Here is a 57,671-nt window from a genome sequence, read left to right as displayed (position 1 = left end):
GAATGCCTTCTATTTCACCCAATTCAATGCGGAAACCACGAATTTTTACTTGATTGTCAATCCGTCCCAGGTATTCGATATTACCATCTGGCAAGTAGCGGGCTAAGTCTCCAGTTTTATAGAGGCGAGAATTTGGTTCATTGTCGAAGGGATTGGCGATGAACTTTTCATTAGTTAATTCTGGGCGGTTCAGGTAGCCTCGTGCTAAGGAAACACCGCCAATGTGCAATTCTCCTGGGACTCCGATTGGTACTGGCTGGAGTTGTGGATCGAGGATGTATATTTGGCTGTTGGCAATTGGACGACCGATGGGCGGTAGTAGCGACCAACTCTCCTGGGAATTACTCAAGGTAAAACTGGTAACTGCATGACTCTCCGATGGCCCATAATGATTGTGCAAAGTGCAGTTACTTAGCCGACTCAACCACTGGGTAATTGCTGGTGTCATCTGTAACTGTTCCCCGGCTGTAATGATTTCCCGCAACTGCATCGTTGATGTCCGATCGATCGCTACTTCTGCTAGCTGTTGTAAGCCGACAAAAGGTAGAAACAGTCTCTCTACTGCCAGTTCTTCGAGTAAACCTAATAAAGCTAAAGGTTCCCGGCGTATTTGTTCACTAATCAACAGCAATGTCCCGCCATCACTCCAAGTTGAGAACATTTCTTGGCAGGAAACATCAAAGCTAATCGGCGCAAATTGTAGGGTTTTGCTTCCTGGAGAAATGGTGCTATTTTCTACTTGCCAATGGATCAGATTCACCAAGGGTCGGTGATTCATGGCGATGCCTTTGGGTTGTCCTGTGGAACCAGAGGTATAAATTAGATATGCGATGTTCTCCGGTTGGACTTCACTGGTGGGATTTACCGGACTGTGCTGCGAAATCACTGCCCAGTTAGTATCTAAGCAAACTAAGTGTGCTAGATGTGTAGGTAGAGACGTTGTATACAACGTCTCTACGAATTGTTGTTGAGTCAACAGCACTGAAACTTGGGAGTCTTGGAGCATGAAGTGTAATCGCTCACTCGGATACCCCGGGTCTAGAGGGAGGTATGCTCCTCCTGCTTTGAGAATACCCAACACTCCCACTACCATTTCCAGGGAACGTTCTAGACAAATCCCTACAGTTACATCTGCGCCTACACCTAATGAGCGCAAGTAATTTGCTAACTGATTGGCGCGATCGTTCAATTCCCGATAAGTTAGTTGTTGTGCTTCAAACACTACGGCTATGGCTAGTGGTGTTTTCTCCACCTGTTGTTCAAATAACTGATGCAGACATTGCTCAACTGGATAATTCGTTTGAGTATCGTTCCACTCGACTAACAGTTGATGTTGTTCCGATGAAGTTAACATCGGTAATTGAGAAATCTGCGTTTGAGGATTGGCGACAATGCCTTCTAGTAGTGTGACAAAATGACCTGTCATCCGAAGAATCGTACTGCCATCAAACAAGTCTGTGTTGTACTCCCACATCCCCACCAGTCCAGTAGGAGTACTCTGCATTGATAAATTTAAATCAAATTTGGCGATCGCATTTTCGATCTCTACTGGTGTTAGAGTTAACCCACCCAGTTCTAACTCCGGTAGAGGTGCATTTTGGAGGATAAACATCACCTGAAATAGAGGGGTATGGCCGAGATCCCGTTCTGGTTGCAAAGCCTCCACCAACATCTCAAACGGCAAATCCTGATGGGTGTATGCCGCTAACGACACCTCCCGCACTCGATCGAGTAAAGTCGCGAAACTCGGATTATTGGATAGATCTGTCCTGAGTACTAAAGTATTGACAAAAAAGCCAATTAACCCTTCGATTTCACTCTTGTTCCGGTTGGCAATGGGTGAACCGACGACAATATCTGTTTGTCCGCTGTAGCGGTAAAGTAAAGTATCAAATGCTGCCAACAGAGTCATAAACAAAGTGGTTCCTTGTTCTTGACTCAGGATTGTCAATTTCTGGGTTAATTCCGCAGACAGGGCAAATTCTTGATGAGCACCTTGATAAGTTTGCACTGCTGGTCTGGGTCGATCGGTCGGGAGTGCTAATAGAGGTGGCACATCTGCGAGTTGATCTTGCCAGTAACTTAATTGGGTTTGCAGCACTTCACCTTGCAGCCAATTTCTTTGCCAGATGGCAAAGTCGGTGTATTGAATTGGCAGCGGACTTAATGGTGATGGTTGACCTTGAGCATAAGCATCGTACAGTGCTACCAGTTCAGCCACAAACACACCGATCGACCAACCATCACTGACTATGTGGTGCATACACAAGCTCAAAATGTGTTCGGTGTCAGACAATGCGATTAATGTGGCTCTGAGTAAGCAATCATTTGCCAGGTCAAATGGTGCATTGGCTTGTTGTTGCAGTAATTCTGCTAACGCACTTTCTGATTCCTGGTTTGATAAATCTCTCCCATCTATTATTGATAATTTCCAGTTGGCTTCTTCATGAATGATTTGTGTGGGTTGCCCATCAACGGCAATAAAATTGGTTCGTAATGCCTCATGACGCTGGACAATTTCTCGGAAGCTTTGTTCTAAGGCGGTGACACAGAGGGTTCCTTCCAAACGTAGTGCGGCTGGGATGTTGTATAGGGCACTATTTGGTTCCAACTGGTCAATAAACCACAACCGGGTTTCGGCAAACGAGAGCGGTAGGTCGCTATTGTTGTCTCGCTTGACAATTGGTGGCGAACTGAGTTGTAAATTCTGCTGCTGTAATTGCTGAATTATTGGTGCTAACTCTGCAACTGTAGGTGCTGCAAACAGACTCCGCAAAGGCAGTTCCACTTGGAAGTGACTGCGAATCCGGGACATTAGTTGAGTTGCGAGTAGGGAATGTCCCCCTAATTCAAAGAAGTTGTCGTGAATCCCGACTTGATTTAGTTTGAGGATTTGTCCCCACTCTTGGGTGAGGATTTCTTCTATCGGCGTGCGGGGTGCTTGATATTTGTCTTGTTGAGTCTGAAAATCGGGTGCTCTTAGGGCGCGACGATCGACTTTGCCACTGGGAGTCAGGGGGAGGGTTTCGAGAATTACAAAAGCACTTGGCACCATGTACTCTGGCAACTTCGCTTTCATGTATTGCCGCAGTTCGCTGCTTGTCGGTGTCGCTGACGGTTGCGGTGTGATGTATGCGACTAGGCGTTTATCTCCGGGTGTGTCTTCCCGGACGATCGCCACCGCTGTTTTGACTTGGGGATGTTGGCTTAATACTGCTTCAATTTCGCCTAATTCAATGCGGAAACCCCGAATTTTTACTTGATTGTCAATCCGTCCCAGGTATTCGATATTACCATCAGGTAAATAACGGGCTAAGTCTCCCGTTTTATAGAGGCGGGAATTCGGTTCATTGTCGAAGGGATTGGCGATGAATTTTTCACTGGTTAATTCGGGTCGGTTCAGGTAGCCTCTAGCTAAGGAAACACCGCCAATGTGCAATTCTCCTGGGACTCCGATTGGTGTTGGCTGGAGTTGTGGATCGAGGATATAGATTTGGCTGTTGGCTATGGGGCGACCGATCGGTGGTAGTAACGGCCAACTTTCTCCTGTCTGATTTAGGGTATAACTAGTTACTACATGACTTTCCGAAGGCCCATAATGATTGTGCAAAGTGCAGTTACTTAGCTGATTCAACCACTGAGTAATTGCTGGTGTCATCTGTAGCTGTTCCCCTGCGGTAATGATTTCTCGCAACTGCACCGCTGATGTCCGATCGATCGCTACCTCAGCTAGCTGTTGTAAGCCAACAAACGGGAGAAATACTCGCTCGATCGCTTGTTCTTGCAGTAAATTTAATAAAGCTACAGGTTCGCGGCGTATTTGCTCAGTAATCAACAGCAATGTGCCACCATTACACCAAGTTGAGAACATTTCTTGGCAGGAAACATCAAAGCTAATTGGGGCAAATTGTAGGGTTTTCGCTCCTGGAGAAATCGTGGTTTGTTGTTGTTGCCAAAGGATCAGATTCACCAAGGGTAGATGATTCATGGCTACGCCTTTGGGTTGACCTGTGGAACCAGAGGTATAAATTATGTATGCTAAGTTTTCTGGTTGGACATTACAAATCAGATTCGCCGGACTGTGCTGCGAAATAACTTGCCAGTCCCTATCTAAGCAAACTAAGTGTGCTGGATGTTGAGGTAGAGACGTTGTATACAACGTCTCTACGAATTTCTGTTGCGTCAACAACACTCTAACTTTTGAGTCTTCGAGCATAAAACGCAAACGCTCAACTGGATATTCTGGATCTAGGGGAACATAAGCGCCGCCTGCTTTGAGAATTCCTAAAACTCCCACTACCAGTTCCAGGGAACGTTCCACACAAATCCCTACTGGCACATCTGCACCCACACCTTCATAGCGCAAATAATGTGCTAACTGATTTGCTCTATTGTTCAATTCTCGGTAAGTCAGTTGTTGATTCTCAAATACTACTGCTACTGCATCGGGTGTTTTTTCTACTTGTTCTTCAAACAATTGGTGGAGACATTTATCGATCGCCTCATTTGTTTGAGTATTGTTCCATTCAATTAATTGCTGTTGTTCAGTTGCAGTTAAGATTGGTAATCGGGAAATTGGTGTTTGAGGATTAGCGACAATTGCTTCTAGCAGTGTGACAAAATGACCTGTCATTCGCTCAATGGTGTTGCCATTAAATAAGTCGGTGTTGTATTCCCACCACCCCACTAATCCATTTGGGGTACTTTCCATTCCCAAACCTAAATCAAATTTGGCGATCGGATTTTCTACCTCTACAGTCGTCAGCTTTAATCCATCTAAATCTACTAAAGATACAGGTGCATTTTGAAGCGCAAACATCACCTGAAACAAAGGTGAATAGCTGAGGTTGCGTTCTGGCTGCAATGCTTCTACCAGCATTTCAAATGGCAAATCCTGATGGGTGTATGCTCCTAAAGATACCTCTCGCACTTGATTGAGTAATTTGGTGAAACTCTGATTATTGGATAGGTCAGTTCTGATTACTAAAGTATTAATAAAAAAGCCAATTAACCCTTCAATTTCTTGGTGATTGCGGTTGGCAATGGGTGTGCCCACCACAATATCTGTTTGTCCGCTGTAGCGGTAGAGTAAAGTATTAAATGCTGCGAACAAAGTCATAAACAAAGTTACCCCTTGTTCTTGACTTAGTTGGTTCAATTTTTGGGTTAGTTCAGCAGACAGGGCAAACTGTTGATGTCCACCAACGAAGGTTTGCACTGCTGGTCTGGGTCGGTCTGTGGGAAGTGATAATAAAGCTGGTGCATCTGCAAGTTGATTTTGCCAGTAACTTAATTGAGTTTGCAATACTTCACCTTGTAGCCATTGTCGCTGCCAGATAGCAAAGTCTGCGTACTGAATGGGCAGTGGGTCTAATGGTGAGGGTAAATCTTGAGTATAAGCATTGTATAGTGCTGCCAATTCTGCAAGTAATACACCGATCGACCAACCATCAGAAACTATGTGGTGCATACATATCAACAAGATATGTTCGGTTTCTGAGAGTGCGACTAATGTGGCTTGAAGCAAGCAATCATTTGCTAAATCAAACGGTTCAATTGCTTTTTGTTGCAGTAATTCTAATGCGGCAGTTTCTTGTTGATTTGTGGATAAATCTTTGAAGTTAACAACCGATAATTTCCAGTTAATTTGACTCTGAATAATTTGATTTGGTTGCCCATCAAGAGTAATAAAATTAGTGCGTAATGCTTCGTGGCGCACCACAATTTCTTGAAAACTTTGTTCTAAAGTAGCAACACAAAGAGTTCCTTCTAAACGTATTGCAAAAGGTATGTTGTATAAACCACTATTGCTTTCAAATTGGTCGATAAACCACAACCTTGTTTGAGCAAATGACAGTGGTAAATCGTTATTGTTATCTCGTTTAACAATTGGTGGCGCACTCAGTTGTAAATTTTGTTGCTGTAATTGTTGAATTGCTGGGGCTAATTCAGCTATAGTGGGTGCGCCAAATAGACTCCGCAAAGGCAATTCTACTTGTAAATGGTTGCGGATGCGGGAAATTAGTTGGGTGGCAAGGAGTGAATGTCCTCCTAGTTCAAAGAAGTTGTCGTGAATCCCAACTTGATTTAGTTTGAGGATTTGTTTCCAAGCTGTGATGAGGATTTCTTCTACTGGGGTGCGGGGGGCTTGATATTTGTCTTGTTGTTGGGTGTGGAAATCTGGTGCGGGTAGGGCGCGACGATCGATTTTGCCGTTTGGTGTCAGGGGGAAGGCTTCCAGAATTACGAAAGTGAACGGCACCATGTACTCTGGAAGCTTGGATTTCAGGTATTCTCGTAGTTCGTTGTTTGTGGGTGTTGCTTCTATTTCAGTTGTGATGTAAGCGACTAGGCGTTTATCTCCTGGTATATCCTCTCGCGCTATCACGACAGCGGTTTGGACTTGAGGATATTGACTTAAAATTGCTTCGATTTCGCCTAATTCAATACGGAAGCCACGTATTTTTACTTGATTGTCAATCCGTCCCAAGTATTCGATATTTCCATTCGGTAAATACCGTGCTAAATCTCCGGTTTTATATAATAATTTTGAATTTTCAAAAGGATTGGCGATGAATTTTTCATTAGTTAATTCTGGTCTGTTAAGGTAGCCTTTGGCTAATCCAGCACCACCTATATGTAATTCTCCTGGTACTCCAATGGGTACTGGCTGGAGATATCGATCGAGAATGTATATTTGAGTATTAGCGATCGGACGACCAATAGATTCTAAACTATCTTGAACACCAGCAATGCTAGCGTCAGCTTCTACTCTGGAAATCGTTGACCAAATAGTAGTTTCCGTTGGCCCATACACATTCCACAAACACTGGCTTCTCTCCAAAAGTGCCACAGCTAAATCATGAGTTAACGCTTCACCACCACAAAGAATTTTTAACTGTTGATTGCCTTGCCATCCACTTCCTAAAAGTAACCGCCAAGTCGCCGGAGTTGCTTGCATAATTGTGACACCAGATTGCAGCAACTTCTCGGATAATTTTGTCCCATCAGCACTTTGTTCGCGAGGAAGTAAGACAACTTGAGCACCGACAATTAATGGCAAGTAAAATTCTAATCCGGCAATGTCAAAACAGATGGTGGTAACTGCCAAAAGAATGTCTTTGGCATTGATGCCTACCTCCTGTTTCATTGAGTAGAGAAAGTTGGTGAGACTAAAATGTGAAATTTGAACGCCTTTGGGCTGTCCTGTCGAGCCAGATGTATAGATTATATAAGCTAAGTTTTGTGTCGAAACTTGATTAACAATATTATTTTGATTTTGCTGGGCGATGATTTCCCAATCTGCATCTAAGCTGATGAGATGAAGGTCAATTTTAGGTAGTTGAGTTATCAATTTTTCCTGTGTCAAAAGTACTGACACTTGGGAATTAGACAACATAAAAGCTATACGTTCTGTGGGATATTCTGGGTCAAGGGGAACGTAAGCTCCACCTGCTTTAAGAATTCCCAAAAGTCCGACTAACATTTCTAGAGAACGTTCTACACAAATCCCGACTAGCACATCTGCACCTACACCCAAAGAGCGCAAATGATGTGCTAACTGATTCGATCGATCGTTCAATTCCCGATAAGTCAATTGTTGATTTTCAAACACCACCGCTATTGCATCTGGTGTTTTTTCTACTTGTTCTTCAAACAATTGATGGATGCAATTATTTGTCGGATAATTAGTTTTTGTATTATTCCATTCTATTAAAATTTGATTTTGTTCAACTGCGGTTAATATTGGTAGTTGAGAAATTGGCATTTGAGGATTAGCGACAATAGCCTCAAACAGAGTCACAAAATGACCCAACATCCGGCTGATTGCCCTATCATCAAAACGATTCCCATCGTAACTCAACCTGACTAACAATTGTTCCCCAGGTTCAACAAAAAGTGTTAGCGGATAATTAGTTTTTTCAATAACCTGAACATTTGAAAGCGAAAAATCACCTTTGTCTTCGAGTACAGAACTATCTACTAAATAGTTCTCGAAGATTACAATGCTGTCGAACAAAGAAGTACCTCTAGGTACATCACTAAATCCCTGAATTTCCACTAAGGAACTATAGGAAAATTGTTCTGAGTCTACAAGTTGTACCTGTACATCTTTCAACAAACTTAAAAGTTCGGTTTGTTCTGAGAATTTGACGCGCAAAGGTAAGGTATTAATAAATAACCCTACCATTGACTCGACTCCTGCGATCGCAGGCGGACGACCTGAAACAGTCGCACCAAATACCACATCATTTTCTTGAGAATAGCGAGACAGCAACAAAGCCCAAGTTGCCTGCGCCAAATTAGCAAGTGTTAATTGATGTTCTCGGACAAAAGTATTAGCATAAGATGTTGATTCACGACTTAACTCAATTTCTTGTTCTTTATAATTAGGTGAGTTATTTTCCCGTTTGGATAAAGGTTTATCCACCATCAAAGGAGTCGAAGCACTAAAACCTTGGAGTTTTTCTTTCCAATAATCTTCAGCTAATTTTCGATCTTGTTTCTGTAGCCAAGCAATATAATTTCGGTAATTGAGTGCGGGTTGATAAGTTAAAGTTTTTCCTTGGGAGATTGCTTGGTAAAAGTTCAATAAGTCTTTAAACACCAAAGATAAAGACCAACCATCAAGCAATAAATGATGATGACTCCAAACAAATTGGTAAGTATTTTCCTTACATTGAATTAGATGTAAACGCATTAATGGCGCTTCGGAAAAGGAGAAACCTTGCTGTTGTTGAGCATCAAGAAATACTTGTAATTGTTGTTGCTGTTCTTGTGCAGATAATCCTCGCCAATCGAATGTTTCGATCGCCACATCCACTTGTCGATATACTATTTGTGTCGGCTGGCTGACACGCTCCCATAAGAATGCTGTACGGAAAACTGAATGTCTCGCTACTACTTGTTGCCAAGCTTGCTTAAACGCTGACAGATCTAGATTTCCCTCAAAAGTGCAAACTACCTGCTGAAAATATACTCCTGAGTCGGGAGCATACAAACTTTCAAACAGCATCCCTTGTTGCATTGGCGATAAGGGATAAATATCCTCAATATTTTGCTTGTTAGTTTTGTTAGCTTCAGGTTTCATAGATTTTCTAAAATTTGATCTAGTTCTAGTTGGCTAATTTGTGCTAAGGGGAAATCACTAGGAGTAAAACCAGCGTTTTCCGGTGATAAACAATGGGCGATTAACTGTTGTAAAGTGGAGACAAATTCTTGGGCAATTTTTTCGATCGTGCTGTGTTCATGCAGGTTGCTACTGTATATCCAATCAATTTGCAGCTTGTCGTTGGTAATAATAGCATTGATTTCGAGTAAATTAGAACGTTTGCCTTGTAAATTTTGGCTGTTTCCACTCGATTCCTTTGCCAATTGTAGCAGAGAAGATTGATTAAACAACTGACTAAATTGACCCAAATAATTGAAGCAAATTTCGGCTTCTTTTTGGTTCTTTATTTGGCTTTGGATGTCTTGAGCGTCAGTTAAATAACGCAATATTCCATAGCCAATTCCTTTGTTGGGGATCGATCGTAATTGTTCTTTGACTGATTTTAAAACCTCTCCTAAATTCTGTTTATTGGTGTTTTCCAGTTGCATTACTACTGGGAAAATAGTGGTAAACCAACCCACAGTTCGGGATAAATCTACACCTTCAATAATATCTTCCCGTCCATGACCTTCTAAGTTGAATAACACAGAGTTGGAGTTAGTCCATTTACTCAAAACCAAGACTAAAGCTGTCAATAAAACATCATTAATCTGGGTAGAGTAAGCTTTCGGAACATCTTGTAAGAGCGATCGAGTTTCGGCTTCATTTAACGACACAGATATATTCTGAGCCGAAGCAACTGTGTTTTCTCCTTGGGGATAGTCTACAGGAATGCGCGAAACAGAGGTGTAAGATTCCCTTAACCAATAAGCTTTTTCGGATTTTAAAACATCTGATTTAGCATAATTGGTTAACTGTTGCGCCCAATTTTGGAAGGAGGTTGTTTTCGATGGTAATCCAATTGCTTCACCTTGACTTAGTTGTTGGTAAGCTGTCTGCAAATCTTCTAATAAAATCCGCCAAGACACACCATCGACTACTAAATGGTGAATTACTATTAGTAATCTTCCTGGTTGCTTTTCTCCTAATTTAAAATAGGCGACTTTAACAAGATTTTCTGCCAGATTTAAACTCGCGTGTAAGGAGTTGGCAGTGCTTTCAATGGTAGCTGTAATCTCGCTTTCTGGAAGATTGGATAAGTCAAAATAGGAGATGGCAATTTTATCAGATGGAGTAGCATGAATCTGTTCCCAACCTGATTCTGACTCGATAAAACGCAAGCGCAAAGCATCGTGATGTATCAGTAGTTGTTGCCAGATTGGTTCTAAAAGTTCGGGTTGGAAGTTAGATGGTGTTGTGAGCAAAAATGCTTGATTAAAGTGGTGTGATTCAACCAAGTTTTGCTCAAAAAACCATTGTTGAATCGGGGTTAATTCTACTTTTCCGGTGACTAATCCTTGTTCGATTTGAGTTACTTTACTAACACCTGCAACTGCGGCTAATTCAGCAATTGTCTGATTGGTAAATAGTTGTTTGACACTCAGTTCTATTCCTGCTTGTCTTGCTTTGCTAATGATTGAAATGCTGAGGATGGAATCGCCACCGAGTTCAAAGAAGTTATCGTGAATGCCGATTTCTTCTACTCCCAAAACTTGTTGCCAAATAGTTGCTAGAGTTTCTTCGGTTGCGGTGCGAGGATGCACTACAATGTTTTCCATTCCCGATCGCATTTCTGGCATGGGTAGGGATTTGCGATCGATCTTCCCATTTGGTGTTAATGGCAGCGCTTCTAGGAACACAAAGGCACTCGGCACCATATAATCTGGTAACTTGGCTTTGGTGTGCGATCGTAATTCGTTGATTGTAAGTTTCCCCTCTGTTTCGGCTACGATGTAAGCCACGATCCGTTTATTCCCTGGAATATCCTCCCGAACGATTACCGCAGCGGCTTGCACTTGGGGATGCTGGCTCAAAATCGCTTCGATTTCGCCTAACTCAATGCGGAAGCCACGAACTTTTACTTGATTGTCAATCCGTCCCAAGTATTCAATGTTGCCATCGGGTAAGTAACGAGCTAAGTCTCCAGTTTTGTAAAGTCTTGGGGGTAGAGACGTTGTATACAACGTCTCTACAGCTTCGTTTTTTGAGTTGTTAAAGGGATTGGTGATGAATTTTTCATTAGTTAATTCTGGTCGATTCAGGTAGCCTCTGCCTAATCCCGCACCACCTAGATGTAATTCTCCTGGGACTCCAATTGGTACTGGTTGACAATATTCGTCGAGTATGTATACCTGGGTGTTAGAAATTGGGCGACCGATAACACATTGTTTGTAAATTTGCGGTTGGCAATTCCAGAAAGTTGAATCGATACAAGCTTCTGTAGGGCCATAGAGATTGTACAAATTCACATCTAGCTTACTCAACAAACTTTCTTGCAGAGCCACTGGCAAGACTTCACCGCCACAGAAGATGTCTTTGAGGGATTGACAAGTTTCGATTCCTCCCTGCTCTAAAAGCATAAGCAGCAAAGATGGCACAAATTGAACCCTATTTACCTGCTCTTGGGCAATTAATTTTAACAGGTAAGCCGGGTCAGCATGACCTCCAGGTTGAGCCACGATCAACTGTCCGCCTACTATTAATGGAGCATAGAATTCCCATACCGAAGCATCAAAGCCAAAGGGCGTTTTTTGCAACACTTTGTCTTTTTCTGTCAAGGGGAATGTGGCTTGCATCCACATTGTATGGTTGCAAATATTACTGTGACAAAGCATTACCCCCTTTGGTTGACCAGTGGAACCCGATGTATAAATTACATAAGCTAGGTTTTCTGGTGCAACGTTCAGAATAGGATTATCTCGATCGCACTGACTAATAACTTGCCAGTCACTATCCAAACAGACAAGGCGTGTTTGATGTTGAGGTAGTGTTTGATGTTGAGGTAGAGACGTTGTATACAATGTTTCTACAAATTTGTGTAGAGTTACTAACACCGCAACTTGAGAGTCTGACAACATAAAGCGCGATCGCTCAATGGGATAATCTGGGTCTATTGGGACATAAGCTCCACCTGCTTTGAGAATACCCAAAAGTCCTACTACCATTTCGATCGATCGTTCCACACAAATACCCACCAGCACATCTGCACCCACACCTAATGAGCGTAAATAATGTGCTAACTGATTCGATCGCTCATTCAATTCTCGGTAAGTCAATTGTTGATTTTCAAACTTTACCGCAACTGCATTTGGGGTTTTTTCTACTTGCTCCTCAAACAACTGATGCAGACATTTATCAGTGGGAAAGTCAGTTTGAGTATCATTCCACTGGACTAATAACTGATGTCTTTGGACACTATTAAGTAGAGGTAATTCCCGTAAATATTGTTTTGGATCGCTGACAACTGCTTGGAGCAAAGTTTGGAAATGACTTAGCCAACGTTCAATGGTGTCTGCATTAAATAAGTCGGTATTGTAATCGCATTCAATCAATAGCTCACCCGCCATCTCTGTCACATTTAAATGCAGATCCCGGTCTTTAAAGTTAATGGCTTGAGGATATAAACTAACCTCTAGACCAAAAACCTCTGGTGGAGTAGTATGTGGCTCTAAATTAAAGCTGACACTAACTAAGGGAAGGCGACTGTTGTCTCTTGGTAGATTGAGTCGATCGATCAATTGAGCAAAGGGGTAATCTTGGTGTTCGTAAGCCTGCAATAAAGTACCCCGCATTTGTTTGATATATTCTGCAAATGTAGGATTACCCGACAACTGACTACGAATTGGTAAGATATGGGTGCAGTAGCCAACTATCCCGTCACTGCCATTCATCGATCGACCAGAAGTAGGAACCCCTATGATGATGTCGTCTTGTCCTGTTAGTCGATGAAATAACGTTGCATACACTGATAGCAGAGTCATTAACAGAGTGCAACCCTGTTTGCGACCGAACAGTTTGAGGCTGTTAGTTGCTTCAGTATCAAACTTAATGGTTTCTCGATCGCCATTGTAGGTTTTAATCGGTGGACGAATGCGATCGGTGGGTAATTCTAATACAGGAGGTGAGCTTAGTTTATCCAACCAGTATGATTCATGAGCTTTCATCTCCTGCGACTGGATCTGCTCATTTTGCCAGTTGATAAATTCTCGAAATTGTGTTGGGCGATCGTAATCGCAAACTACCCCTTGACACTCATCTGAATACAGCTGCATTAACTCTCGGAAAATAACTCCTAATGACCAGCCATCAACTACGATGTGATGGGCGCTCAAAACTAATATATGGAGTTCTGGTTCTAACTTCAGGATATACAGACGTACTAGCGGACCCTTTTCGAGGTCGAAGAGTTTTTGGCTTTCCTCGCGAAAGAATGCAGCTACTTGCTCATCGCGTACACAATCTCCACCACTAAAGTCTAATACAGGATAATCGATTTCGACCGAAGGTAGAATTGCTTGCACATCCCCTTCTGGACTGATTTTTGTCCGTAGAGACTCGTGACGATCGACTACTTTCTGTATTGCTTTGCTCATTGCCTTTAGGTTCAAAGTACCTCGCAATAGCACCGTTGAATGTTCATTATAGGCAACTGAGCTATCTTCACCCATCTGGGCTAATGTCCAGAGTTGCTTTTGGGCTTCAGTTAGGGGAATTAACAGGGGGTTGGGGGTTGGGGGTTGGGGAAATTTTCTTCTTCTTCCCTAACCCCTAACACCTGACCCCTAACACCTTCTTCTTCCCTATTCCCTAATTCTTGACATATCTCTTTGAGAGTATTGAGGTGGGGTAAGTTTTCTAGTACTAACTTCTCATCTACACCAAAGTCGATAAAACAGGCGATTTCGTCAACGCCGATCGATCGCAAATCCTCAATTACTTGGCGACAAGAATCAGGAGTACCAATCAACGTACCTGTCTGTACATAACGTTTATAAGTCGTGGATAAAAGAAAGTCCCTATCTTCCTCCGTGAGTCGATCGAAATCAGCTGGCATACCTTGGCTTTGAAACATATTCTGCAAAAGCCCCATAGAGGTTTTCAGATAATTTAAGAAGGGTTCTTTTGCTTGCGATCGAACTTGCTCTAAGTCAGCACCAACGAAGGTATGCAGTAATACAGTCACCTTTCCCGCTTCTGCTTTGTAACCATGCTTAGTCAAAGATTCCCGGTAAAGAGCTATATTGTGGGCTAAATCTTCAATAGATTGCCCCAAAAAATTAGTTAAAATGCCTGCACCAATTTCTCCTGCCTTGATGTAGTTATTTGGATTTTTGACAATGGTAATCCAAATCGGTAACTTAGGCTGCATCGGCTGTGGGTAAGTCTTGACCCTAATCTGTTTTCCAGTCCCATCAAGCACCTCAACAGATTCGCCTTGCCAAAGTTTCTGGACAGTGGCAATTTCTTGGTACATTAGTTCCCGATGTTTGCCAAAAGATTGGGGAGCAAAGACAAAATCATTGGGATGCCAACCGGAGGCAAAAGCAATACCAACTCTGCCTTGAGAAAGATTATCAACCACTGCCCATTCTTCGGCTACTCGAATTGGGTGATGCAGGGGTAAAACGACACTACCAGAACGTATTTGAATGGTTTGAGTTTCCCTAGCTAGTGCAGCCGCAATTACGGAAGGATTTGGCGAAAATCCGCCAAATTCATGAAAGTGACGTTCAGGAATCCAAATTGCTGTAAATCCGTGACGATCGCCAAACTTAGCCCCTTCAAACAACAGATTATACTTATTTTTCCTAAATTCTGCTTCGTAACTACCGAAATAGTACAAGCTAAATTCGATAGATTTTTGTTTGTTGGAACTAGTTTTTAACTCCAAATTAGATGGTGTATCTGGATGCTTTTCGCCTTCATGTAGAGACGTTGCATGTAGAGACGTTGCATGCAACGTCTCTACAGTTGTCTGGCTAACGGTTGCCCTGTTGTGTCCTCTGTCTGACGTAGGTTCAGAGGACACTGGCTGCTTTTTTGCGGGTATAAAACCTCCTTGACGCAGTTGGGCAACGCTATCCTTGATTACTTCAACAAATCGAGAAAGATCCTCATCGGTATGCGCCGTTGACAGAAAATGTTTGCGCCATTCCCAAACATAAATCCCTTTTTCTACCATGTGATAGAAAAGCAGATCTAAATTTCCAGTTAAGGCAAAGCGGAAGAAAGAGCTAAAATGCTCAATTTTGATCGGAACTTCATTTTCTTGAAAATAGGTATTCAGGGTAGTGACTAATTTGGTGGTGCGATCGTTTAATTGTTGTTGAAGACTTGGGCCTTGTTCTTTGAAATGTTGGAGTACAGCCTTTGCTGCTACCATTGCCAGGGGATGCTGACAAAAAGTGCCACCGAAGAAAGTTCTTTCTGTTTGCGGATAGGAATTATCTCCATAGTTCCACATTCCTCCGTCAATACAATCTAGATACTTGGCTTTACCTGCAACCACACCTATGGGTAGACCTCCTGCAACTACTTTGCCATAAGTAGCAATGTCAGCTTGAACGCCAAATAAAGCTTGTGCTCCTCCAGGGTGCGATCGAAACCCTGTAATCATTTCATCAAATATTAATGCCGTTCCTGTTCGATCGGTAATTTGCCGTAAGGAGCGCAAAAACTCCTTGGGTTGCACCATTGGTACGCTGCTTTGCACAGGTTCCACAAGTACCGCCGCCAGTTGATGAGCGTGGCTTTGCAGATATTCTAAAGCTTGCTCACTGCCATATTCAAGTACAACGACATCTCCCGCCACACCCTCTGGTACGCCAGAAGCTAGAGGGAAAAACTCCCATTGGTTATCAATAAGTTGCCGTCTGACTAAAGTTCCATCACTATGTCCATGATAAGAACCTTCAAACAAAGCAATCTTACTGCGACCAGTAGCAGCCCGGGCGATTCTGATTGCAGCCATTACTGCTTCTGTCCCGGAGTTACAGAAACAAGCGCGTTCGGTGCCCGTAAGTTCGGTAAACAGTTGAGCCACTTCGCCAACTAGTTCGTAGCGAGGATTGAGATGAATGCCTTTTTTCAGCTGTGCTTCTAGGGCTTCCATAATGAATGGGGGTTTATGTCCGAACAGAGTTACCCCTTGCCCCATAGTCATGTCAATGTATTCGTTGCCATCAACATCCCAAATTCTAGAACCTTGAGAGCGATCGGCAACGATCGGATAAAGCATTTCCTTAATCGACAAGCGAAATCCCACAGAAGCCCTACTATCAGCCAACACCGGACGAGCACCTTCCACCAGTTTTTTTGAAGTTTTAGTGCGCTGGGTAAAACGTGCTATTAAAGCGTCTAAGTGTTGCTGCTGCTGTGGAGTCAGACCACTAGTGGGAGGTTTTTTCGGCCCCCAAGGTGTAGAAACTGGTGCTGGTGGTATTTGCTTTGTCGGGGAAGCTGTCTGACACATTGGTTGTTGAGGAGCAGGCACAGGCTGTGGAGGGGTATACTCAGATCTTCCACTCCTAGAAGTAGAACCTCCAGCGTCCTCGTTCCCAGGTTCAACCTGGGAACGAAGAATAGAGGCTCTGCCTCCTGATGCAAGATCTGAGGTATATGGGTTAGGCATCCCAGACATTCCATTCCCTACCACAACTTCTGGCGACTGTAAAGACGTTGCAGGCAACATCTCTACATTGTTTTGCAATACCTCCAACTGTCTAGACATTAATTGGTATTGATACTGGAGTTGCTGCGCCATGATACTTTGCAACGCCGTTGCTTCTACTGGCTGTGGCTGTTGTGGAAAACTTTGGCGTTGAAGTACGGGCGATTCATGAATCGCCCCTACGACTGGGGATGACAGGCAGGATGCCTGTCCTACGGGACTGGGGACTGGGGGAGGTGGAACCAGTTTTTGGGCGGAAATTTCTGTTTGTACCCTAGTTACCTTTTCTTCTTGTGCCGCAGGTAATGTTTCAGGAGATATAGCGGGGAGACGTTCGTCTAAATAAATTGCTAAAGCTTCTAGAGTGGCTAATTCTTCAAATAACTGACGAAGGGCAATTTTTAGCCCATAAGTTCTTTCAATCTTTTGTACAGCCTCAACCATGATGATGGAATCAGCACCCATTTCTAGAAAAGGAGCATGAATGTTGACATCTGTTGGGGAGACTTGCAATAAACTAGCAACTAAAGTTTGCAAAGTTCCGATAATTTCTTCCCTACGGGTAGGACAGGCATCTTGCCTGTCATCCCCAGTCACAACATCGGTTTGTGTCTTTGCAACATTACCATTTACAACCATATCTTTTCCATTTGTAGTAGTAGACTGTACGAGTTCAATCCAATAGCTTTGGCGTTGGAAGGGGTATGTAGGCAGGGACAATAAACTGCGCGAGTAGTCTTGGTCAAATCCGCGCCAGTTAATCTCAACTCCCTGCAAATATAAGGTAGATAGAACATTGAGCAATGATGACCAATCTTCTTGTTGCCCTGTCAGGGAAGAGAGCCAAATAGCATCCTTTTCTTGCTGGCATTGCCGCCCCAATCGGGATAAAGTTGGTTTGGCACCCATTTCCAAAAAGATATTTAAGCCTTCATCTAAAAGTGTGTTGACTCCCGCCATAAACAACACGGCTTCTCGAGCATGATTTCGCCAGTAGCGGGCATTGAGCATTTCTCCTGGTTGTAACATCTGCCCTGTGAGGTTGGAAATCAAACCAATTTTCAGAGGTTGGTAGGAAATTTGACTGGCTGCTTGCTCTAAAGAGTCTAGGATTGGCTCTATGAGGGGAGAATGAAAGGCATGGGAGACTTTGAGGTTACGGACTTCTATGAGTTGTGCTTGCAGGTGGGCTGTAACTTTCTGGATTATTTCCTGTTTCCCAGAAATTACGGTATTGTTGGGACTGTTAATGCCTGCGATCGCAATCTCTCCAGCATCAAAACCTTGAATTACTTCTCTGACCTGACTTTCCGGCGCAAAAACAGCTGCCATTGCGCCATTTTCAGGTAGAGACTGCATGAGTTGTCCTCTCTGGACAATCAATTTTAGTCCATCTTCCAGGCTCAAGGCTCCCGCAACCGTAGCAGCAACATATTCTCCTACACTATGACCAATTACTGCTGTGGGTTCGATTCCCCAGGAACGCCACAATTCATATAGGGCATACTCTATGGCAAATAAAGCGGGTTGGGTATATGCAGTTTCATCTAAGGTTAGAGCAGCTTCGGTTTCTTCTGTTGAAGTGGGATAAAGTATTTCAATGAGAGATTTTTTTAAATAAGGTTGCAGGATTTCGTCACAGCGATCGAATACTTTACGGAAAGTAGGCTGAGTTTGATAAAGTTGGCGACCCATACCTACATATTGTGAACCTTGACCTGCAAATAAAAAGGCGATGTTGGTTGGCTTTTGTTGGGTAGGAAGTTGTCTGGATGTCAGTCCAGATGTTTCTTTGCCACCCGCAAAATTAATGAGTTGCTCTCTTAAGTGGTTAGATGATGGAGTTACTACAGCGAGACGATGGGAAAAGTGCGATCGTCCACAGTTCGCCGTGTAGCTAATGTCTGCAATACTAACTTCAGGATGCGATCGCAGATAGCTGGCATACTTCTCGGCTAACTCTCGCAAAGCCCGATCGGTTTTTGCTGATAGAGTAAGCAGATGTGTGGAACGTTCAACTGATGAAGTGACAGACTCAAGTTTTGGGGCCTCCTCCAACACCACATAAGCATTAGTACCGCTAACGCCGAAAGAACTAACACCTGCCAAGCGAGAACCTTCTACTTTTTGCCATTCGGTTTTAGACCTTGGCACCATAATCGGCAAATTTTCCCAGTCAATATGGGGACTGGGTTGTTTATAGTGCAAATGTGGCACAATTTCTTGGTGCTGCATTTGCAACACTACCTTCATCAACCCAGCCATTCCCGCAGCTGCTTCTAAATGTCCGATGTTGGTCTTCACCGAAGCAATAGTTAGGGGTTGGTCTTTTGAGCGATGATGACCAAATACTGCGGCTAAAGCTCCCACTTCTATAGGATCGCCCAAAGCCGTACCCGTACCATGAACCTCAATATAGCTGATTTGATTCGGTTGTACGCCGCTATTTTCCAGACCCAGGCGAATCACTGTTTGTTGTGCTAGGCCATTAGGAGCAGTTAGACCACTACTGCGACCATCTTGGTTAACCGCACTACCTCGAATGGTAGCCAAAATCCGGTCTTTGTCCTTAATCGCATCTGATAGCCGCTTGAGGACAATCACCCCGCACCCCTCAGAACGTACATAGCCATCGGCGGAAGCATCAAAGGTTTTGCAACGACCATCAGGTGCAAGCATTCGGGCTTTCGATAAAATAACATTAACCTCTGGCAAAGCCTGCAAATTAACACCGCCAACCAGAGCTAAATTACACTCATGGTTGCGGAGACTAGCGATCGCTAAATGAATTGCAACCAACGAGGAAGAACAAGCCGTATCTACTGCCAAGCTAGGCCCCGTTAAACCAAGAAAATAAGACAACCTTCCAGCAGCCGCATTACTTGTATTACCCGTACCTTGGTAAGCATCTATCTCAGTTGTTTCTCGCTTCAACAACCGATGTAAATAATCATTAACAGTGATCCCAACGAACACACCCGTTTTACTACCAACCAGGGTATCGGGTTTAATCGCCGCATTTTCCAGTGCTTCCCAACTTACCTCCAATAGTAAGCGTTGTTGCGGATCGAGGGTCAGAGCTTCTCTGGGTGAAATGCCAAAAAACTGAGCATCAAACTCCTCTAATCGATCGATAAACCCGCCATAGCGAGAATACATTTTTCCCGGAGCATTGGGATCTGAATCGTAGAAAGCATCAATATCCCAGCGATTTGGAGGAACTTCGGAAATCGCATCTACGCCATTACTTAAGAGTTCCCAGAAAGCTTCTGGAGAGTTAGCACCTCCCGGAAATCTGCAACCCATACCAACGATCGCCAGCGGTTCTTTTTTGGTCTTTTCTATCGCCTCAAGCTGAGATTTCATCTCCTTGAGTTCTAGGAGTGCCTTCTTCATTAAAGTTTGACGGTCTGTGTTGGTATTCATTACTTCTTACCTTCATCAATAAGGGCTAATTCTTCTGCAAGCAGCTGTTCGATTTCACTTTCTGATAGTTCATCAAGATCGGTTAATAAATCAGAACTTGGTTGGCTAATATCTTGGTGAGCCGCTACCCTTGCTAGTTCAATAGAAAGGATGTCTTTAGCTAAATAATCAGCCAACACCTTGACATTGGGATAATCAAAACTCAAGGTAGCGGGTAAAGAACAAGCCATTGACTTTTGCAAACGGTTGCGTAATTCTACAGCCATCAACGAATCCATCCCTAACTCGAAAAACCCTTGTTCGAGTTCTGCTGATGATAGTTTCCGACCCAACACTTGACCTACTTGCTCGGTTATGTGATCGATTACTAATTGGTAACGTCGATCGATTTTAGTTGCTTCTAATTGAGCAAGAAACTCGGATTTTTGAATCGGTTTCGCTAAGTTGAAATTAGCAAAGAATGGCGATAAGTTAGTTGACTGCTTAATAAATTCTGACCAATTTATCGGTAAGACTGTCACTTGTCTAGAAGTTTGAGTCAATAATTGCTTCAGGACAGCTATTCCTTGTTGGGGATCAATCAAACTAATACCCATTGTTTGCAATCGCTCTACCTCCCGACGATCGACTTTTTCTATCATTCCTACCTCTGACCAAGCTCCCCAGTTAATACTTAACCCTGGTAAATTTAATGAGGAGCGATAATGAGCCATTGCATCCAGAAAAGCATTAGCCGCTGCATAATTTGCCGTCCCCGCAGAACCCAAGATACATGATATTGAAGAGAACAACACGAAGAAATCCAAAGCTAAGTCTTGGGTAAGGCGATGCAAATTCCAAGTTCCGCTGACCTTGGGTGCAAACACTTTAGTAAATAATTCCCATTGATGCTCTAATATCCGTCGGTTATCTATCACACCAGCCGCATGAATAATACCCTTTAGCGGTGGCATGGTGCTGTTAATTTGATTCAGTAAGGAGGCGACTTCCGCTTCTATTGATATATCTGCTTGGATCGCCATCACCTGTACTCCCAAAGCTTCGAGTTGGTTGAGGGTGGCTTTTGCTGTTTCCTTGGGTAAGCTACGTCCTACTAATACCAAGTGTTTTGCTCCCTGCTCTACTAGCCATTGTGCAACTAATAAACCAATTCCTCCCATTCCGCCTGTGATTAAGTAGGTAGCATCGGCTTTGATATTTAGAGATTGTTTGACAATTTTTTGCTGTTTTATGATTCGATTCACATACCGTTTGCCATTGCGAAAAGCTATCTCATTTTCACTATTCTTTGCTCGATCTGAACTAATTTCTGCCCCTAGACTTTGTGTGTTATCGCGATCGTATAAAGGGTCTAAATCTACTAGTCTACAGTTAAGTTCTGGATGCTCATTGTTAATTACTCTTCCTAATCCCCACAGGGTTGATTGGGCTACTCCAGTTATCTTAGATGTTTCACCTACTGGTTGCGCTCCTTTGGTTACTAGCCATAAAGAAGGCGACTGCGAATATCCTTGTTTAGCTATTGATTGAATCAGGAACAAGACTCCACCACATCCAGTTTGTGAGGCTATTTCTAATTCTTCTCCAGTTAGATCTTTGGCTTCTACTGCATTTAAACTCCATAGATAAACTATTCCTTTGATGGGGATTTGGTTTTCCTGTAGTAGGCGCTCAAAATCTTGGTAATTACCTGGGTTAATAATGAATTCTTGTGCTGATATCTGTTGATATTCTTTCCCTGGTAAAACTAGGATGCAAGTTTTGAAAACTGAACTCCATAACTTACTTAATTCCTGACCAATGCCTTGATTATCTGCAAATATTAGCCAATTCTCCGGTGAAGTTTGGCTTTCTTTCGGCGCGATTTCTTCGATTCTTTCTTGCTGTTGCCATACTAATTCGAGCATCCATTCTAGATTTTCTTTTGCTCCTAGATGTTGCTGGTGCTCCTTGACTAAAGCCGCCAATATTTCCGGTAATAATTTCTTTTGTTCCTCTGAGAAGTTCCCGGCTTTTTGCAATAGCTCCATTAATTCTTCTGTATTTCCTCGATCTAAAAAGTTGGTAATTGGAGTTTGGCTATTTTCTGGTGAGCCAAATTCTGCTGGTTGCTCGAGTTCCGTACTTTCAACCCAATAACGTTCTCTTTGAAAGGGATAGTTAGGTAAGATAACTTTGTTTCCGGGGTAGTCTCGGTGAAATCCTGACCAATCTATTGTGATTCCTGCTTCATATAATGAGGCTAAACTTGTTAGTAGCTGTTGCCATTCGGGAGTGGAAGATCGCACTGAAGCCAACCACAAGCCCGTATTTTCTGGCAAACATTCCCGCCCCATTCCTAATAATATTGGTTTCGGCCCGATTTCGACAAATATTTCATATTCCAACTCATCCAATGTTTCCATACTCTTGGCAAACTGCACTGGTTGAATAATATGATTTACCCAATATTGTGCTGTGGCGATGTTTTCATCAGCTAGTTTTCCTGTGACGTTGGAAATTATCGGAATCAGGGGTTGATTGTAGGTGATGCTGTTAGCTATTTGCTCAAATTCTTTGAGCATTGGTGTCATTAATGGGGAATGGAAGGCGTGAGAAACTTGTAGTTGTTTGGTTTTGATTCCTGATGATGAAAGTTGCTCAACTATGGCTTCGATCTCTTTGCTGGCTCCTGATATGACTGTGCTTTGCGGGCTGTTGATAGCAGCGATCGCTACTTTATCACCATAATCTGCAATTATTGATTTGACTTTTTCAACTGATGCCATCACTGAAACCATTTCGCCACCTGATGGCAATTGTTGCATTAATTTTCCGCGATGGGCAATCAGTTTTAGTGCTTCTTCTAAGCTAAATACTCCGGCTACACAAGCTGCTACATATTCACCAACGCTATGTCCCATGACTATATTTGGTGTGATACCCCAAGATTTCCAGAGTTGATACAGGGCATATTCGATCGCAAATAAAGCAGGTTGAGTATAGCAGGTTTGATTTAACCTTTCCGCTTCAGTTTCCGGGGCATAAATTATGTCTAATAATGACCTTTCCAGATAGGTCAGCAGAATTTCATTGCATTGTTCTAAGGTTTGGCGAAATAGTGGTTGGGTGTCGTAGAGTTGACGACCCATATTGATGTATTGCGAACCTTGTCCGGTAAATAAAAAGGCTATTTTCGATGGTTTTTTCGGCAGTTTATCTCCAGGTTTTAAATCTCTTAATTGCTCGATTAATTGTTCTTTGGATTGAAGCACTAAAGCTAGACGATATGGAAAATGTTCCCTACCTGTGTTGACTGTGTAGCATATATCTGCTAACAGCAAATCTGAGTTAGTTTGAATGTAATTTTGATAGCGAGAAACTAACTCCTCTAAAGCTGATGCTGTCTTTGCCGATAGGGTAAAAAGATGTAAGGAACGTTCAACTGATGGGGTGACAGGTTCAAGTTTTGGGGCTGACTCCAACACCACATGAGCATTAGTACCGCTAATACCAAAAGAACTAACTCCTGCTAATCGGGAATTTTCTGTAGTAGCCCAAGACATTTTATTTTGAGGCACCATCAAGGGCAAATTTTCCCAATCAATATGCGGACTGGGTTTTTGAAGGTGCAAATGTGGCGCGATTTCTTGGTGCTGCAATTGCAGGACTACCTTCATCAACCCAGCTATTCCCGCAGCCGCTTCTAAGTGTCCAATGTTGGTCTTCACCGAAGCAATAGTCAAGGGTTGATCCTGAGAGCGATAATTACCAAATACCTGAGCCAGTGCTCCTACTTCTATTGGATCTCCCAAAGAAGTACCTGTACCATGAGCCTCAATATAGCTGATTTGATTTGGTTGTACGCCTCCATTGGACAAGGCTTGGCGAATCACGGTTTGTTGTGATGGCCCATTAGGAGCAGTCAGACCACTACTGCGACCATCTTGGTTAACCGCACTGCCTCGAATCAAACCTAAAATCTGGTCTTTGTCTTGAATCGCATCTGATAGCCGCTTTAGGACAATCACCCCGCACCCCTCAGCACGTACATAGCCATCGGCGGAAGCATCAAAGGTTTTGCAATGACCGTCAGGTGCAAGCATTCGGGCTTTTGATAAATTAATCGTAACTTCTGGTGCAACTAGGAGATTAACACCACCAACCAGAGCTAAATTACATTCATGGTTGCGTAAACTGGCTAGAGCTAAATGAACTGCAACCAACGAAGAAGAACAAGCTGTATCCACTGCCAAGCTAGGCCCCGTTAAACCGAGAATATAAGACAACCGTCCGGCGGCGACACTATGATTATTACCTGTACCTTGATAAGCATCTATTTCTGTTGTTCTTCTGGTAGACAACCGTTGCAAATATTCATTACTAGAAATGCCGATGAACACACCTGTTTGACTACCAACTAGGGTATTGGGTTCGATCGCAGCATTTTCCAGAGCCTCCCAACTTACTTCCAATAGTAAACGTTGTTGCGGATCGAGCGAGAGAGCTTCTCTGGGCGAAATGCCAAAAAACTGTGCATCAAATTCCTCTAATTGATTGACAAACCCGCCATAGCGAGCATACATTTTTCCCGGAGCATCTGGATCTGGGTCATAGTAAGCGTTGATATCCCAGCGATTTGGAGGAACTTCGGAAATCGCATCTACGCCATTGCATAATAGTTCCCAGAAAGCTTCTGGAGAGTTAGCACCTCCCGGAAATCGGCAAGCCATACCGACAATAGCCAGCGGTTCTTTTTGGCTCTTTTCTATCGCATTAAACCCTGTTTTTATCCCGTTGAGTTCCCTGTTTTCATCAAGGGCGGTTTCAATGGAAAGGACATCTTTGGCGATATAATCAGCTAACAGTTTGACGCATGGATAATCAAAACTCAAAGTAGCGGGTAAAGAACAAGCAAAAGACTTTTGCAAACGGTTGCGTAATTCTACAGCCGTCAATGAATCCATCCCTAAGTCAAAAAATCCTTGTTCGAGTTCTGGTGTTGATAGTTTTCGACCCAATACTTGACTTACTTGCTCGGTTACGCGATCGATTACTAATTGGTAGCGATCGCCAATTTTAGTTGCTTCTAATTGGGCGCTAAACTCAGATTGTGGCACATTTTTCGCATAATTATCTATAAAATTAGCGAAAAATGGCGATACATTAGTTGAGCGGCTAATATATTTTGACCAATCCATAGCTAAGACTGTCACTTGAGCAGAAGATTGGTTTAATAATTGTTGGAGTACTGCCAATGCTTGTTTGGGAGCTATTGGATTAATACCCATTGTTTGCATTCGCTCTACTTCTCGACTATTCAATTGTGCTACCATCCCTACTTGTGACCAAGGGCCCCAGTTAATACTCAACCCTGGTAAATTTAATGACCTGCGATAATGAGCCAGAGTATCGAGAAAAGCATTAGCCGCTGCATAATTTGCTGTACCCGCATAACCAAGTATGGATGCAACCGAAGAAAACAACACAAAGAAGTCCAAAGCTAAGTCTTGGGTAAGGCGATGCAAATTCCAAGCGCCGCTGACCTTGGGTGCAAATACTTTAGCAAATAGTTGCCATTGGTGTTCTAATAGCAGTCGATCGTCAATTAAACCAGCCGCATGAATAATACCTTTGAGCGGTGGCATGGTGGTGTTAATTTGATTGAGTAAAGAGGCAACATCCGCTTCTACTGATATATCAGCTGCGATCGTTACCACCTGTGCTCCCATCTCTTCGAGTCGGTTGATGGTGGCTTTTGCTGTTTCCTTGGGACGGCTACGCCCTACTAATACTAGGTTTTTTGCTCCCTGCTCTACCAGCCATTGCGCTACGAATAATCCTACTCCTCCCAATCCGCCTGTAATCAGGTACGTGCGATCGGCTTTTACAGGTAGCGATCGTTTGACAATTTTCTGCTGTTGTGCTATTCGGTTTACATACCGTTTTCCACTGCGAAAAGCGATCTGATTTTCACTACTGGTTGACTGCTGGGAATAAATTTCTCCAAAGAGGTTCTGTACATTGCGATCGTCTTCTGGGTCTAAATCTATCAATTTACAGTTCAGTTCTGGATGCTCGTTGCTAATGACTCTTCCTAATCCCCATAAGGTTGATTGAGCTACTCCAGCTAGTTGAGTTCCTACATTTACTGGTTGCGCTCCTTTGGTTACTAGCCATAAAGAAGGCGGTTGCGAATAACCTTGTTTAGCTATTGATTGAATCAGGGATAAGACTCCACCGCATCCAATTTGTGAGGCTATTTCTAATTCTGCTCCGGTTAGGTCTTTGGCTTCAACTGCATTTAAACTCCAGAGATAAACTATTCCTTTAATGGGAATTTGGTTTTCCTGTAGTAGCCGTTTATAGTCTTGGGAATTACTTGGATTGATGGTGAATTCTTGTTTTGATATTTGTTTATATTCTGTTCCTGGGAAAACTAGAATACAGGTTTTGGCTGCCGAATGAGATAATTTACTTAATTCTTGACTAATTCCTTGATTATCAGCAAAAATTAGCCAGTTTTCTGGTTCGGTTTTGGTTTGTTTGCGCGAGTTTTGTTCTGTTCTTTCTTGCTCTTGCCATACTAATTCGTAGCACCATTTTTGATTTTCTAGTAAACCAAATTCATCTAGTTGATAGGGAGTTGCTGTACTTTCAATCCAATAACGTTCTCTTTGAAAGGGATAGTTGGGTAAAGTAACTTTCTTTCCGGGGTTGTCTCGGTGAAATCCTGCCCAATCTATTGTGGCTCCTGCTTCATATAATGAGGCTAAACTTGTTAGTAGCTGTTGCCATTCTGGAGTAGAAGATCGTACTGAAGCCAACCATAGTCCTGTGTTTTCTGGCAAACACTCTCGCCCCATTCCTAATAATATTGGTTTGGGTCCAATTTCGACAAATATTTCATATTCCAATTCCTGTAATGTGGCGATACTCTTGGCAAACTGCACTGGTTGAATAATATGATTTACCCAATATTGTGCTGTGGCGATGTTTTCTTCTGCTAGATTTCCGGTGACATTGGAAATTATCGGAATCTGGGGTTGATTGTAGGTGATGCTGTTGGCAAGAAGCTCAAATTCTGCCAACATTGGTTTCATTAATGGGGAATGGAAGGCGTGAGAAACTTGTAGTTGTTTGGTTTTGATTCCTTCTTTTGTCAGTTTCTCAACAATAGCTTTGATGTCTTTGCTGTTTCCTGAAATGACGATGCTGTGTGGGCTGTTGATGGCAGCAATGGCTACTGTATTACTATAATCAGCGATGATTGATTTAACTTTTTCGATCGTTGCCATCACGGAAACCATTTCGCCCCCAGAGGGCAATTGTTGCATTAATTTTCCGCGATGGGCAATCAGTTTTAGTGCTTCTTCTAAGCTAAATACTCCGGCGACACAAGCTGCTACATATTCACCAACGCTATGTCCCATGACTATATTTGGTGTGATTCCCCAAGATTTCCACAGTTGATATAGGGCGTATTCGATCGCAAATAATGCAGGTTGAGTATAGCAGGTTTGATTTAATATTTCTGCTTCAGTTTCCGGGGCATAAATTATGTCTAATAATGACTTTTCTAGATCGGTAAGCAGAATTTCATTGCACTGTTCTAAGGTTTGACGGAATAGTGGTTGGGTGTCGTAAAGTTGACGACCCATGTTGATGTATTGCGAACCTTGTCCGGTGAATAAAAAGGCTATTTTCGATGGTTTTTTATTGGGTTGATTTCGAGTTGTTAAATTAGTTAGTTGCTCGATTAATTGTTCTTTAGTTTCAGCTACCAACGCTAGACGATGATGAAAATGTTCCCTGCCTGTATTTGCTGTGTAGCAAATATCTGCTAAAGAAACTTCAGGATTTGATGTTAAATATTCTCGATAACGTTGTTGTAATTCTGTTAATGCTTGGTCATTCTTTGCTGAGAGGGTGAGTAAGTGATAAGGACGCTCCTCTGCTCCTCTGCTCCCCTGCTCCTCTACTGGTGCTTCTTCTAAAATTACGTGAGCATTTGTGCCACCAATTCCTAAAGAGTTTACCCCTGCACGACGAGGATAACCGGAAGTTTGCCAATCCTGCAATTTAGTGTTGACGTAAAAGGGAGTATTGGGTAAATCTAGTTGCGGATTTGGTTGTTCAAAATGTAGGCTGGGGGGAATTTGTTTGTGGTAGAGTGAGAGAACTGTTTTGATAAATCCTGCGATTCCAGAGGCGATTTGCAAATGACCGATGTTGGTTTTTACTGAACCAATACCACAGAAGTTTTTTGCTTGGGTGCTGGCGCGAAATGCTTGAGTTAATCCTGTAATTTCAATGGGATCTCCCAGTGGGGTTCCGGTTCCGTGTGCTTCGACGTATCCGATGGTTTCGGGGTCAATTTGGGCCATTGAAATTGCTTGTGCCACCACAGATGTTTGCCCATCGCCATTGGGAGCCATGTAACCAACTTTTGATGCCCCATCGTTATTAATAGCTGAGCCTTTGATAACTGCATAGATGTGATCTCCATCTGCTAGTGCATCTTCTAATCGTTTCAATAGCACCATTCCGGCACCACTACCAAAGATAGTTCCCTGAGCACGGGCATCGAACGCCCGACAATGCCCGTCTGGAGTAACTATCATCCCCTCTTGATACAAATGTCCAACTTTTTGGGGTACATGAATTGAAACTCCACCTGCTAAAGCCATGTCACTTTCGCCACTCAGTAAGCTGGCACAAGCGATATGTACTGTTACTAAAGATGTTGAGCAAGCGGTTTGCACATTGACGCTAGGGCCTGTCAGGTTGAGTTTGTAAGAAATTCTGGTGGTGAGATAATCTTTATCATTGGCTACCATCATTTGCAATCCGCCCATTGAGTCCACTGTAGCGACTTGCAAGTTATCATTGATATCTAGCTGATGGCGGTTGGGATAAATATTATTTAATAAGTAGGTGTTCATGACGGCACCTGCATAAATGCCGATCGCACCATCATAATTAAAAGGATTATACCCAGCATCTTCTAAACTTTCCCAGGCACATTCGAGCAAAAGCCGTTGTTGCGGGTCAATTAATTCGGCTTCTCTGCTACTATACCCAAAAAAGTCTGCATCAAAGGTTTCTATGTCTGATAATATTGGTTTGGCTTTGACGTAGTTAGGATTTTTCACTAGTTTTGGATCTATCCCAGCGGCAATCACTTCTTCATCGCTGAAAAAGGAAATCGATTCTACGCTATTTGATAAGTTTTGCCAAAATTCATTAATGTTGTTAGCACCGGGAAAACGACAGGACATTCCAATTACGGCAATATCTGATTTACCTGCACTGTGTCGAGAACTGCGAACTTGAGCTCGTTTTTGACCTTGTTTTACTGAAGGTGATTCGGTTTGTCCTTGATTTAAGTATTTGGCTAAACTACTAATACTGGGATATTTAAACATATCCACAATTGATACTGGAATCTGAAAATTTTCCTGTAATTTACTTTGAACTTGTACCAAAAGTAAGGAATGTCCGCCTAGTTCAAAGAAGTTGTCATGAATACTGATTTCTGGTAAGTTTAAAATTTTTTGCCAAATTTTTGCTATTTGACTTTCAATTTCGTTTAGCGGTTGTCCTGGCTGGGTTTTTGCTTGGCTTAATTCGCCTTTTATCAGTTTTTCTCGGTCAATTATGCCGTTTTTAGTTAAGGGCATTTCTGGTAATTGTACCAGGTTGCAAGTTGTGGTTGTACCAAAGCGGTCTTTTATTACCCAATTAGATGTAATCTCTAGGGAAATGTTGTTTTTAGCAGTAAAATAACCTGTTATTTTCTCTAATGGGTAAGTGGATTCTACGTATTTACGAATATGTCGGTTGTTCGCGTCTAATCCTACGAAGAAATGCGTTTGATTATGGCGCAATCCTATTAGTAAGGAATACAATCCTTGTTGGGGAGTTATAGGGCAGTAACCTTTGGTTTGAGCTAACTTTCCTCTTTGAGAGTCTTGGTTAATTCCAATGCCATCCCAAAGACTCCAACTAAAACAATAGCTTTTTAAGCCTAGCTTTGTTCGTTGATAATGGGTAAAACTTTCTAAAAATTGATTGGCTGCGACAAATGCGCCGACTGTTGCACCGCCTAAGAAGCTGCTTACTGAAGAGAAGTTAATGAAAATTGCTTCGGGGTTTTCTTTGAGTAGTTGATTAAGTACCCAAGTTCCGTTTACTTTGGCTTTTAAGGCTGTTGACCAGGTTTGGGGGTTTTCTTCTGTGAGCGATCGCTCTTGATAACTCCCTGCTAAATGCAGTATACCATCGAGTTGACAATTCCACCGAGTTTTAGCTTGATCAATTATTTGTTGTAATCTCGGTAAATCACAAACATCGACTGTTTCGTAAGTGATTTCTCCTCCCAATTTCTCTAATTCTTGATAAGCGGCATTTTTTGGCGATGTTGCATTTGTAATGGGAGTTCTACCAATTAATAAAAGCTTGGTTTGATGAGTTTTAAGTAAATACTTAGCTATTTCTACTCCAACGCCGCCTAAGCCGCCGCTAATTAAATACATTCCTCCCGATTTAAAAGCAATTTTTTGGTGATTTTCGGGAGAAAATTCGACTTTTTCCAGTCGGGGAATCAATCTTTGTCCCTGGCGGTAAGCTACTTCGGTTTCTTTTGAGACAACCTGCATCTCTTGGATGAGGCGATCGATATTTCCTTCATCCTGTATACTAAAATCAACATGACGAGTCTGTAAATTGGGGATTTCTTGTTCAATTACTTTCAATAAGGCAACTATTGGTGATTTTTGATAGGCAACTTGGTCATTTACTGAGGTAAATTGGCTATAACTTGATGCTACTAATAACTGAATGTTTTGTTCGGTTTTTTGAGTTTTCGCTAAGGCTTTAGTCAAATAAAGTAAACTATACACCCCAGCGATTTGAGATTGTTCTAAGGATTCTAGGCTGGTAATTTCTTCAGGACGATTGTCGTAAGTCCACAAATGCAAAATTCGATTGATTTGCCAGTTTTGGTCAGTTAAAGTCGATAGTAATTGCTGATAATGTTCTGGGTTTTTTGGATTAATTTGATAGTGCTTTGAATCGATTTGTTTAAAGTCTGTTCCTGGTTTAATTCCTATATAAGAGTGACTTTGTTTTGCCAACTTTACAATCAAAGATTCTCCTAATCCCAAGTCATCTAAGAATATTAAAATATTGCTGGGATTGATTGCATTTATAAGATTTGTTGACTGTTTTGGTCGCCAAGTTCGACGATAAAACCAATCAGGTAGTAAATTGGTATTTTCTAAATTAATCCCTAGTTGTTGAATTATACTATCAAATTCCCCGGCGGCAAAGCGTTTGGTTAATTGCGATCGCTGAATCTTGCCAATATCTGTTTTGGGAATTGCTTCTTTGGTTACAGGAATAATATAATTCGGATTCACGCCAACATTTTTAACAACTGCGCCCCGAATTTTTTTTATTAGGTCTTTTAGTTTAGCTTGGTCAGAGATAGAGGAATTAAAAAATATGGCTAATCGATCGGCGTTATTTCCCGCAATTTGCACGGCACAAGCGGCTGTATAGGAAGTTTCTACTCCCTCAACTTCTTCAACAACTGATTCTATTTCATGACTATAATAATTGATTCCATTAATAATAATATCGTCTTTATCTCTGCCTGTTAAGATAATTTTCCCTGATTTTATATAGCCCAGATCTCCGGTATTAAACCACCCATCGTCGGTAAATGCTTCTTGATTACGCTGGGGATTTTCATAATATCCAGAAGTTACGGAAAGTCCTTTGACTTGGAATTTTCCAATTACTCCTTCTGGGACTATTTGATTATTTTCATCTGCAATTCTAATTGATGCTCCGGGAATTGGTAAACCCAGTTCTACAAATGACATTTCATCTGATGAATTTTCTAGAGTAAATCCTTCAGACCAAGTTATTCCTGAACAAGTTTCTGACATTCCAAATGCTGGACGAATGGCATTATATGGTAGACCATAAGGCAGGAATAGTTTAAGAAAATTGCGTGCTGTTTTGGGGACTATTTGCTCTCCGGCGTTGACTAGAAATCTCATGGAGGATAAGTCCCAAGATTTCTGATTTATCTGTGTGGCTCGGTCGTTGAGTAAGGAGAAGGCAAAGTTTGGTGCCCAGGAAATTGAGGCTTTGTGCTGTTGAATTAATTCTAACCAGCGCAGGGGATTTTGCAGGATATATTCTGTTGGTGCATGGATTTGTTTACATCCTAAGTCTACTGCCATTAGTCCTAAAAATACGATCGCGCCAACGTGCTCTAATGGCATCCAGTTCAACACTGTATCTTGATGGTCAAATTTGTTCATTTGGGCGGTGCCAGCGGTCATGCTTAACAGACTGCGATGATTTTGCATGACGGCTTTTGGCGTGCCTGTGCTTCCTGATGTTAGTAATAGTAGTGCTAGGTCTTCTGGCTGGCTCTGATAAATATTACTATCTGGTTCGTTTTGGCGTAAGTTATCTACTGTCTCAATTTGAAATTTTTCTTCTATATTTAATAGTGCTGGCAAGGCGCTAATGTTTTGGGCTAATCTGGCGCTTGTTAGAATTAGGGGTTGCTTTAACATCTGCCACCCATTGTGCAGTTTAGCGACAGCGCTGTTAATTTGTTCGTAGGTGGGAGAAATAGAAATTGGTACTGGTATAAATCCGCCTAGTATACAGCCCCAAAAGGCAGGAATAAAGTCTTGACTTCCATCAATTTGAAATATTATTTTATCTTGTGGTTTAACTCCTAATTTTCTTAATCCTGCTAATATCTTTTGTGCGTCTAATAGTAATTCTTTATAAGTTTGAATAGTCTCTGAACCATTGGAATTAATATAAATTAGCTGTTTTTCGGGCCATTGAGCGGCGGTTTTTTCTAAAGCTTGTGATAGTGTTGTTGAGGCGTTCTTTTCTCGCTTGAGTTCTCCTCCATGACTGATTGATGGTTGGCTATTGCTAGATTTAGTTGTCTGGTCAATTCGGGTTGGGGTTTGTTGAGTTGTAACATTTTTCCAGGTAGGAAGTATGTCTGATAGTCGCAGTGTTTCTTGGGTTTTGATTTGGGCTTGTCTTACTACTGCTACTTGCTCAACTTCTGGTATGGTCTGGATTTTTTCTTTCCATCTTTCTTCTAATTCATTGTCTGTTATTTCTAGCTGATTCAGGATGTTTCGATCTATCTGTCCTGATGGGGTTAATGGTATGGATGAGATGGGGACGATCGCTTTTGGTATCTCTTCTTTTGCCAATTTTGCTTCTATATGCGATAACAATAGTTCCCTGGTAAATCTGACTGTTGGAACTACATAAGCTACTAATTCAGCTGGGCTGTTTTCTGTTTTTCGCTCTAGCACTACACAATCTTCTACTATCTCACTCGATTGAATTGCTAGGGCTACTTCTTGATTTTTCATTTTTCCCTGACTTCCATTAGCAAAACACTGACTATAATTATCTAACTGCATTAGCTTCTAAATTTTCCTTAAATTTTATGAAGAATTAATCTGCTTTACCGCAGTTCGACAATTGAACACTATTAATCATCAGAAATTAGGTAGCTTTGTCACTAATTTCCGACAACCTTTTTGGTAATTTTTATCTGCTACCAGGGTTTTAAAACTCCGATGATTTATTGGCAGCACCAAAAAATTACCGGGAAATCAACCCAGGTTATACCAGATTATATCAACAGTGTTTCAATGAGATTAAGTTACGGCTTTGATATCCGTAACCTTGACTATTTTGGGGCCATAAAATTTTTCCTATGCCAAAGGGTTTGTGATTTTTTTCTTGTGGATCGGTTTAGCGAGTTAGTCAATACAGGTGAGAAGAATTACAGTTTTGTGGGACATAATATTTCTCCAGGGCTAACTGTTTTGTCAATTTTGATTCTCGCTCAATTTAGTGAATTAGTCAATACAGTTTAAAATAATTACATTTTTTGGGGCCAGTTTTTGTAATAAATGTCTATTAATTTTTGTCCGGTTCTCTGCATTACTTTCTGTAGTAACTAGCTGACTCTGCTTTATTAAGGAAAAGCATTACTAGTCCTTAGATAGATGATTTGTATTGTCAGGTGATGTTGCTTGAGAATTTGGACAAATTTTTTAGTAACAGAGGCTAAAGTCTCATCCATTTCAATACTTTCGGGTCTTTATTATAGTAGTAGGTCACGCCATCTTTAGTTGTCACGGTTTTACGTTGGCTGGCCATACTTCTAATGCTACTGAGTTGATAATCTGTTAATTGCTGCATTTCCTTATGGGATAACCCGACGGTTGCTCCGGGTGCGGCGGAAATTTCTACATCTTGAGAAGGAGTCTCAGGAGGATTTTCTGGGCTAAGTTGTGGGGAGATTTCTAGAATGTTTTGTTCAGGAGTCTCAGGAGGATTTTCTGGGCTAATTACTGAGATTTCTATGATGTTTTGGTCAGTCATCGCCGGGGGATTATCGATTGTGTTTGGAGGATTTTCTTCTTGATGATTGACGATCGCTTTTTGCCGCTGATAATCGGACATAGAGACGAGTCGCCATTTAGAATTCTCTGTTAATTCCAATACCCATTGATGATAATTAAACAGGCTTTCTCGATGTCCTACACTGATAAAAGTTGCCTGAGTTTGTTGTAATTGTTCATATAAATGTCCTTCATTTTTCAAATCCAAAGCACTAGTGGCTTCATCTAATATGGTGAAACGGGGACGACTCACTACCAATCGTGCAAAAGCAAGGCGTTGTTGTTCGCCCAAAGATAAGATATTTTCCCAAGGAACTTCTTTATCAAAACCTTCGATTCGTGGCAGTAAATTTTGCAAATTAACTTGTTGTAAAACTGCTTCTAGTTCTCGATCGCTCATTTCCCGAGTAGTATGAGGATAAAGTAACTGTTCGCGCAAAGTTCCCAAAATAATATAGGGACGTTGCGGTAAAAATAACATATCTTCTAGAGGAGGTCTGACTAACCGACCAGTTCCAGCATTCCACAGACCTGCGATCGCACGCAACAAAGAACTTTTCCCTCGTCCACTAGGCCCAACAATTAATAAACCTTCTCCTGGATGCACCGTGAGTGATAGCTTTTCCACGATCACCTCTTCGTAGTCAGGCGTTTCTAAGGTGACATTCTCAAAAGCCAAACGGTTATCTTCAATTGTTTTAATAGTACTGACATTCTCAGGCTGTTTAATCACAGATTCCAACGCACCCGAAAACTCAGATAAACGATCGATATAACTGGTAAGTCTTCCTGAAGTACCAAATTCGGCAATTAATTCTGCCATAGCACTTGAAAAAGAACCGCAAGCTATACTAGCCTGACTAATTTCGCCAAAATCAATTTCACCTTTTAGGTATAATGACCCGAATATGATCAGGGGAAAGATTTGGAGAACTGCTTGATATCCTCTGTTGAAAAAATCCTGATTTCTCTCCCAATTAATTTTGCGTTGAGTAGTTTGAAGAATATTCTTAAATCTTCGCATTACTATATTTAATTCTTTGTCTTCTCCCTGAAAAAAAGCTATTGACTCTGCATGATTACGAATATGAGTTAGGCTGTAAGTATAGTCTGCTTCAAATCCAATTTGGTCTTTATTAATATTATTCAATTCTTGAGTCAAGTAAAGAGCAATTAAATTGCCTATTACAGTATAAATAACCACTATAACTGCCACCCATCGGGAAAGCGACCAAAGAATTACTAGAAAAACGGACATTTCCAGTACTTTTTCTAGGAAAACAGCCGAAAAGCTGAGAGCATTCTTTGTCAGGGGTGAGAGTTCTTGGGATATCCTTTGATCTGGATTATCAATATCGGATTTAAAGTTGATTTTATAATAAGCACGGTTGCTCAAATATTTTTCTAAAATATGATTATTTAACCATTGATACCAATCAAGAGCGATTTGTTTTCTAACAAATTTAGAAAATCCTACTAATAAAGTTGTGCCGACTAGAACAGCAACGTAAAGCCATAACGAATCAACAAATTTATTAACATCTTTATCTTTAATAATGACATCTATTAAATAGCGATAAACGAAGGAATTAAAAGCATTTATACCCACAAGCATGGCGATTAATAATATTAGGAGAATCAGCATTGCCCAGGAACTCATTACGGCTGAGAATGCTCTTCCTCCCGGCTGTGTTGGATACCAGTAAGGTGCTAATATTGCTCTAACATTCTGCCAAAATCCTGTAGAACTTTGTGTAGAATTACTCGTTGAATTTTTATCAATAGAGATTGTAGATTGCATATCTTTAGTTCAAATTTAGAGGAGGGAAATTGAAATTAAGAATTCAGCAGGTTGACTGGGAAAATTTCTTTGCTGAATCCTTAAGATTGATTAATCAAATATACCATTTTTCCATAACTCTACAACCTCATAAGCTGTAAAATACCGTTCTTGTTCGGTAGCAAGAGATTTAATTTTTGAGCGCATTTTTTCGTATTTGTCTCTCGGTTGGGGATTTTGTAGTTGCTTTTCAAATAGATATTGGAAATTACTAACTCCACTCCATTTGCCAAAGACAACTTCGATCGTATTATACGGGAATACCGCATAACTCTTAGGATCGGAAAATAAAGAATTTACATGGATACCTGATTCATGGCGTTGAGTACTCTGAGAATAAGGAGGAGCAGGACGAACCCCCAATTTTTCAATATAATCAGTCACAGTGGCAATAGCATCATAGTTAATTCCCTCAACTTCCATACCAAAGCGAATTCGCAACCCATTTAACACCTGCTCTAAGGCAACATTTCCCGCTCGCTCTCCTAAACCGCAAAATGTCCCTGAGACTAAAGTGGCTCCTGCCATGAGAGACTGGAGAGTATTTTCCAAAGCCATGCCCATATCATTGTGATAATGTACCCCCAATGCAACGCCGGGAGCAGATTGAAGCAGATCGTTAATCCAGATATAGCTTTTTTCTGGATTCAAAATACCAACTGTATCACAAAGCAAAAAGTTTTCGGTATAGGGACTAAAAGAGCGAATACATTGCACTAAATAGTCAAAATCGGCTCTAGAAGCATCCTCAACAGCAAAGTCTACTCTGAGTCCAGCAATTCTGGAAGCATAGTGCAAGTTTTCCACAGTTAAATTAATAGCATTTTGGCGGATTTTATTAATTATTTTTGTTGGGATATTATCATCAATGGTTTTGCCTTTAAATTCGCTCATGAGGCGAACTTGGGGGTCTCGCAGAAACAGTAGTCGATCGGAAAGCCCCAGAAACAAAATAATCCGTTTAACACCGTAGTTTTTGGCTTTATCAATATACTCCTTTCCCATCATTGTAGAAGCAGTGATCAGAGCGGACCATCCATCTATGACTAATGATTTAACTAACTCTTCTTCTTGTTGACAAACAGCAGGCATAATGGCTAGTCCATGAACTCCTGTTTGACGAATCAGATGGGCAAGTTTATGTTTGGTTGGATAAGAGAAGAAAATTCCAGCTTGTTGTTCTCCATCCCGCAGGGTTTCATCATAAATTTTGAGCGAAACAGTTTCCATAATTCCTCTGGTCAAACTAGTTTATTGCTGTTGGTAATTTGTCATTAAAAAAGCCTTTTTAAAGGACTAAAGTCCTGACTACAAACCTTTTTATAGGTTAAGACATCAGGCGATGTAATTTAGTCGCTAATATTTTTACGTTTGGTTCATAAAACATTCTCCCATGATTTCCCGGTACATTTATCACCTTGACAGGGTTTTGAGTGTATGCTTGCCATCCCCAATCCGGTAAATTGTAATGGGAAATAGCTTGCAACTCTTGTAAAACAATTTCATGAACTTCTTGAACCCGAAATAAAACAATGGGGGCAGAAATTGAATGATTAGGACGATAATTTGCGTAATTGAGTGTTAGCTGTTTCATCACTTTCATATTGGTTTTGAGTAAATCCAGGCTGGAATGTTCCGGGAGAATATTATGCCGATATAAATACTCTGCTGCCAGATTCCAACAAGCTTGGTCGTCGGTTTGAGCAAGTAAATCGGCGTATTTCAGTCCTAAATCAACTTGCTTTAAGGCTTCAATTCTTTGAATTAATTGCCAAATCCAATCAATTTCTTTTCTAGCAATGAAATAGTCAGGGTACGCAACTAATCCAGCGTCAAAGATAGCTAGTAAATCTAGCTTTTCGCCTTGTTTTTCTAGTTGGGAAGCCATTTCAAAAGCCACAGCACAACCTGAAGAATATCCGGCTAGGATATATGGGCTTTTGGGTTGCTGTTGACGTAATAAATCAATTAGTTGAGTTGCATGATCTTCTACTGATTTCGGAAGTGGGCTAAGTCCATCTCTTCCTGGTGTTTCGAGTCCGTAAACGGGGCGTTCAGTTCCTAATTTGATTGCTAAATCTCGAAAATAGAAACTATGTCCGTTGGCACCGGGAAGACAAAATAGAGGGGTGGCTGTTCCTAAAGGTTGAAGTAATAGTAAATCGGGGTGTGCTTGCGGCACTTCAGTATTACCAAGTTCTGGTGCTAGTTGAGCAATTGTCGGATTTTGAAATAAAGTGTTCAAAGAAAGTTGTTGCTCAAAAATTTGTTGAATATTGTTGAGCAATTTCATGGCTAATAAAGAGTGACCGCCTAAGTCGAAAAAGTTGTCATGAATGCCAATTTCTTGGCGATCGAGTACAGTAGACCAAATCTGTGCTAATTGTTTTTCAATATCATTGCGTGGGGCTATATATCCGCCTGCAACAGAAATATTGGGAATTGGTAAGGCTTGGCGATCGACTTTGCCATTAGGAGTTAAAGGCAATTCATCAAGCACAATGATTTGAGCAGGTATCATGTAATCGGGTAGACGGGATTTGAGGTAATTTTTTAATCCAGTTGTTGAATCATTGTTAATTACGGTTATATATGCAATTAAACTCTGGTTTTTTTCAGTTTTATATACAGTTACAACTGCTTCTTTAACTGAGGAATGTTGTAACAAAGTTGCTTCTATTTCCCCGATTTCAATCCGAAAACCTCTAAGTTTAATTTGGTCGTCAATGCGTCCTAAATATTCCAGATTTCCCTCATAATTCCATCTGGCTAAGTCGCCAGTTTTGTAAATTCGCTCAGTTTTACCAAACAAATAAACTTCAATAAATTTTTCTTTGGTTAAGTCGGGACGATGCAAATAACCTCTAGCTAAACCTACTCCGGCAATACACAATTCTCCTGGAATTCCTGGAGGTAATGGTTGATTTTGGGCATCTAAAATATAAATGCGGGCATTGGGAAAAGGTTTACCAATTGGCGGTTTTTTGCCATTAGGTTGACAAGAAGCAGCTACCAAACAAATCGTAGTTTCCGTTGGCCCATAACCATTCCAAAACTGTCGCCCAGGTGCCCATTTTGTGACTAATTCAGCTGAACAAGCTTCTCCGCCGACTACGATAGTTTGCAAATTGGGTAAAGCATCTGGGGGTAATACAGATAACATTGAAGGGGGGATAACTATATGAGAAATTTTGGCTGTTGCTAATAAGTTTACTAAGCTTTGAGTGTTTAATAAAGTTGATTTTTTGCTCAGATACAAACAAGCTCCCACTACCAAAGTAGGGGCAATTTCAGCCATAGCCATGTCAAAACTAAAAGAAGCTAGTTGCAGGTAACGGTTGTGGGGTTTAACTTGAAAAGTTTGTAGCCATGCTAAAACAAAATTAGTCAATCCTCGATGCTCAATCATTACTCCTTTGGGTTTTCCGGTGGAACCAGAAGTATAAATTAGACATACTAAGTTTTCTGGTTTAGTTTGAAGTGGAAGATTTTCTGTTGATTCGCCATCAAATTTTTCTGAGTCTAAGCAAATAAGTTTACAGGAGCTTTTTAAGGGTAATTTATCTTGGATAAAGCTTTGAGTTAGTAATATTGATGCACCCGAATCTTCGAGCATAAATTGAATGCGTTCTGGCGGGTAATAGGGGTCGATCGGCAAATAAGCACCACCTGCTTTTAGAATAGCCAATATACCAATAATCATCTCGAAAGAACGTTCAACGCAGATACCAATAAAAGTGTCGGGTTGAATTTGGTGATTTTGAATTAGGTAATGAGCTACTTGGTTGGCTTTTTGATTGAGTTGTTGATAAGTTAGGTTTTGGGATTCAAATACTAAAGCGATTTGATGAGGGTTTTTAGTAACTTGTTGTTCAAATAGGTCTACAAATGTTTGATTGAGGGGATAGTCGGTTTGAGTTTGATTCCAGCTTTGTAGTTGGAGAAGTTCGGATGGTGTGATTAAAGGTAGTGTTTTTATTGGTTGGTTGGGGCGATCGACAATTCCCTGAAGCAGAACTGTAAAATGTTGGGTCATTCTTTGGATTGTGCTACTCTCAAAAAGGTCGGTAGCATATTCCCAAACACAATTTAATTGATGATCGGATTCGATCGCCATCAATGCTAAATCAAACTTAGCAAATGGACAGGTTAAATCGAACCATTCAATTTCTAAATCTGGCAAATTTAGGTCGGTATTTTCATTATTTTCTAGGATAAACATCACCTGAAATAATGGATTATGACTCATACTCCGTTCTGGTTGTAACTTTTCTACCAGAAACTCAAAGGGAATGTCTTGATGAGCATAAGCATCTAAACAATTTTGGCGAGTTTGTTGGAGGAATTCGATAAAAGTTTGCTCAGGGTTTATTTGATTTCGCAACACTAATGTATTGACAAAAAAGCCGATTAATGATTCTGTTTGGCTATGGGTGCGGTTAGCAATAGGAGAACCAATACAAAGATCGTTTTGGCGACTATAACGAGAAAGTAAAATACTAAAAGCCGCCAATAAAATCATAAACAAGCTAACTCCTTGTTGTTGACTCAAGGTTTTAATGGCAGCGGTTAATTCAGGAGTTAGAGAGTATGAATAGCGTTTTCCTTGGTAATTTTGTAATGCTGGACGGGGATAATCAGTAGGTAATTCCAGTAAAGGTGGAGCATGATTAAGTTGCTGTTTCCAGTAGTTAATTTGGGTTTCTAATACTTCTCCTTGTAACCAGTTTCTTTGCCAGGTTGCGTAGTCGCTATATTGAATCGGTAGGGGGGGAAGATTTGGGGTTTGATTTTGGGCAAAGGCGGTATAAACTTGGCGTAATTCTTTAATAAATACCCCGATTGACCAACCATCAGTGATAATATGGTGCATATTAATTAGCAACACATATTTCTGTTCTTTTAGTTGTAACAATATGGCTTTAAATAAAGGGTCTGTATTTAAGCTAAATGGTTCTTGAACATAGTTATTAATTAAATGCTCGACGTTTGGGGACTGGGGATGTTCATCCAGGTTTTGCCAGTCTATTATTTTTAGAATTTCGATTTCGTCTAAGTTTTGGATTACAATTTGAGGTTGTCCCGCTATTGTGGGAAAGTACATCCTTAGACTGGTATGACGGTTAAGGAGATAAGCGAAACTAGAACGTAGGGCATTAATATTGAGGTTGCCTTTTAATTGTAGAGCGATCGGCATATTGTAACTAGCCGATCGCCCTTGAAGTTGTGCTAACAGCCAGAGACGTTGTTGAGCAAATGAAAGAAGTTTTGGTGCGTCATCTGGTAATTTAGGAATTTCTTCTGCCATCATACTTTTGGCTTTGGCAGTATTTAAGAATGCTAATATATCTGCTTTGTTGTTTTGAATTTCCTGCTTAAGCTCAGAGGTGAGGGCGTTTTTACTAGTACGAATTCGTAGCTTATCATCTTCAGCCCAAATTTTGCAGCCCAAGTTCTGCAAACGCAGCATTAAAGAAACTACTGGCTCTTTTTGTGTCATAGTTCAATTTCCTCTTCATCTGAGTTTAAAGGTTCCATATCTGTGGAGGAGGAATTAATCCATAAGCAGGTATCAATATAATTTGCTAATTCATTTAGTGTTGGTGATTCAAACAGTTTTCGCAAGGGGATTTCTACTTTGAATTGATCGCGGATGCGGGAACATAATTGAGTGCCTAATAAAGAATGTCCTCCTAGTTTGAAGAAGTTATCTTGACGGGCAATTATTTCATATTTTAGTAGCTTTGCCCAAATTTGGGCAAGCAATTTTTCGGTTGATGTAACTGGTAGTTCAATGTTTGTTGCTGTAAATGTTGTGCCTGGTTTTGGTAATGCTTTGCGATCGACTTTTCCATTTGGGGTGAGTGGCAGTTTTTCTAAACCAATGAAATGGCTAGGAATCATATATTCGGGGAGAGTTTTGCCTAGAAAATCTCGCCATTCATCTAATAATCCTGGCTCAATTTCAGTGGTGCGATATTGTAAAGGTTGATTGGCGTAATGTTGCCAAGGTTTCAACCGGAAATTATGCTTTTGAGTGAATCTTGGTATGGTAGTTTTTTCCGGTTTGTTCCTTTGAAAAACTACATCGTAGCTAGCAAAATCTGTGGAGTTGTATTGGACAAAAAGTGTATAAGATAAATCTCTTATTAGACTTCGGAATGCTTCAGGTTCTATGCCTAATTTGGCTTGGGAAACTGCGGTTTTTAAGTCGGAAACATTGCCATCTAATTGGGCAATTTGTTCTAAAAGTAACATTTCTTTGGTTAACCGAGCATTGGGAATATTTTTAATGCCTAGCAAATCTGGTTGTTGTGTTGTGAGGATTTGCTCGATTTTTTCCGGGTTCAATTCTTCAGTTTCCCAATCTAACCATTCTGGTGTCGCAATGGAATTATTTATCCGATCTAAGTGTAAAACAACATCATAGCGGAAACGGCTCATTTCTGTGTGAGCATAACCACGTTTTAATTGAATTTGGACTTGACTAATGCGAGGAAATTTTTGTTTTAGGGCGATAAAGAAATCGGGATCGATTAGTAATTCGCCTTCGTTGTTTAGGCTTTTCTGAATCCGTTGGTGTAACTCTTTAATTGATAAGTCATCTTCGGCGCGATCGAACTCTACTGCTGTGTGGAAAGCTGATAATAAATGAAGGTTTCGTATATCTCCAATAAAGATTGATCCTTGATTGTTTACAGCTTTTATTGCCCCTTCCAACACAGATAAAAAGTAATCTAATGTGGGGAAATATTGGATAACGGAATTTACAATTACCAAGTCATAAGCATTTTTTTCTATGCCGTCAAACTGGTTAGCGGCGCTGGTTTTTAAGGTAACTTTTTCCTGAAGAGATTGCTGTTTGAGATGTTGTTCAATATACTGCAATGCTTCCGGCGAAAAATCTGTACCGAAATAATGTTGACAATGGGGCGCAATTTTAAATAATAACATTCCCGTTCCACAACCTATTTCCCAAACTCGATTGGGTTTAAGTTCTAGAATTTGCTCAACTATTGTATCTCGCCATTCTTGCATTGCTGCTTTGGGATAAGGTTCTCCGGTGTAGCGATCGTTCCAACCCGCTAAATTAAGAGTGGGATCTTCTGGGGAATTGGAGTTAAGATAAGCATCGGTAAATACTTGTTGCCAAAGTTCTACTTGTTTATTTTGCCGGTCGTCATTTTCTGTTGATTTGGGAACAATATATGCTACTAAACGTCGATCAAACTCGCTGTCTTCTCTGACAATAACGACTGCTTCTTTAATTGTGGGATGTTTGATTAATGATGTTTCAATTTCCCCTAATTCAATGCGAAAACCACGCAGTTTGATTTGACGATCGATGCGACCTAAATATTGTAAATTGCCATCAGGTAGCCAACGGGCTAAATCTCCTGTTTTATAGATTCGTTCAGTTTGGTTAAATAAGTTGAGGTTAATGAATTTTTCGGCAGTAAGTTCGGGGCGATTTAAATAACCTTGGGCTAATCCTGCACCTGCGATCGCTAATTCTCCAGGTATGCTAGGGGGAAGGGGTTGATTGTGTTTATCGAGAATGTAAATGCGGGTGTTGGCGATCGCTTTTCCGATCGTTGGTTCATGTTGGGCATTTTTAACAACTTTCGTAAAAGTCGAGTAAGTTGTGTCTTCAGAAGGGCCATAAAGGTTATAAATTTCTGTTACTGATGTCGCTTGATATAAAGCTTGTACCAAACTATTTTTTAATGGTTCTCCTGCTAAATTGATCGCTTTTACACTGGCGGGAATTGCGTTCATATTCAACAATTCCGCTGCTGCACTGGGAACTGTATTAATCAAGGTAATTGGCACAATACTTTTTTGGGCTTGCTCAATGTAAAGTGCATTTTCTACTACTATTACGCTACCGCCTTGAGTCAGGGGAACGAAAATTTCAAAGATTGAAAGGTCGAAACAAATTGAGGTTGATGCTAAAACACCTGTAAGTTGTTCGGCGCTGAAAATTGTGTGTGCCCATTTGAGCAAAACTACTGGACTATAATGAGCAATGGCAACGCCTTTAGGTCGTCCTGTGGAACCAGAAGTGTAAATTATATAAGCTAAATCATTAGGTTTACTTTGGGGAATTGGGTTTTTTGTTGGCTGATTTGTCCATGTTTCTTGTTCCAAAAAGATCATTTGATAGTGGTTTGTCAGTTTTTCTAAGGGCAGTTGTTTTTTAATATTGCTGGTTGTTAGTAATAGAGAAGCATTACTATCTTCGAGCATTAATTGAATGCGTTCTTGGGGATAATTGGGATCGATCGCTACATAAGCCCCACCAGCTTTGAGAATTGCAAATATGCCGATGAGCATGGAGAGCGATCGCTCAACACAAATCGCTATCAATGGATTATCAGGCAATTTTTGCTCTTTTTTTAGTGACAACAAATGATAGGCTAACTGATTAGCTTTTTGGTTTAATTCTTGATAGCTTAAACTCTGGTTTTCAAATACTACGGCTATTTTATCAGGGGTTTTCGCTACCTGTTGTTCAAACAAAGTTACTAATGTTTGGTCTTGAGGATAATTAATGTCGGTTTGATTCCAAAGTTGCAGTTGTTGGATTTCTGCGGTTGTAATTAAAGGTAGCGTGCTGATTGGTTTTTGGGGATTTTGGGTAATTGCTTCTAGCAAGATTTCAAAGTGTCCCGCCATGCGTTGAATTGTTTCTGGCGCAAATAAGTCTGTAGCATATTCCCACATACAATGTAGTCGCTCATCTATTTCGCACAGATCCAAGGTTAAGTCAAATTTAGCAAATGGATAAATTTGATCTAAGTATTTAACATCAAGTTCGGGTAAATCCACATTTGTCCCCGCACTTTCCGTATTTTGCAATACAATCATCACCTGGAACAAAGGGTTATAGCTGAGACTGCGTTCTGGGTGCAATTGTTCTACCAGGTGTTCAAAGGGAATATCTTGATGGGAGTATGCTTCTAAACAAGTTTGGCGGGTTTGTTGCAGTAATTCAATAAAGCTTTGCTCTGGTTTAATTTGGCTTCGCAGGACTAATGTATTCACAAAAAAGCCGATTAACCCTTCAGTATAGCTATGGGTGCGGTTGGCGATCGCAGAACCAACACATAAATCTTCTTGACGGCTATAACGCGATAATAAAATGTTAAAAGCCGCCAACAAAGTCATAAACAAACTAACTCCCTGTTTTTGACTCACAAGTTTGAGTTTTTCAGTCAACTCGCTACTCAAACTATGTTCCTCGCGTCCACCTTGGTAACTTTGTTGCGCTGGACGTGGATAATCTGTAGGTAAATCGAGTAATTGAGGCGCATCTTTTAGCTGTTGTTGCCAATAGTTTTCTTGAGTTTCTAAAATTTCTCCTTGTAGCCAACTGCGCTGCCAAGCTGCATAATCTGTATATTGAATTGGCAATGGTGAGAGATGCGGAACTTTCCCCGATGCAAAAGCAGAATAAGCTTGTTCCCATTCCCGTTTAAATACTCCCATTGACCAACCATCACTAATAATATGGTGCATATTGATCAGGAGTACATTTTTATGTTGGCTTAGTTGCAGTAATTTGGCTTTAAATAATGGGCCTTTGTTTAAATCAAAGGGTTCTGCTGCATGAGTATTTGCTAGGTTTTGGACGGTTTCGGCTTGAATTTGGGGAGGGAGTTGTTGTAGATTGGCGATCGCTAAAACTTCTACATCTTCTGGATTTTTAATAACTACTTGCGCCTCTCCTGCAACTGCTGGAAAACAAGTGCGGAGAATTTCATGGCGTTTAATCAAATAAGCAAAACTGGCACGCAAAGCTTCAATATTTAACTTGCCATTTAGTTGCCAAGCTGATGACATATTGTAGTTAGCCCAAGTTCCTGCACCTTCCAATTGTGCTAAAAACCAAAGTCTTAATTGAGCAAAAGAAAGGGTTTTAGGCGCGTTTTCTGGTTGGGGTGTAATACTTGGTAAAGCGACACTGGAAGCAGCTTTATCAATTTCTCTTGCTAACTCAAATAAAATGCTATGTTCAAATACCTTGCGGACAGATATTTCTACTCCAAAACTATCACGAATCCGGGCAATTAATTGGGTGGCTAATAGAGAATGTCCCCCAAGTTCAAAGAAGTTGTCTCGCCGACTAACATAATGTACGGGCGGGTTTTGTTTTAATTCTTTTGTGGCGATTACAGAAGTGTCTGCTAAACCCGCCCCTACTTTTAAAAGAGCTTGCCATAAAGTAGCCAGTAGTTCTTCTGTGGGAGTTACTGGCAGTTCTAAATTAGTTGTGGTGTATGTATTTGGTGTTGGGAGGGATTTGCGATCGAGCTTACCATTAGGAGTAATTGGTAACTTATCCAATACCATAATCTGCGCTGGAACCATATAATTTGGCAGCAGCGTTTTCAAGTATTCCTTTAGTTGATTACCTAAATTGCTGGATTTCTCCGCTGCTGTAATATATGCCACTAACCGAGTATTACTATCAGTTTCATTGAGGATAACAACAGCTTCTTTAACCGATTGGTGTTGCAATAATAGCGATTCAATTTCGCCAAGTTCAACTCGAAAACCTCTGAGTTTAATTTGCTCGTCAATGCGTCCTAAATATTCGAGCTTTCCCTCGTAATTCCATCTAGCTAAGTCGCCAGTTTTGTAAATTCGCTGTGTTTTACCAAACAATTCAACTTCAATAAATTTTTGATTGGTTAAGTCAGGACGATGCAAATAACCCCTGGCTAAACCTACTCCTGCAATACATAATTCCCCTGGAATTCCCGGAGGTAAAGGTTTATTTTGGGCATCTAAAATGTAGATTCGGTTATTAGCTATTGGTTTACCAATGTCGGGTTTTTTCCCATTCGGTTCGCATTCGGCTATACTCACTGTAACCGTTGATTCTGTTGGCCCATAGCAATTGAAAAAATGTCGTTCTTTTGCCCATTTTGTTACTATTTCTGCTGGACAAACTTCGCCACCAACAATTATATATTGCAAGTCTGGTAATGGAGTTTGAGGTAATAAAGATAAGGCGGAAGGAGGTAGGGCTAAATGAGAAATTTTGCGATCGCGCAACAAATCAACCAAACTTTGACTAGGTAACAAAGCCTCTTGTTTAGCTAAGTACAAACTCGCGCCTGCTCCCAAAGCTGTAGCAATTTCACCAATAGATAAATCGAAACTAAAAGAACCAAATTGCAGCCAACGAGTTTCTGGTTGAATTTGAAAAGTTTCCCCCCAAGTTAAGGTTAAATTCACTAAGGCGCGATGTTCAATCATCACACCTTTGGGTTGTCCTGTGGAACCAGATGTATAAATTAGATATGCTAAATTTTCCGGTTTAGTTTGAGGTGGAGGATTTTCTGTTGATTCACAATTAAAGGTTTCTGACTCTAAACAAATAGCTTGACAAGGGGTTTTTAATGGTAATTTCTCTTGAATATAACTTTGGGTTAGCAATACTGATGTTCCCGAATCTTCGAGCATGAATTGAATCCGCTCTTGGGGATAGTTGGGGTCAATTGGTACATAAGCACAACCTGCTTTTAAGATAGCCAATATACCAATTACCATCTCGAAAGAACGTTCTACACAAATGGCAATTAAAGCATCTGATTTAATGTGATGATTATGAATTAAATAATGAGCAAGTTGGTTAGCTTTTTGATTGAGTTGTTGATAAGTTAAGCTTTGGGATTCAAATACTAAAGCGATGCGATCGGGGTTTTTAGCAACTTGTTTTTCAAATAGGTTAACAAAAGTTTGATTCAAGCAATAATTATTATCTGTTTGATTCCAATCTTGTAATTGCTGAATTTCATTTTTTGTGAGTAATGGTAAGCTATTAATTGGTTGTTGAGGGCGATCGACAATTGCTTCGAGCAACACAGCAAAATGTTGGGTCATTCGGTGAATGGTACTCCGATCGAACAAATCGGTAGCATATTCCCATTCCCCGATTAATTCTTGGGAAGTTTCTCGAAAAATTAGCGATAAATCAAACAGAGTAGTTGTATTTTCCCAATTAAAAGGAGTAACGGTTAATCCATTGGTTTGCAGTTCTTCCTTAGTTTCATTTTGCCAGCCAAATGCTACTTGAAATAAGGGATGATGAGAGAGCGATCGCTCTAATCCCAGTTCATCCACTAATTTTTCAAAGGGCAAATCTTGATGATCGTAAGCATCCAAAGTTACTTGTTTTACTCTATTCAGTAATTCTAAGAAAGTGGGATTTCCCTGCAAGTTAATTCGCAAGGCTAAAGTATTGACAAAAAAGCCAATTAACCCTTCAATTTCTTTACGGTTGCGATTGGCGATCGCAGATCCTACAACAATATCTTCTTGTCTGCTATAACGCGAAAGTAAAATTGTAAATGCTGCCAACAAAGTCATAAACAGGGTTGTTCCTGACTCTTGACTCAAACGCTTTAACTTTTGGGTTAAATGGCGATTAATAGTTAAAAATTCGCTACGTCCTCGAAAAGATTGGATTGAGGGGCGCGATCGATCTGTGGGCAATTCTAACAAAGGCGGAACATCAGCTAATTGTTGTTGCCAATAATTGAGTTGAGTTTGCAGTATTTCTCCCTGTAACCATTCTCTTTGCCAATGAGCAAAATCTGCATATTGCAGCGATAATGGGGGTAATGGAGAGGGTTTTCCAGCGCTAAAAGCAGCATAAAGACTAAACAATTCTCGGCGGAATATTTCCACTGACCAGCCATCACAAATTATATGATGAATGACAATTAATAACAAATGAGAATTTGCTCTCAGTTGCAACAATTTTACCCGCAACAAAGGTGGATTTGCTAAATCAAAAGGTTGCCGGAATTCTTCTATTGCTAAATCTTGTGCTTTCTTTAATTGCTCTGTTGCTGTTAATTCTCGCCAGTCTATCACCTCCATTGACAATTTTACAGTCGGATGAATTACCTGGATTGGCGCTCCCTCAACAACTGAAAATGTAGTGCGTAAAACTTCATGCCTTTGGACAATTTCTCTAATAGATTTTTCTAAAACAGGTATCTTAAGATCGCCCGTAAGTTGCCAAAAAATAGGAACATTATAGGGGCAATTCTCTGCTTCTAATTTATCAATAAACCATAATCTTTGTTGAGCAAAAGAAAGGGGAGGCGGTTGTTTTCGAGAAATCTGTCTTAGGGATGAATTTTGTTGATGATTATTTTTCCGGGATAATTCTTGTTGCTCTCTGAGCTTTTGCAGAACTAATTCGCGTTTTTCAGGAGAAAGATTTTCCAGACGTTTTAATAGATCGCTCATAACATCATTCAGAGAAATGCCAATTTTAATGATTTAATCATCATTCGGATTATTGTGAAGATCAACCTTTACAAATATCTTTAATTAGCTCAAAAAAGATATTTGTAAAGGTTGGCTTACTAATCACTCAGAAGCAAGTAAAACTGGAATAACTGATTTGAGATTTTCCGGGCGATAATCTGGGCAAGCTTTCAGTCGTTTTACAACACTACTATGAACTGAAATCCGCGATGAATGTATCGATCGCCATCCCTCTCCTCTTAACATATAAACTCCCTCAACAGTATTATCAAAATACGTTGTTGGATCTGGTTTAATCTGAAAATCTTCGCTGTCATTTGCAGTTGAATAAAATTCTAACCCTAAATTTTGTGCCTTCTGGAGCATCCATTGCAGTGCATAATCTGATAATCCTCGATAATCTTTATTCCCTCCACCAACACAACTATGTTCACCAACAAACCACACTTCCTCTACTACTTGATTAGGATTTTTTTCATTTTTATTTAGAGGAGTGGAAGGAAAAACTTGGCGTTTTTCATCAATAGCTACGGCATGAAAACCATTTTCCACAATTGGGCTTAGGGTAGCATCATAAAATTGATAATTGATATTCCAGATTTTTTCAATGGCTGGCAAAGGTAGTACATCAGGAATGCCTAATGTTCCCACTGTTTCCCAGCAGCCTAACATTTTGATGGGGATGTTATTCTCTAAATTAGTTGCTCCCTGAGCAACTTTTTTAGAGTTTTCTTGACGGAATTTTTGAGCTTCTAGAGAATCATGAGTGATTTCACTATCTCGATAAAGCTCATAAGCTTTTCTAATTTCTTGAATCTTGGAACGTCTTAATAAACCACATTTGTAAATCATCCCCGCTAAACAACGAACAATATAGGCACCGCGACTAAAACCAAATAGGTAAATTTCATCCTGAGAGTCTGGATCGTAGTTCATACATAGAAATCGGTAGGCATCTTGAATAAGCCGATCGATTCCCCATCTAAAAGCGCTATCACCAAGGCGATCGATCAACTCAGGTATATTAACATCCTCTCTACTAGATCCCGATGAATAGAATACTAATTGTGGCGTTTGATCGTCAGCTGTATATTTAACCAACCGGGCTAATTTTAGTACATTTGTAGGATAAGCACTCGTTAGTTCATGCCAAGTTCCATCACAACAAACTACTAAGCGTTTTTTCTTGCCCACAACAACTGGCGACTGGGGAGTTTCTTCATTCTCATTAACTGCAATAGTTGGTTGTTCAGTTTCTCCTGTAGCGGCTGATTCTGGAGCAATAATTATTGGTTCAGTTTCTCCAGTAGCAATAATTATTTGTTCAGTTTCTCCTGTAGCGGATGATTCGATCGCTGTAATTATTTGTTCAATTCCTTCTGGAGAAGATGATTCGATCGCTGTAATTATTTGTTCCACTTCTCCTGTAGCGGATGTTTCAATTGTCGTTGTGATTTGTTCAATTCCTCCAATAGTAGAGGATGAAGCCATTGCAGAAATTATTTGTTCAATTCCTTCAGTAGTAGAGGATGAAGCTATTGCAGAAATTATTTGTTCAATTCCTCCCGCCATATCAATTCCTCCCGCAAGAGAAGATAATTGTATCGCCGTAATTATTTGTTCAATTCCTTCCGTTGTAGAAGATGAAGTTATCGCCGTAATTATTTGTTCAATTCCTTCTGGAGAAGATGTTTCTATTGTCGTAATTTGTTGTTCAATTCCTTCATCTGTAGAAGATGTTTCGATGGTAATTGTTTGTTCATCGCCAGTAGATGATGTTTCTATTGCCGTCATTGGTTGTTCAGTTCCTTCGATAGAGGATGATTCGGTTGCATCTTCTTGAGTAACTTCAGTTAAATTTTCATCTTCGGTTACTGGTTGATTTTCTTGTTGGTTTTCGGTTTTTTTCTTTCTGATAGGCATTGCTTCTTCACTCCTAGTTGCTCCGTAAATTATGGCGTTATCATTGTAACTACTTTTATCATTAACATTGCCATTTAATGGCAAGTAAGCAGACAATCCCGGATCGTTCGTGATTGCGGTTTGAATTAAGGGGAAATCTTGAGAAAATTCCAGGTCATCATCTATACCATCCAACGTCAGCACTAATTGTTCGTTATCCATTTGATTTTTCCTTGTTGTTGTACTTTTGCTAGTTGTACTCCGGGCTTTTTTGGTTTATCCAGAACTTAATTGTTGTTTTACTTCCCGATCTGATAACTCATTAACCTCCCCTAAAATCCGATTTAGTTCATCATCTCCTACCTGTTCAACTTGTCGATCGATTACTTTTTGTGATAATTCTGCAATCGTGGGATTTTCAAACAAATAACGCAAAGTCAAATCTATAGAAAATGCTTCTCTTAATCGAGAAATCACTTGCGTAGCTAGTAAAGAATGTCCTCCTAACTCGAAAAAGTTATCGTAAATTCCCACCTTTTCTAATCGCAATACTTCAGTCCAAATTTGGGCTAATTCACTTTCAGTAGAGTTACGAGGCTCAACAAAATTAACCTCTAAATTTCTTTGGTAAATATCGGGAGCAGGTAAAGCACGACGATTAATTTTATTATTAGAAGTTAGAGGCAATGCTGACAAAAATACGAAAGTTGCAGGAATCATGTAATCAGGCAACTTTGTCTTGAGGAAGTTTCGCAGGCTGCTAACAGTTGGCTCTTTATCTTTGGCAACGAGATAGGCTGCCAAATACTTGTTTCCCGGTTCATCTTCTCTCGCCATAACGACAACTTGTTTGATGTTATTGTGCTGATTTAAAACTCCCTCGATTTCTTCTATTTCTATGCGGCAACCCCGAATTTTTACCTGAGTATCAATTCGCCCTAAAAATTCTAAATTACCATCAGGAAGACGGCGAATTAAATCTCCTGTTTTATAAAGTTTATCACCCTCAACAAAAGGATTAGCAATAAATTTTTCCCTGGTTAATTCCGGTTGATTAAAGTAACCTCTAGCTACACTAGCACCACCGACATAAAGTTCTCCGGGAACACCAATGGGAACTCTGTGTAAATATTGATCTAGAAGATATACTGTCCTGTCGCCAATAGGTTTGCCAATGGGAATTGTATGGAGATTTTCAGGAAGTTGTTTAGGAACTGGATAACAACAGGTAAAAACTGTACATTCTGAAGGGCCGTAAGCATGAATAAGTTGGGTTTCCGGCAATAGTTCTAAAGCACGACGAACATGAGATACACAAACAAATTCTCCTCCAAATAAGAGTTGTTTAATTCCTAATAATGCTTCTGGTATTGTATCAATAATGTAATTGAAAAAGACTGTAGTTAGAAACAGGGTATTAACATTTTGCTCTAGAATAATTTTACTTAAATCTTCGGGTGTGGGAATTTTTCCTGGGTAAAGTACACAACGCCCACCGTAAAGTAAGGGAGTCCAAAGTTCTAAGGTGAGTGCATCCCAAGAAATTGATGAGTGTTGCAGCCAAATTTGTTCTGCATCAAGTTGAATGTAATCCACCCCAAACATAAAACCCATGAAGCTACGATGGGGAACTTCCGATCCTTTTGGGTTTCCGGTTGTGCCAGAGGTGTAAATAATATAAGCTAAGTTTTCAGGATTAACTTCTTTTCGTAAATTATCTTGTGTTTGTTGGGCAATTATTTCCCAATCGGAGTCAAGTTTAACTACAGTTTTATCATTAATTGCAAGTTTCTCTTGTAAGTGACTTTGTGTTATCAGGATGGTGATTTGGGCATCTTCCATCATGAATTGTAGTCTTTCTGAAGGAAAAGCTGGATCTAGGGGAATATAGGCTCCTCCTGCTTTGAGAATACCTAATATTCCTATTACCATTAATAGCGATCGCTCTACACAAATCCCAACTCTTACCTCTGGTTTAACTCCCAATTTTTGTAAATAATGGGCTAATTGATTGGCGCGGTTGTTTAATTCTCTATAGGTTAACTGTTGTTCTTCATAAACTAAAGCTATAGCATCTGGACTTTTTTCTACTTGTTCTTCAAATAATTGATTAACACATTTATACTCATATTTAATCGTCGCAGAATTTTCTAACTTAATTAATTCTTCTTGTTCAGCTTTGGTTAACAAAGAGAATTGAGAAAGGTTTTGTTGAGGATTGGTGGCAATTTCTGTGAGTAATGTTTGGAAATGTCCAATCAGGCGTGCGATCGCATCTGCGGCAAAGCGGCTAGTATCGTAGATAATCCTGCCAGCTAATTCTGTTTCTGGATTAATGAAGATCGTTAGCGGATAATTTGTCCGTTCAAAACAACGAATATTGCTAAGTTCTAAAGCTTTTTTACTTTCTGATTTAGAAGTATCGATCGGATAATTTGCAAACACCAAAATACTCTCAAATAATGGCATTTTTCCAGGGATATTACTCAGGCTTTGAATGTCTGCTAAAGAGTAATAAGCATACTGTTGTTGTTCAATTTTTTTGGTTTGTAAATCCTCAAGCCAGGGTAATAGTTCGTCATTTCCAGAAAGTTTAACTCTGATGGGAAGAGTGTTAATAAATAGTCCCACCATTGATTCTACTCTATCAAGAGTAGTTGGGCGACCAGATACAGTTGCACCAAAAACTATATCATTTTCTCCACTGTAGCGACTCAGTAGTAAGGAATAAGCTCCTTGCACCAAAGTATTCAAAGTTAAATGATGCTGTCTGGCTAAAGATTGCAGTTTTTCGGTGATTTTTGGGGATAATTTAAAAGGTTGTTCTTCATAGTTTTGTTGTTCGGCTGCTTTGTTTGCGATCGCTTTTCTATCTACTCCCAAAGCTGTAGGAAATTCAAAGCCCTGTAAAGTTTTTTGCCAGAAATTTTTGGCTTGTTCAATATCTTGTTCTTGTAACCAAATAATATAATCTCGATAGGGGCGAGAAGGTGCCAGTTCTAAAGATTCGCCGCGATAATTAGCTTCATATAAGCCAAAAACTTCTTTAAGAATAATCTGCATTGACCAGCCATCAAATAGAATATGATGATGACTCCAAATAAATTGGTAAGTTTGTTCCTCTAACTGAATTAGAGTGAAGCGCATTAGGGGAACTTCACTTAAATCAAAGGTTTTTTGGCGATCGCTTTTGGGCAAACTCTCTAACCTTTCTTGTTGTTCAGCTTTGGTTAAATCACGCCAATCGTGACAAAAAAGATGGCAATCAACCCATTTATTTACCATTTGTAATGGTTTTTCGATTTCTTCCCAATGAAAGGAAGTTCTTAAAACTGGATGACGAGAGACAACTTGTTGCCAAGCTTGCTGAAAAATCGGTAAATCTAAGTCTCCTTTGAGAACACATAATAGCTGCCCAAAATAAATCTCTGATTCAGGAGAATAGAGACTATGAAACAGCATTCCCTGCTGCATTGGTGACAGTTCATATAAATCTTCAATCTTATTCATGCTTTCACCTCTTATTATTTTCTTACTGAGGTAATCTAAATATTTAATAATTGGGCTAAATCAACTATCAGTAAATTTTCTATTTCCTGTTTAATTGCAGATATTTTTTATTTTAAACCTCTTTTTTTGTTGATTTTGCTCATAAATTTGTCTAGCTGTTGTTGATTGAGTTTGGCGGCAGTAAAGTCAGAAGCTGTATAGGTTGGACACTGTTTTGACTGACAGTGAACAATCAAAGCTCTTAAGGTTTCCATGAATCCCAATGCCAAGGTTTCAATGGTGTCTCGTTTGTGAATTTTATTACTATAAGCGAAATCCATTTCTAACTTTCCTGAGTGAATTAATCCACTGATGGCGATTAGATGAGTGCGATTTCCTTGCTTGCTCTGTTCTGATTTCCACTCTTTAGCGGTTCCCAAAATTTCAGATGCAGACAAGACGCGATCGAATTGACCTAAATAATTGAAACTTACCTCTGCTTTAGGTAAACTCTGCAATTTATCTTGGACTATTGGATCGGAGTGTAAATATCGCAAGATACCATAACCAATACCATGTTTAGGAAGACAACGCAGCTGCTCTTTAATTAACTTTAAATTTTCTCCTAAATTATTTACATAATTCATTTTCAATTGCAGGGGAAATATGGTAGTAAACCAGCCTACAACACGGGACAAATCTACATCTTCAAATAAATCTTCCCTTCCATGTCCCTCTAGATCGACTATTAAGGATTTTGCCCCTGTCCATTGGTGAAAACTACTTACTAATGCAGTTGACAAAATATCATTAATTTGTGTGTTGTAAGCAGCTGGTACATCTTGGATCAGGGCGCGGGTTTCATCTTCATTTAAAAATATAGTAATGGAATCAGTTGATGCTAAAGTATTACTGTCTTTTTCCAGGGGAAAGTCTACTGGTAAAGGAGTAATATTTCCGGTAAACTGAGATAACCAGTAATCAAGTTCTTGGGTTAATTTCTCTGATTGACTGTAGGTAATTAATTTATTAGCCCATTCTAGAAATGATGTGGTTTTTGGAGGTAATTGAATTGCTTCGCCACTCATTAGTTGTTGATAAGCTGTGGCTAAATCTTCGAGTAAAATTCGCCAGGAAATGCCATCTACTACTAAATGATGGATAACAATTAATAATTGATTTGGTTGATTGCTTCCCAGTTTAAATAAGGCTACTCGCACCAGAGTTCCTGATGAGAGATTAAGGCTTGATTGAAGTTCTGAGTCTTTGAGTTGAATAGCTTTTTGTTGTTCGTCTAAGGGAAGTTCTGATAAATCGATAATGGTGAAAGGGACTGTTTCTTGGGGGAGGTTAATAATTTGTTGTGGGGGATTGGTTTCTTGGACAAAGTGCGATCGCAAAATATCATGATGCACCAACAACTGCTGCACCGCTTGCTTTAATAATTCCGGTTTTACTGCTGATGGAATCTCTAGCAAAGCTGACTGATTAAAATAGTGAGCATCGGGTAAGTTTTGCTGGAAAAACCAATGTTGAATCGGTGTTAACGGTACTAAACCTGTAACTAAATCTTGGTTAGCTTTAATCTGCGAAATTGTGCTGACAACGGTGGCTAATTCAGCAATAGTTTGATGTTGAAACAGTTGTTTTGGAGTTAGTTTTAACCCCGCTTGATTCGATCTTGATATCATCTGGATACTGATAATTGAATCGCCACCTAATTCAAAGAAGTTGTCATGAATGCTAACTTTTTCCACTCGCAAAACTTCAGCCCAAATTGCTGCTAATTTCTCTTCTGTGGAAGTGCGGGGAACGACAAATCCCACCTCTATTCTGTCTGAAATATCTGGAGAAGGTAAAGCCCGATAATCTACTTTTCCATTAGGCGTTATCGGTAATTTATCTAATTGAATGAAGGCAGAAGGAACCATGTAAAGGGGTAACTTCTGTTTGAGAAAATGGCGGATTTCCTCTATTTTAACTGGTTTTTCCTTGCCAATAATGTAGGCGACAAGACGCTTATTACCTGGGAATTCTTCCCGTGCAATAACGACAGCTTGATCAACCTGAGAATGCTGATTTAAAACTGTTTCAATTTCGCTAAGTTCAATCCGAAAACCGCGAATCTTTACCTGATTATCAATTCTACCTAAAAACTCAATGTTGCCGTCTGGTAAGTAACGAGCTAAGTCACCAGTTTTATAGAGTTTTGAATTAATAAATTTCCCCTTGTCCTCTTGTCCCCCTTGTTCCCTATTACTGAAGGGGTGAGGAATAAATTTTTCTTTGGTTAATTCTCTTGCGTTTAAGTAACCTCTGGCTACACCTGCACCGCCAATAAAAAGTTCTCCTGGTACTCCAATCGGAACAGGTTGTAAGTAGCGATCGAACACATATACTTGAACATTACTAATTGGTTTTCCGATCGGGATTTCCTGACGATTAAGAGTGTTTTCTGATAATTTAGATAAAGTAGCAACTACAGTTGTTTCAGTTGGGCCATAACTATTAACTAACTGCGGATAATTACCGATTAATTGATACCAAGTTGCGACTTTTTCGGGTAATACTCTTTCTCCCCCAATAATTACTAATCGCAATGAT

The 57,671-nt window shown here is 40.4% G+C and carries 12 protein-coding genes (1 of these 12 running past the window's edge); 1 reads left to right on the top strand and 11 read right to left on the bottom strand.

Going from position 1 to position 57,671, the window contains the following annotated elements:
• From ACE1CC_RS24640 to ACE1CC_RS24625, 4 genes are all read right to left on the bottom strand, one after another.
• Positions 1 to 9,091, bottom strand: part of the annotated coding region (locus ACE1CC_RS24640; RefSeq protein ID WP_413273080.1) for a non-ribosomal peptide synthase/polyketide synthase (this coding region is incomplete at its 3' end). 14,296 nt of the annotated region lie to the left of the window's left edge; 9,091 of its 23,387 annotated nt are in view.
• A complete protein-coding gene (locus tag ACE1CC_RS24635) occupies positions 9,088 to 13,704 on the bottom strand; it encodes an amino acid adenylation domain-containing protein (RefSeq protein WP_413273081.1) in 4,617 nt (1,538 codons plus the stop codon). The genes ACE1CC_RS24640 and ACE1CC_RS24635, both read right to left, overlap by 4 nt.
• On the bottom strand, positions 13,704 to 20,087 hold the full coding sequence (locus ACE1CC_RS24630) for a MupA/Atu3671 family FMN-dependent luciferase-like monooxygenase (RefSeq protein ID WP_413273079.1): 6,384 nt from the start codon (positions 20,085 to 20,087) through the stop codon (positions 13,704 to 13,706). Before ACE1CC_RS24630 ends, ACE1CC_RS24635 begins: the two co-directional genes overlap by 1 nt.
• Positions 20,087 to 33,550 carry an SDR family NAD(P)-dependent oxidoreductase gene (locus ACE1CC_RS24625; RefSeq protein ID WP_413273078.1) on the bottom strand — a complete coding sequence of 4,488 codons (13,464 nt, stop codon included), beginning with the start codon at positions 33,548 to 33,550 and terminating at the stop codon, positions 20,087 to 20,089. The genes ACE1CC_RS24630 and ACE1CC_RS24625 overlap by 1 nt, the downstream gene beginning before the upstream one ends.
• 327 nt (positions 33,551 to 33,877) lie before the next feature.
• Between ACE1CC_RS24625 and ACE1CC_RS24620 the strand changes: the two genes are divergently transcribed.
• On the top strand, positions 33,878 to 34,012 hold the full coding sequence (locus ACE1CC_RS24620; RefSeq protein ID WP_413273077.1) for a hypothetical protein: 135 nt from the start codon (positions 33,878 to 33,880) through the stop codon (positions 34,010 to 34,012).
• A gap of 193 nt (positions 34,013 to 34,205) precedes the next feature.
• Here ACE1CC_RS24620 and ACE1CC_RS24615 read toward each other — a convergent pair whose 3' ends face one another.
• The 7 genes from ACE1CC_RS24615 to ACE1CC_RS24585 form a co-directional block, all read right to left on the bottom strand.
• Positions 34,206 to 36,344: an ABC transporter ATP-binding protein/permease gene (locus tag ACE1CC_RS24615; RefSeq protein WP_413273076.1), complete on the bottom strand. Its 2,139-nt coding sequence runs from the start codon at positions 36,342 to 36,344 to the stop codon at positions 34,206 to 34,208.
• A 90-nt stretch (positions 36,345 to 36,434) separates the two neighbouring features.
• A complete protein-coding gene (locus ACE1CC_RS24610) occupies positions 36,435 to 37,613 on the bottom strand; it encodes a 2-isopropylmalate synthase (protein WP_413273075.1) in 1,179 nt (392 codons plus the stop codon).
• A gap of 97 nt (positions 37,614 to 37,710) precedes the next feature.
• Positions 37,711 to 41,883 (bottom strand): non-ribosomal peptide synthetase, encoded by a 4,173-nt coding sequence (locus tag ACE1CC_RS24605; RefSeq protein ID WP_413273074.1) that lies wholly within the window; start codon positions 41,881 to 41,883, stop codon positions 37,711 to 37,713.
• Positions 41,880 to 49,655, bottom strand: a complete 7,776-nt coding sequence (locus ACE1CC_RS24600; protein WP_413273073.1) for an amino acid adenylation domain-containing protein — start codon at positions 49,653 to 49,655, stop codon at positions 41,880 to 41,882. The genes ACE1CC_RS24605 and ACE1CC_RS24600 overlap by 4 nt, the downstream gene beginning before the upstream one ends.
• A gap of 123 nt (positions 49,656 to 49,778) precedes the next feature.
• Entirely contained in the window at positions 49,779 to 51,800 is a 2,022-nt protein-coding gene (locus tag ACE1CC_RS24595; RefSeq protein ID WP_413273072.1) for a DUF2235 domain-containing protein, read from the bottom strand.
• Between the two features lie 54 nt (positions 51,801 to 51,854).
• Positions 51,855 to 55,088 (bottom strand): non-ribosomal peptide synthetase, encoded by a 3,234-nt coding sequence (locus tag ACE1CC_RS24590; protein ID WP_413273071.1) that lies wholly within the window; start codon positions 55,086 to 55,088, stop codon positions 51,855 to 51,857.
• A gap of 107 nt (positions 55,089 to 55,195) precedes the next feature.
• Positions 55,196 to 57,671: condensation domain-containing protein (locus ACE1CC_RS24585; RefSeq protein WP_413273070.1), on the bottom strand; the 2,476-nt coding region annotated here is incomplete at its 5' end.

The sequence above is a fragment of the Floridaenema aerugineum BLCC-F46 genome (assembly GCF_041929345.1).
Taxonomy (GTDB): Bacteria; Cyanobacteriota; Cyanobacteriia; order Cyanobacteriales; family Aerosakkonemataceae; genus Floridanema; species Floridanema aerugineum.
This window is presented reverse-complemented; position numbering and strand designations above follow the sequence as displayed.

Bases quoted from the DNA above. Each gene is read 5' to 3' on its own strand.
- ACE1CC_RS24630 (WP_413273079.1), bottom strand. From the start codon at position 20,087: ATGAATACCAACACAGACCGTCAAACTTTAATGAAGAAGGCACTCCTA.
- ACE1CC_RS24625 (WP_413273078.1), bottom strand. From the start codon at position 33,550: ATGCAGTTAGATAATTATAGTCAGTGTTTTGCTAATGGAAGTCAGGGA.
- ACE1CC_RS24615 (WP_413273076.1), bottom strand. From the start codon at position 36,344: ATGCAATCTACAATCTCTATTGATAAAAATTCAACGAGTAATTCTACA.
- ACE1CC_RS24610 (WP_413273075.1), bottom strand. From the start codon at position 37,613: ATGGAAACTGTTTCGCTCAAAATTTATGATGAAACCCTGCGGGATGGA.
- ACE1CC_RS24605 (WP_413273074.1), bottom strand. From the start codon at position 41,883: ATGACACAAAAAGAGCCAGTAGTTTCTTTAATGCTGCGTTTGCAGAAC.
- ACE1CC_RS24600 (WP_413273073.1), bottom strand. From the start codon at position 49,655: ATGAGCGATCTATTAAAACGTCTGGAAAATCTTTCTCCTGAAAAACGC.
- ACE1CC_RS24595 (WP_413273072.1), bottom strand. From the start codon at position 51,800: ATGGATAACGAACAATTAGTGCTGACGTTGGATGGTATAGATGATGAC.
- ACE1CC_RS24590 (WP_413273071.1), bottom strand. From the start codon at position 55,088: ATGAATAAGATTGAAGATTTATATGAACTGTCACCAATGCAGCAGGGA.